Genomic DNA, 57,671 nt, shown 5'->3' with positions numbered 1-57,671 from the left:
CGGTTGAATACTTCCAGGCTTTGCCCGGTTCTAACTCTTGTAATGCTGTGAGGGCGTTCTCGCGCAAGCGGTCAACAAAGCGGTCGGGGCTGATGATGGCTTTAAAATCTGTATCCAGTTCATACTTCGGGTACCAGGTTTGGAGGTCTTCCGCGTAGGGAATGGGTTTGGCGGAATAGACGCCAATAACCGGGAAAGCTGCTATAATACCAAACTCTATCAACCAGATAATCGCCAGGATCACACCGTTGAAGGTGATCCCAAAGACTTCCCACATCCCGACCTTATTGATCTCGCTAATGACGCCGAAAAAGGTGGTGGGATCAGTAATCAAGCCCAGGTTGAGGTAGTAATCTCCGATACTGGGCATTCCCCCCATAACGGCATATACAACAAACCCTACCCACTGGCAATAGTTGGCGAATAGCCCTAAAACAATAGCCAGTAGCAACTGGTGTTTAAGGCTGCGATTTTGAGTCAATTTAGTAAGTAGTCGTACGAGAATACCTAAAGCAATTCCAAAAACTACCGTGACCAGAAAGTTGAGGTAAATCAAGGGTATAAACAGAACAATGAGGGTATAGAGATAGGCCAATAGACTGGTTACTAATAGTCCAGAAATATAAGCAGCCGTTAAGCCTATTGGATTAATACGGCCAGAAGGTTCGTAAAAGAGCGTGTTGGGGTTCATTGGTGGTGAATTTGATGCTAAAATAATGTTTTTGACCAACTATTTACAGCTAAGGCTAAACGCTGGCGGAGGTACTGCTACCACTAAACAGTGGTCGTGGTAGAAACTAATAGGATGTTATACTTCGCCAACCCTAGACTTGCCGAAGTATAAATTACAGGGAGCCGTTCTGGGCGGCATGAAACAGTTGAAAGATTAACATAGGAAGAAATTTACAAATGAGTAAAATAAAATAAAGGAAAACACATCATGTTGACGCGCAAGGCAGGGCCTGAAGCGCGCCGGACGGAGGAGGAGGACAAAGGATAAAAAGAAGCGATAGCGACTGGATAGCCTGGTGCCGAGGAACGATGGCATGGCCCATAATCAATCAGAAATCTACTACGCTATCCAAAATACCGCATCATCCAGGGACGTCCCGAACTTAAAATGGCCTTTTAGCTGGCAGGTTACTCCCGCTTCCACTACTACTGAACGCGACAATTTGAGCACGGTTGGCGGCATCAGGCTATCCGTTCCCGTAAAGTTGATACCGGGAGAAACCTCAACGAAAGAACGGAGGTACAAGGCATTGACTTCGCCAGAGAGCAATGCAGTGACAGGCTTATCAACAGTTGCATCATGGGCCACCTCGGTCATTAAATCAATTGTATTAACGACCACCTGTGTGGAAAGTAACGTGGGTAAATGCCTGGTAAAATTGACGGGGTAATGGTCGGGGGCTTCCGAAAAATCAACTTGTGCCAATTGGGCCAGATTGATAATACGCTGTGGAAAAAGTACCCCTTCCGGGCGAAGATAGCTGCGGAGATGCTGAAAAACCTGCACTTGGTATTCATTGGCACAAAAGATGCTCATCATTTCACCGACAAGAACATCTACAGGCTCGGGCAATGCCACAGCCCTCGCATCGGCGTACAGTACGGTAACTTTATGCTGCCAATTGTTTTGTGTAATCATCGCTTCAATGGTGGCTCGCAAATCGGGGTTATGCTCGATGAGGTAAGCGTGTTTTACGAAAGGTAAGTAAAACCGCGTGAGCGCCAAGCGCCCGACCCCTGCCTCACAAACCACTTTGTCATGAAAATCGTACTGCGCAAAAGCACGCTGAAAGGCCCCTACCCTTTCCCGATCACTTTCCATAATTTGGTAATACAAAGGCGGGAAACCAAAATGAACAGGATCGAAGGTTTGGGATTCAAGGAGGCTAAATTTGAACTCATCGTACCTGGCAACGAGGCGCGCGAAGGAGTTATCGTTATTCTTATCCAAAAGTTTTTTTTATCTGAGTAAAAAGGCCACCTCAAAACACTATTTGATGCTTCAAGGTGGCCTCTGTGCCATAAATCTAATAAATTAACAGCACGCGGTTACTGCAATGAACCTAGATAATGGTGGATAGCCCTCACTTCAGCGGTATCGAGCAAATTAAAGGGGTGCATAGGCTGCTTGTAGGCTGGCAAATCCGGGCGCTGACCAAATTTCACGGCATCGACAAACTGTTCTATGGTCCACTTTCCGACATTGTTATCGGCGGTGGGGATTAGCCCGGGCACGGGGATATCATAATCCAGGTGCAGAAATACAAAACCACCAGCCATGTAACCCGGTGTAGTCTTGGGTTCGAGGGCACTAGCGGCTTTTATATCCGCGGAATGGCAGTAATAGCAAAGGTTGACATTGTTGACCTGATAGGCACCATAGGCCACCGAGTCGCTGAGGCTGGGGTTGGTGGGATACTCCGTTTGATAAGGCGTAGGTGTGAGCACAAACCGATGAAGCGCCTTAGATAATAACGAGGGCTGATGGGGAGGGTGAACCTCGTTGGAGGGTGCTACCCAAGGGTGATCGGAACGCAGGAAGGCAATAATATCATGGATATCTTGCTCGGAGGCCAGCGGCCATGTAGGCATGACGGCGATGGCCCTTTCATTGTTTTTTTTGATGCCCGTGCGGAGGACTCTGTACAGTTCGCCATCGGTATAATCGCCAATACCTGCGGTGGGATGTTTGGTGATATTGGCCGTGTAAATGGTACCAAAGTCACTGTTGGCGCCCCGATCTTCAAATATGCGGCCAATCATTTGGGTACCATCCTCAGCGCGATGGCAATTTCGGCAGTTGCTATCCACTAGTTTTTGGCCCCGGGCAATGGCTTCGGGACTAAGGTCAACTGTAAGCGCGGGGGCTTGGACATCAGTATAAGTAGGTGGAGCACTGAACGCGATGAAAGCAACAAAGAGTAATAGCAGCAAAATAAGGCCGAGCAGTAGCCGGCCAATGATACGAAGTGGCTTTTTCATAGAATATGGGTGGATTGTTAGGTTGAATAACCGTTACTGAAACGGCTACAATAATTACACCGAATGTATTAAATGTCAACGAATTACACAACAAAAAAGCTATAAAAAATCTGCCAATGGAACTATTAAAATAATAAAACGGTTAAGTACTTGGCGGAAGGAAAAATAAATGTGTATTTTTGCCGCTGAAGTGAAAATGGTCCTATAGCTCAGCTGGATAGAGCACCTCACTTCTAATGAGGCGGTCGCAGGTTCGAATCCTGCTGGGATCACTGAAAAATTAAGCTCGCTCCAATCCTGGAGCGGGCTTTTTTTGTGCCCCTACCCTACTTTTATTCATAATCAACTGGTTTACTGACACTTAAGATAACACCCAAAGATCACTCATCGCCGTTCAAATGTGTTTGTTTTTGTTTTAACTTAAAAATTAACAATACCCAATTGTTTTTATTTGTGTATTTTTGACACGCTTTCGCTAAAATGCTTCTAAAGAAAATTGAGTGTCATGAATTTTAGAACTGTCCTGTGGACGTACTTTGTCAGGAAGAATGGAACCTGTGATGTGAAGGTCTATTGCAGCCATGAAAATAAGAAAAAATATTTCTCCACCGGCATCCAGCTCCTGCCTAAAGACTGGGACGAGCGCAAGGAGGCCGTCCGCAACACGCACCCGCTGGCCGCGCGCTACAACGCTAAAATCACCCGCCTGCGGCTCGACATCGAGCGCCACTTCCTGGAAGGCGGCGACTGGGACAACCTCTTTTCTAAAGGCAGCAAAAACGGCCTGGTGGAATTTTTAGAAAAAATCATCACCGAAGGCAAAAACGGGCTGCTCTCCCTCACCAGCGGAACGGTCAACAACTACCAGTCGCTACTCACCCGCCTGAAGGGCTACGAAAAGAAGACCGGCGAACACCTCACTTTGGAAGGTATCGATATGGCTTTCTACCAGAAGTTTACCGCTTACCTCTCTACGCACGGGAATTGCCAGCTGCCCGGCATCAACAAACACATCAAAGTCCTGAAGCGGGTGATGAACATTGGCCTGGAAAGAAAGATCCACCAAAACACCGTCCACCAGGAAAAAGGCTTCCGTCGCCCGCGACTGAGCAAGTCCGACAAAGTCTTCCTCAACGAGCAGGAAATCATCACCCTGGAGAACACCGACCTCAGCGCCCAGCCCCACCTCCAAAAGGAACTAGATCGCTGGCTGGTCGCCTACTACTTCCTCCTGCGCTTTTCCGACCTCCAGGAGATCTCCTCCGCCAACCTCATGCAGATCGACGGCACCACCTTCCTGCGGTACCGCGCCGGAAAGACCCAAAAAGAAGCCACCATCCCCGTCCGCCAACGCGCCATGGAGCTGATGGAAACCTACAACTTCGATTTCTCCTGGGGCACCAACCAGCAAGCCAATCGCCAGGTAAAGATGGCCATCGCTGCGGCAGGAATCAACGAGATGGTCACCCAAGGAGCCATCACCGCTCCGAAAAGCTCCATCATCACCATGCACACGGCCCGGCGTAGCGCCGCCACCAACCTCTACCTCAGCGGCCAGTTCAGCCTCAAAACGATTGCGGACCTGGGGGGCTGGGAGAATATGAAGACCTTGCAGCTGTATCTGAGGTGTAGCAATATGGATAGTGCTAAGTTGGCGGCGAAGAGTGATTATTTTCGGTAGTTACCAAGAAGATTTTGTTCAGGTTTACCCTTGTTTTCTAACTACCGATGAAACCTTATGTACATGATTCAGCACTATAAGAAGGAGAATGATTATATTTGGAAAGGTCAAAAGACAGAGTTCGGGATGACAAATAATTTAAAGGATAGAAAATATCGGATTATCTAGGAGCTGATTAAGACCGAGAATAAAGCCTTGATCACAGACCAGGAAGAGCGACTTGCGTAAGAGAGCGAGGAATCTACCGATGACTAAGTGTGGGATTTGGATGTAAAGCCTATGCGCGAAACCATTAGCGTAGCAGAATTGCCCACTGAACAAAGCTATACACCCTTAGATAAGGGTACACTTCTTCAGTCTTACCGATGAATTAGCTATGGAAGAAGGTATCGACGAACTACTAGCCCAGTTATAGCAACGTATGGAATACCTCCTGGATACCAACATCTTACTCATCTACACAAGAGGCAATACCCTTGCGAAAAAGGGTAGTGCACCAGATGTAAGGCTGGAGATGGTAAAAATATGAAAAAATCTGCGTGTTTAGGGTTACTTTCACATACTTCTACCCTCTATACATCTAAAAACCATGAGAAACCTTCTCCTTTTTATCCTCATAATTCTAGGGCTGTCATTCTTCGCACAAAAGGCTTCGATAGACTTAAGCAGGGAAGCGGAATCCTTAATAATGAAGGCTGATACTACATTAGCTAATGGTGACCTTTCCGGATTTAGCATGAATATGGATTCAGCTTGTACCATTTATCGTCAAAATGAGCAATGGACAGCTTATTTCTCATGTGAATTAAAAACTGCAGAAACACTTATTATTAATGGCCTAATTGAGGATGGAAGGAATAAAGCCAGAATTGTTGCAGAGGAAAGTCCTTTTCGATTGGAGGCCAATAATGAAGCAGAAGCAAAAGCCTACAACTTTATAGGTGTTTGTTTCTTTTCAGAGCAACAACATGAAGCGGCAATTACTTACTTTAAAAAAAGTCTTGAGATTCTGGAAGCTAAATATCCTGACAACAAGTTAATCGTTGATAATCTAATAAATATTGGTGCATATTGGTCAGACGGATCTAATACTGATCACAGTAAAGCAATGACCTATTACCAACGCGCACTCGAAGAGCATAAGCGAATTTCAAAGGGAAATGATCCGCTGCAAATGTTTCATATTCTAAATAACATTGGCACAGCATTTTCAAATCAACAGGAAATTGATTCTGCTGCGATATACTTTAGAAAAGCGATGGTTCTTGAAGATGAATTGAAAGAGTTAAAACTCCAGATTAATTTAGCTTCTCGCAATTATGGTGCGCATCTCGAAAAAAAACACCAATATGATTCCGCCCGGTACTATTATCAAAAAGTACTAAACAACATCATCGATTTTTCTCCTGAACCGAGCCATGAAATGTCAGTTATTTATTCCATGATTGGCGCAAATTATCATAGAACGGGAAAATATTTTAAAGCATTGGAAACTTACCTTAAAGGTTTGGAAGTACTTGAAGCCATTGATACTGAAGGTTTAAAATTCTTAGTAACAAGAGCAGATTTATACAATAATCTAGGCGCAACTTATTTATCCCTCGATCGACCAAGAGAAGCATTAATGTACCATAAGGAAGCAAGGCGGGTTTATTCGTTACAACATGGTAGTAAGCTACATCCCAATTTTGCTACGGCTTATAGTAATATAGCCAGTGACTATAAATTCTTAAAAGATTACGATACAACACTCGTATACTATCAGAAGGCTTTAGAGATAAATGAACAATTACTGGAAGCTAAAAAGACTCCCAGTACTGAGATTGCTCATAATTATATTAATATCGGCGAGACCTATTTTTTGAAGAACAACCTTGTTAATGCGGAATCATTTTATAGAAATGCTTTACATATACTGAACCCGGCCAATGATATAGATTATTGGTTAAGAGGGTCGTGCTACCATCGGCTTGGAAACCTCTATCGGAGGAGAGGAGAACATGCCAATGCCTTGACATTTTATCGAAAGGCGATGAACGATTTTAAAGGCATTTATGATCCTCAGCACCCCTCACGAATCAAAGTCAATAGCGATATAGGTTATAATTATCACCTGCAGGGTGATAACACCAAATCTTTGTCGTACTACCAAGAGGTATTCTATGATCTTGAAGGAAAAGATGAACTACTAACCGATATGTATGTCAACCCTTCCCCGTTTTTGCCTCTTCCAAAGAATATCCTACTCCCAATTTTTCACCGCAAAGCGATTGCACTGGGAAAACGTTATGAAACCAGTGGAAATACTGAGGATTTAATAGCAGCTGCACAAACGATAACCATATGCGATAAACTATTGGATTCCCTTAGGGTTTCACACATTCAAGACAGAGATGTGCTAGGAGAGAGTGCAAAGTCAATTTATGAGGATGCTATACATATCAATTACCAATTGTATCAACTGACAAAGGATAAAAAATATATCGATCAGGCTTTTTCATATTCAGAAAAAAGCAAAGGTATTGTCATGTTGTTGGTGTTATTGGAAAGTGGAGCGAAAGAATTTGCTAACATTCCGAAAGAATTACTTGACAGAGAACATGAATTACGTACATCTATTTCTAATTTAGAAAGCAGTATTGCAGAGCGAGGCAATGATTTGCAAGGAAAGTTATTGTTTAAAAAACATCAAGAATATCAAACCTTGATCGAGCAATTAGAAGTCAATTACAATCTCTATTACAAAGCCAAATATGATGTGAATATTCAAAACATTCAGGATGTTCAAACCAGCTTAATTGCCCAAGATAAGGCAGCTATTTCCTACTTCCTGGGTGAAGAAAATTTACACTCATTTATCATAACACAAGAGGATTATGACCTTATAGAAAACCCTGCAGATTCGATGCTTTATCAGTCCATCACTGATTTTAATACTGGAATCTACGGTTACTGGCAAACAGGGCAAATTGATTCGACTTACAATTATTATCAACAACTATATGTTTCGGGTGCTGTAAATCTATATGAGCGATTATTAACTCCTGCGCTGGAGAAGTATGCATTGCCATCTAACCTACTCATTATACCGGACGAAGAACTGAGTCTAGTATCCTTTTCAGCCTTATTGACAGAGATCCCGTCGGACATTCGAAGGTATTCTAAATACCCCTATTTATTGCGGGACCATCAAATAGAATATGCCTACTCTGCAACACTCCTGGCGCAAGTAAACAACCGGCAACGGAATGCCAGACAGGAGTATATTGGATTTGCGCCCGCTTTCCCTGCGAATCAGCCTGGTATTGCTAATTATGAACCTAGCAGAAATGAAAGTCTTTTCCTCGAATATAATAAGGATGAGGTTGTTGATATTCAGAAGATTACTGGTGGAGACACATGGGTAGATGAAAAAGCAACTCGTGAGAATTTTGTTTCCCGTTCCGGGGAATATAGAATGATTCACCTGGCTACCCATGGCATACTTGATGATAACTCTCCTAAAGAGACTCATATTCTGTTTAGTGACAGCTTGGGATCCCTTCAAAACAACAAGCTTACCATAGCGGAAATTTACAACCTGGACTTGAATGCAGATATGGTTACGCTTAGTGCTTGTAAAACAAGCCTGGGAGCAAGAGTCAAGGGAGAAGGTATGATTAGTTTAGCGAGAGCGTTCATGTTTGCCGGAGCTAAAAATGTCACTGCGACCTTATGGGACACCAAGGATCATGTGTCTTATAAAATGATGGTACGTTTTTATGAACTGTTAGCAGAAAATCTCCCTAAAGATCAGGCACTACGTCAATCTCAACTGGATTATCTGGATAATAAAACTCGGAGGCTTCCACAGGAAGAATTAATGGAAGAAAGGGATAGGCACCCATACTTTTGGGCTGGATACATTTCTATAGGCGATACTTCTTCAGTAGAAATACAAAATTCAAATAAAAATTATTTTTTATACGGAATTACTCTTTTGTTTTTAATACTTTTAGGCCTTTTCTTTAAAGGAGCTTTATTCAAAAAGTAAGATGTTTAATTTCTTTTATGGATGCTGAGAAACTAATTAAGGCTATTAGAAATGGCGGCCGTGAAGAAGAAAATGCAATACTCTTAATCCTCAAGGAGTGCCAGGTGAAATATTATCTTTATTACAAAGTTGCAGAAAAATTAACGCTTAATGATTTTATAGATTGTTATGCGGATGCTGTTCTCAAATTTCAATTTCAAATTTTAAACGATCGGGAAAAAATAATTAGCAATATCTGCGGCTACATTTCGAAGATATTCAATCGTGATATTAGAAATAAGAATAAGGAAAAAGGTCAAGTACAAGTGCAAGCTCTTACGGAAGAACTTGACGTAGGTGATGAATCATCTTCTTCAGACCATCTATTATTAAATGAAGAAGAAGTGAACGTACTTAAGGAATTAAGAGCACTCATCGGTGAGCGATGCTACGATATAATATACATGAAGGAAAGTGGATATACAATGTATGAAATTGCCGAGCAATTCGGTTATGATAGTATTGAATCAGCAAAGACAGCTAAATATAAATGCTTGAGAAAAGCCAAAAAAATTCTGAAGCAGAACCCCGAATTCCAGAAAAGGGTCATGGAAATTATGCGAAAATGAATTCATCGAAACGTAATATAGAAGAATACATTGAGCTCTATCTTGATGATAAGCTTAGTCCAGAAGAATTATCCATCTTTCTGGAGCGAATGGAATCCGATGCTGATTTTGCTGAGGAGGTAAGATTGCAAAAACTTATTACACAATCTACCCACTATTACAGACAGATATACTTTCGCGAATTACTACAAAAAGAAGTCAGATTACAAGAACAAAAGAAAAGTAGAAAGAGGGTATATATTTCACTATCCATTGCTGCAAGTATTATTCTTTTGTTATCCGCAGGCTACTGGGGAGGGCAATATTATTATCAAAATGATAGAATAGTAGCAGCCAATATTATTGGAGATAATGATGAAGAACTAAAACGCGGAACCAGTAATAATATAGAGCCAAGCGACAAATACAACTTAGGAATTAAAGCTTATCGTGAGCAGGAATATGAAAGAGCAATTGAACTACTTCTTGCTGCGCCCGATTCAACAAAAGAGCACGCCAGATTTAATCTCTTTCTAGCCAAAGCATTACTACAAAGTAAGCAATACCAGAAGGCCATTTATTACCTGACTCAGATAAATAAGAAAGGAGAGTTTTTTGAACAAAGACAGTGGCATCTTGCACTGGCTTATCTTGGTGCAGGGCGAGAAGATAAAGCGCGAACAGAACTTTCTCTCATTGTAGAGGAAAAATGGACTTATCATGAGAAAGCCACAAGGCTTCTAAAGCAATTAGATAGTCCATTACGCAAATTCTTCCACTAAATTTCTTTTTTTTTCTTTACTCCGGGTTACCTTTTGATCTATATCCCTTCTATACTTATAGACAATCTACTTATTCGGAAACCAACGGATTAATTACAGTTTCATAACACTTATTCTACTAGCTGTCAGCTGTTCTGGCCTTGCCTTTGGAGTGTCCATAGGCAAAAGATAATGCTATTCCCAAATACCGTTGTCTTTTGGGCTCTTAGAAATGGTGATGATTCCATGAGATGTCGAGTGTTGCTCGGCCCAGATATTCTATTACTTAAATCAAGACAATTATGAAGTTTCAAAAGAGCAAGCAGAAGCAATTGATCCTGGGTAAAGAAAGTTACTTGCAAAGAGAGATCATCGCTACAGCGGAGACTGCGCTGACACAGATTTGGGACAGCGTCAATCACAGCATTTTTTCAATTGTAGAATCCTACAAAGCAAAGGCCGAGGCTTTTGCTGAGGAAGGTGCTATTGACGGAGCACGTAAAATCCCCGTGAATAGCCAAGAGCAAAGTTCTGCGGAAGCACAAATTGACTTTTATGCAGAACGTTGCATGCAAGAACTGGATCATGCAGAGAGCATACAGGCAGAAGTATTGATTCAGCTACAAGAGCGTAGCAAACACTGGAAAGAATCTACCTTAAGTGAAGTCGCTTTAGAAAAAGAGTGGCAATCACACCGGTTAAAGTCGGAAACCAAAGCTGTGCAATGGGTACGCCTCCCATTATGGAAGCTTCGCTGGAACTGGAAACAAATGCAGTTAGGTAGTAGCAATGGTCTGTTAGATTGGCTAAATGACCAATTGAGAGATGCTGAACGCCACACAAATGATACTAGCAATATGAGCGCAAAGTTATTAGCGACTTATGGAAGAGTACCACCTTTAAAGCGATGGATTGATCGGCCCTTTGTTTTTTACTTACAGATTTTTTTATTGTTTGTCGTAGAATGCCTGGTGAATTTTGGAGCATTCCAACAAATGAACATGGGAGGCAATAACCTGGGAGCGCTCACAATTGGCATCTTTTTTGCCTTATTCCAGGCTGTCGGTGCCAAACTAGCTGGACAGGCTTTTTGGAACAGGCATTGGAGAAAGTTAGCATTATTTACAGCATTAACGCTCATTTTGTGCAGCTTGATTAGTTTGGTGCGTTGGCATGTTGCCGATAGCCTAGTGAATCAAGTAGTCGGTGTTTTTGTCAATTTTTTGATTGCCGGCTTTACGTTTTACGTTGCTTATCACCACGAGAAACACGCCACCTATTTTACCGTTAAGCGACTAGCTCGGAAGCTAGAAAAAAAGAAGCTTCATTTGATGATATGGATTCCAAAAATCCGTCAACAGATAAATCATCATCAGGTAATCCTGGAACAGAAACTACAGGACGGCTATGATGATGCGAAGCGCCACTTATATGATGCTCAATTCAACCTGACGCAGCAGTTAGAGAAAACAGAAGATCGGCTACCTTCTGCATTTGATCAAGCCAGATCACAGGTGGAACATATTCGAGATAATGCGCACAGAACCTACCGGAATTTAAACCAGTTAGCTAGGGAGAAGGCAGGCAGTCAATCCGTTGAAGATTGGTACAAACCTTCTGCTGTCCGGCCACCGAATGGAAGCCATATAATAAAGAATTCAACTGCCATTTGCTTGCTTTTGAGCCTCGTACTTTTAAGTTGTCAAAATGAGCTTCCTGATACAACGATAGAATTCTTATATGATCAGACGGACGCAACCTTCGATCCTGATACAACGGCTATGACGCATGCGGTAATTGAGCTCGTGGAGGGCCAACTTGCTGCTGGTCATTGGGGAAATGTTCGCGTTAATCTTTCACAAATCGGCGAAGTATCCAGTCAAAAGGTATGGACGGTGACTTTGGATGCCAGTCCACCATACTGGCTTCGCAACGAGAAGAAACTTGAACATGAGTTATGGCAATTCAAAAAAGAATTAGTGTATGCCATTAAAGAAGTGGCTGAAGCATCGGAAGCAATGAGAGAGTCGCATATTCATCAAAATTTCTATCACCGCTTGCACTGGCTCCAGCAACAGCAGGGTATGAAATGGATAGTAAGTTGGTCGGATTTGATTTTGAATGACGGTAAGACCAATTTCTATCAATATCAGCTGGCTCCAAGATTACTACTTGAGAATAAAGAAGAACTCTGGCAGGTGCTGGAGACAGACTACCCATTAGGTGATTTAACAGGCATTCGTCTGGTGAATTACTATCTGCCTACCACGCAAGATGACGATTTACATGAAGTGGCAAAACAGTTTTTTGGAGCATACTGGCGAGACCATGGTATGGAGGTCGAATTTCGTACCAACTCCCATTCGTATCAAGTTTTAACGTTCATCGAATAATAGGCATTTCTCAATAGCCTGCTTACCTCCCCCAAATTTACGGGGGAGGAGGACTGGCTTTGCCATGTCTTTTAAAACAGAAAATGCAAAAAAACTTCGAAAGGATCTTAGATGACTTGCACGAATTTGGAAACTCTGATAGCAGTTTGACATGTAATATCTGTCAAGCCTGAGAGTAACAAAACAGATGGGTAGCCTACTGCCTTATTGCAAATATTTATTGAATAAAAAATTAATCGCTGGCGATGATTACTTGGTCATAATTAGCTGAGCTGTCAATCCATTTGAAAGCACTACTATTTAGCTCAAGTAATCCGAGCCTAATTAAAATTGTGATGTGATGAAAAAAACTATAATATTCTTACTGATCTCAATAATTGCTATTTATCTAACTGGACAATCGAGCCTTTGGATGAATCATTTGGGAAATACTTCTAGTGACAATGCTCGATCAATAGATATTAACGGTAATAACCTCCATGTGGTCGGGAATTTCACCGGAATTCTGAATTATGGTAGCGGTTCACTATCTGGTGCAGGCGGCCAGGATATCTTTTATGCGCGCTATGATATATCAGGAAACCTCAATCTTATACGTGCTGTAGGAGGAAGCTCTTTTGATGAAGGGGAAGATATTCACGTTGATAATGCCCAAAATGTTCTAATAACAGGTTTACATAGTGATTTTGAAGGCTCTAATGTCTACATTGTAAAATACGATGCTAATGGAACGCTATTATGGACCGTTAAGGAACTAGTTTCAGGCATTGCCGGTGCAGGTACTGCAATAGCAACAGATGGCAGCGGAGCTATCTATATTACCGGATATTTTAATGGTACAGCTTATTTTAATGATGGCGCATCTTCGACAACCGTATTGGAATCTTCCGGCTTAGCAGATGTTTTTATTGCAAAATACTCTAGTGGAGGTAGTTTATTATGGGCCAGAAGCGAAGGAGGAGTAGGAGACGACTATGCTACTGAAATAAGTGTTCTGAATGACGGCACATTTTTTATTACTGGTTTTTTCAACAGCACGGCTGAATTCGGAAGCAGCACAATTATTTCTAATGGCGCTAACGATGTGTTTTTGGGTAAATACAATTCATCGGGATCATTACAATGGATTGCTAGCGAAGGTGGTTCTTCTAATGATGAAGGTACTGATATTGAAATAGCTTCGAATGGCGATATCGTAATGGTTGGAAATAAAAACATGGGAGGTTCCAATGGTTTTGTCTCGAGATATGGAACTTTTGGAAATCAAGTATTTTCAAGCATATTGAGCGGAATTGAGGAAGCTAATGGCTTAACGATCTCAGTTGGAGGAGAATACATCGTAACAGGTAAGGCTAATAATGCTGACGACATCGTTACGGCATGTTATGCTGGCTCGACAAGCCAGTGGAGTTTGGCTTTTACTGGAGGAGGAGATGATTGGGGAACGGATGTAGCAACCAATAATAATGGAACTGTATTCCTTGTTGGTTCCTTTTATAACACTGTGTCTTCAGGCTCTCAGAGTGTGAGTAGTTATGGAAGTTCAGATGGGATCATTGCAGCAATTGATCCGGAAAGTACTTCAGGTATCTGTCTCTCTGAGGCGCTATTTAATGACTTTGGAAAAATATCAATAGTATCTTTTCCTCCAGGTCAGTTTACAGTAAGTTCTGGGGCTACGTGCAGCACTTATACTGATTGGACTTCAACTGAAATAGACGTGTTTCGAGACGAAGTAGTCCCTTTTGAAGTAACAATGGGGTCTTGCAATAATAACAGTACAAACTTCACGAAAGCTTTCAAGGTTTTCGTCGATTGGAATGATGATGAAGACTTTGATGACTCGGGAGAGCAAGTGTTCGTGTCTCCTGAACAAGGAAATGGTATCGTCCAAGGCGGTTTTGTCGTTCCTTCCTCGGCAAGTCTAGGGCCGATTCGCCTACGCATTGTATGCATGAATATGATTGATGGCCTTCCAGATGAAGATAGTGCCGATGATATTTTGCCATGTGGTTCCTATACCTATGGTGAAACCGAGGATTATACGTTAGTTGTGAATTCATATGTTCCCCCTTCGATTACCAGTATTGACCCTGATCAAGGGCATGTCGGAGAAGAGATGTTGATCATTGGTAATAATTTCACGCTGGGCATAGTAAATGGAGTAAAGTTTGGAAACAGTCCTGCACTGTCTGCTAACCTGATCGATGAAAATACAATTAGTGCTATTCCTAATATTGGTACAATTAGTTCACCCGTTACTATTTCTACCATTTATGGGGAGAACATAACGAGTGCTGAAACTTATAACATTTTGTGTACCGCTCAGTATACCGACTTTGAAAACGTTCAAATACCTTCCGGATCGTTGAATTTTAATGGAGATAATAGCAATACGTTTCAGTTAGTAAACCTGAATGGCCCGAATGGCAGTAATTATTGCCTGTACATGGAGAACTATGGATATGATTCTCCCGGAGAATTTGATGGGTTGATCCTAGCTAATTTGTGTCCTGAAGGATCATTATTTGGCTATTTACAGTTTGATTACGCTTATACCTATTTCTCAGACGGGACCAACACGGCAATTGACAATTTGATTGTTTTTGACTACGATACAGGTAACATTATCTGGGCGGAAGGAGGAAACAGCTTAGCTACGGCACCTCCTCAAAGTACTGCCTTTATTCCTTCTGTGACAGAATGGGAAACAAAAATTATTGATATATCTAGCTTGACCCAGGATTTGAGTAGTCGGATCAATTTGGCTATTTGGAATCAAACGGGAAATGGTAATAACCTTTTCATAGATAATATTGATATTATTTTCACTTCTTCACCACTACCTATTGATAAATTAATATTTAATGGTAGTAGTGTTGATGATTTTATCAATTTGACTTGGCATACAGAAAATGAAATTGATGTTGAAAAGTTTCTCGTGGAAAAATCCGGGGATGGAGTTGATTACACGCAATTGACGGAAACCGATAGTAAAGGAAACGGAAATCACGATTATTTCTATAAAGATGAAGCCCCTTATATTGGCGAGAACTATTATCGATTAAGAAGTGTCGATTTCGATGGCGCATTGGGTGATTATAAAATAGTTTACATCAATCATTTGCCAACGAATATTGAAAGTGGAATTGAAATTTTTCCAAATCCGTCGTCAGGAAGGTTTATTGTAAAAAACCATCTTGGGAAACCGGGTACATTTGAATTATTTAACACTAAAAATCAGTTGATCAAAGTGTTAACGATCAATGAAGAAGATACTCCATTCTCTTTTCAACAGTTACTCCCTGGAGTCTACTATGGTAAATTTCACCTCGGAAGAAGTGTAATTGTAGAAAAAATTATCATACAATAGATTGAAGAGAAAGACAGCGCTGTAGGCTTCTCAATTAATATTCTTAATGTACGGGTGAGGAGATAGTAAATATACCACTCTATCTTGTTAATTGGAAATAGTTTTGGGAAGCTTACAGCAATTGCAACAGAACGGAGACCCGAGACCGTTGCTAAAAAGAACCAAGAAACTTAATAACTGACACTTGGATTTCAGCTACTTTCTTTTCTAAATCACTATTTGTCATTAAATTTTTATCATTTTTTTTATTGAACCTCCTTAGGTTTGTTAGCCACTGAACAACAAGTATTTTTTCGTCCCCTGAAAAGCTTCGACTTGACTCTAATTCTATATCTATCTCTTCTAAAACACTTATTAAGTCTTCACCATTTTTTATTCTTTTCGTCCACTTTGCTTTTAGTAAATCAACAGAGATCGATTTTTCTAGCTTATTTATTTGGTAGCCTTTGGGGGTTAGGTTAATGTGGTCGCAAAGAAGTTTTTTATTATCAACCATAAGGTTATGAATCAAATCTCCTTCATCATGTGAAAATCTTCGATGTACTTTAAAGTAGTAAATACTGCTATCCCTGGAAAGGAGAACCATACTTATCTTCAGGAAATCTATCTTATCAACAAGAGTTAAATCAGTAATAAATTCGTATGATGAATTATTTATCCTTCTTTCTAGCCAGTTAGCTAAATCATCACTAACAATATGATCAGTTTTTATTTCATTTCTGCGAATTTTATTTAAAACACTACCGTAAAGATCTTGATGACTTTGATCTATCACAATGCCTCTAGCCTCTGTTTTAAAATCATTACTATCCCTATCCCAATCAAGATAACTACACTGTGATAATTTCCTTAATTGAATCAAAATATTATTTCTTAGCACACCTAATTCTCCAAGCAAATCAGGGTTATTAAACTCATTTAGTTCTAAAACTTTAAGAAGATGAAAATCCTCAATGATATCAACTCCAAACTTATCTACACAATTGCAAATAATATTGATATATGGATCAGGTTTTGCTCCAATAGAAGTGAAAATGAAAATATTCTTCCTCATACCTTCTCATTAAGAACATAATGAACAATTTGATCTCCTCCTTTGGATTTTGCCAGCTTTAATCCAAGATATGTTTCTGCTAAGGTATACCCCATTCCAATTGATGCTGTTCTCCCTGTTCTTTCGCTAAAAAGCTCTCGAATATCATTAATGTACGTGAAATCAAAATCACCAAAAAACAAAATACTATCACCGCTACAAAAAAGAACCTTACCGTCCTTAAGAAGCACTTGGTCGCGAATGATATTTAGTACTTCAACGATCCTATTGCTAAATTCTTGAACTGCCTCCTCATTATTGGTTATCAGAAAAGATTCAATGACGCGGCCTATGCTATCGCCATCCAATCCTACGTATAGACTTTTGGTCATTATTTATGATTCTATAGTTAGCAAAGTAGTTTGTAAAAATAGGTTTTATCGATTACTTTAGGATTCTTTTCTAGTTTTATCCCACAGCAAAAATAAGATACTTTATAAACATTAATAATCTGTAGTGCTGGTATGAACATACAACTCCTTACCACAACTTTCGATTTACCACTTACCCTAGCAGAAATTTCCCGCTGGAGGGGAGCTTGGTGCGAAATGGCGGGCTGGGAAGTAGACCGATTTCATAATCATCGCAGTGGGGATGGAAAAGTTATTTACCGTTATCCTCTCCTGCAATATAGAACCTATCGTAGGCAGGCAGGTTTTGTAGCCATCCAAGAAGCGGTGAAAGATGTTCAGCAAACCTTGGCAGTCAACGAATGGCAAATCAGGTGGAAAAACACACTTACTTCCTTAGGAATAAGGAACTTTCAATTGGATAACTATGAACTTCATCTTGATCAAAAATGGCATTCCTATCGCATCCATAATTACCTGCCATTCAATAAGGACAACTTTGAACAATGGCAGAATTTGGATCTACTCCAAGACAAGATAGCACTACTTGCCCGCATAATCCCCGGCCACCTCATCAGCTTTGCCAAAAGTGTCCACTGGCGTATTCCAGGTCGTTTTGACATTGAGATTACCAACCTCACCAGCCAGCGCCCTATAGCCCTCCACCAAATATTGAGGCCAGCTTTTGATTTAGAATTCCGCACGCAGTTGATTTTACCATCAAATATTGGCCTTGGTAAGGGAGTTAGTCATGGATTTGGAGTTTTGGAAAAATTGATTAGTCCTAGAATAGGTTAACTTCAAGTACTGAATAAAAACCCTCACTCCTCCACCTCCACAATCACCCGAATTACCCGCTTCTTCTTAGCAGCCTTGGGCCGAGGCTTACGCCGCCACCATTCGTCATCGATGGGTGGTTGGTAATGCTTGGCTTTGGTTTTGGTTTTTAGGGGATGGGTAGTTCTGCCAGAGGAGGTAAATGCACCAGCAAGAACGGTAAAGAGGAGTTTTAAAGAACCAATTACCAGGTAATAGACAAGCATGAGGAGATCTTTCAACATTACCAGGCAATTACCCAGTAGCAATCCCCCACCCTTTACTAAGAAAGTGATGGTAATTCGTAGCCAATGACCGGTAATTGGCTTTAAGGCGTGCTTGCCCCAGCGGGTAATTGTGGGTGGGAGGCTTTCTAAGAAACTACCTACCGACTTCAGGTGGGTAATTACCGGCCCCTCCCCTGCTTTCTGGTAGCTGATGCTTTCAAAAGTGGAGGTATTTCGCTGGTAATTGGGCGGATTTTCTTTAGAAACTTTGATGGTAATTTTATCCTGGTTCATACCGGCTGCTTTTTGCGGGTGAATAGACGCCGCCAGAAAGATACCGGCTCGGGTTCTTCGGAAAAACGGATGCCTTGCTGACCGTGCATTTCTCTTAGGTAATAGTCACGACCTTGGGAGCGCTCGATCTCCTGGTGCCGCAGGATGCGGTCGTTGGCGATGGTGGCCGCTACCCTATCGGTGTACTCCTCCCAGGTTTCGCTGGGGTTATGGGCGTCTTGGTAAAAGAGGGTAATTACCCGAATACCCATCTTGTTACCCGATAGTTTTATCCACGCTTCGTGTTCTTGGGCGCGTACGACTACCCGCTTGTCGGTGGGTGATTGCTGCCACTCGTAGATGTTCTCCAGGCGCTTGCCGTAGTGGCGCAACTTCCGGCGATAGTCTAGCCGCAGGTAAAGTGCTACGCAAGCGATTACCCAGATGGTAGTGATGATTAAGGCAGCGACAGGACCCCAAATACGCATCACGACGAAGTAGAGGGCCATGGTTAATACGATGATATACTGCATGTTTATGGCTTTTTAAAAGCGGAATTACCCACCAATTACCTACCAATTACCTGGGTAAGTGGGTAATTCCATTTTGTTGTAATTCATTGAAAATCTGATAATTACATTTTACACTCCACGAATTACCCAGACTTACCCACCCTCCGGGGCGAAACCCCTCTCCTGTTCGGTAGGGGTGGCTTCGTAGCGGTTGAACAGGCGGAAGTACAGGCGGATGGTTTCGTAACCGTAGCCCCGTTCGGTAAACTGTTGCGCGGTTTCACGGGGCGTCAAACCAGTGGCCCAATAGACTTTGAGAACTTCACCCTTCTCGACCAGGTAATGCTTGGTGGTTTTCAGGAAATCGATCTCTTCCGGCAGTAAAGTGCTGCTGCGTTGTCCGAAATCGGTCTGTTGGTCTACCTGTTGCCAGGTGTGGGTGTCCTCGTCTTCGCGGATGTAGCGTTCGGTTTTCTTAGTAATCGGATTCGTCTTTACGTCTTCCGGCAGGTCCGTTGTCCGTTCTACGATCCGCTTTTTGTTGCTGTCCGCTTTCGCGCGTGGCTTGCGGGCCTCTTTGTCTGGATCGTAACCAGACAGGGCGAAGAAAATCCAGTTCATCGTATGTCCGTTTTTTCGTTGCGCCTTGCGGCAAATATTTCTACGTAGCTATAGATTGTAAAGGCGATCAAAGCGGACAAGAGCAGGCTACGTGTCCACTCTTCTGCTCCACCACAAACGGACACGCTTTCTACCCACTCACAGGCCCAGGGGCGGTAATGCAACAGGTTGATCGAGAACTCCGCCAGCGCAAATACCCGTAGGTACCAGAGGCTGCCCTTGTAAAGCGTCATCGCCAAGCCCGTAAATTGGATGCTTAGGGCGTAAGCCCAGGCTTGCAGCCATTCGCCACCCACCACCTGTGCCGTGTGGTTCATCTGGACATACATACTTACCATCGCGATCAAAGCCAACAGGACATCTTTCGACAATTCGGTGTAATCAATACCCAGGTAATTGTCCGTTTTTAAGGAAAGCGATCCGCTTACCCAGCTGTCCGTTTCTTTAGAAAAAGGATCTACTTGTCCGTTCGTGGGTATGTCCTGTTTAACAGACGTGATGTCCGTTGGGAAACTGGCCTGCTTGTCCGTTTCTTTAGAAAGGTGTCCGTTTAAAGAATTGTCCGTTTGGCGGGTTTCCAAGTGGACAGGTTTTAAAGCGTCCGTTTGTCCGCTTGGTGGGGTGTCCGTTTCTATAGAAGTGGACAAGTGTTGTGCCTGCTCTTCTTGTCCGTAAACCTCTAAGAGCACCTTGATGGTCCGTTTGTCCATTTTGGCGTAGCGATTGAAACGGCCTTCGACCAGGCCCATTCTTTTCATTTGCTTGCGCAATGCCTCCAGGCTGATTTCTAAGAACTCAGCGAGCATGACGGGTTGATTAGGAATTTCCATTTGTAACATCCTGCTTAGGTTTTGAAGTGGTGATATTTAAAACGGGTCCTAGTTCGCGATAAGCCCAAAACACTTTCTCCAGGACGGCCATTCGCGACAAATAGGAGGTGTAGTTTTCTAAGAAAAGCCCTTCGAGGATCAGCAACTCTTTTCGGATCTGCATCCTTGGGTAATTGGTATCGGTCTTTCTTAGAAGGGCGGCATGGGTAATTGGCCCGTTGGAAACGATGGTCGCTTTCAGGCCTTGAAAGGCTATTTCTATTTTCACCTCGCTGCGGGCAAGATCTCTGGGCAGCGGGCTACTGATGGCGGTCATCGCCAGCGAATGGCCGAAGATGCTCGTGCGTATTTTGTCAAAATTCTCCATTGTATTTTTAGTTTGTAATTGTCATTTTTCTAAGCCGCGGAGGCGCGGAGGTACGGAGGTTTTTATTTCTGGTCGAAACCGTTTCACGGTGTCTTTTGCCTTTATAGTTAAGTAGTGAGAACTGCTGGTTTTAATTGTCCTCGTTGAAGTAATCGGCCAGTCCATCCAAGGTCCTAAGCACGTTCTTTTCCCACCAAACCAGGTAGCGATAGGCCCAGCGGCCCAGTTGAGCAAAAGTCAGGTAGAGTAGTTTTCTGTGCATAGGCGTATTTGGATGGTTACGTTCCCAAAAGTTTATGTCGCGCAGAGGCGCAGATTAAAAAAACTCCGTGTCCCTGTGCCTCTGTGGCTAATTATTCTATGAAGTCATCACACTCTTGCTTTCTGGCGTTTCAAGTGGTCTATCTCTTCCCGGTTAAGCCAGCAGGTACTTCCGTTTGACCAGGTGTCGTACTCGTAGAGGTGGGTACTGGCGTCGGCTTTATTTCTGGCGGCTTCGGCGGGCAGAATCGCCGCCCATTTGATCGCTCCGCTGTACTGTTTGTAGGGGTAGGATTTCCAGATACTGAGCTGCTCCTCGGCATCCTTCGCCCTTTGGTACCAGGTGAAGGTCGTGTCGGGGTTGTTCCTGAATTTGATCCGCAAGGCGAACTCGGTGGTCGCTTTGTCTCGGTGCTTAGGCATCTTATTTCATATTTAGAATGGCCTGATCAATCCGGTCTTCAAAGATGGCCACGATCTTTGCGCCGTATTTCTTACGCAGGGTTTGCGTCAACTGGTGATGCAGCTCCTGTCGGTCGACTTCGCTATTGGGTTGCAAGGCTTTCAGGTAGGTATTCACGGCTTTGGTGATGGCCGTCCGGCGCGCCCGACGGAAGTTGCGCACCTGCTTTTTCTTCAGCCAGCGCTCCGTCGCGGAGAAGCCGCCGTTCTTTTGGTTGCGGAGGTCGAAGTAGTAGCGCGGCAGCAGCACAAAGCGCCCACGCTTGTCATTGACCCATTCGAAAACCATATCCAGCCGCTCCTGGATTTCTCCCCTGGCGGCATCGTAGCGTTTCGGGTGAACCGAACGAGCGATGTATTCCGCCAGGGCAATCATTCCGGCTTCCTTCTGGCGGTCGGTCAACCATTCGTCTTTGTAGATCGAGGCCAGGGCTTTGCTCCAGCACATTCCGGCAGCGTAGCGGACCTTTGTTTGGTTTTCCGGACTAAGAAAGCCGATGGCCTCATCCATAGTGGCGGGTAGCCGCTCGGGCAATCCCTGCGACACAGCTCCCTGGGTATTGGCAAATGGGGGGACCGCGCGCAACTTGGGGGGCTGGGTATCCTGATTTTCGCCCTTGCGGGATGAGGCGGAATCCGTTACGTTGGCATCGTATCCTGAACCAGTTTCCTGAATATTTGCCGAAGAAGGAACGGCCGCTACATCAGCCTGAGCTGAGTTTTCCACAATCGGAGCCGTTGCTTCGCCTTTCTTATTTCTTTCTTTCTTAGTATCCTGATCAGGATACTCAGGATACTGAGTACCTGACACTGTATGGTCAAAAGTTTTTGTTTGGGCACCAAAAAAAAGGTCGTTCAAATTAGCGTTGAGCTGGCCTTTGGGGTCGCGCAGAAACAAGCATTTGGCGTTCAGCTCCAGCTCGTAGGCCGCATTGCTTCCGTGCCACTTCTTGTAAGCGATGATATTGGCCGCTACCAGCCGTTTACGCAAGTTGATGATGGTAGCCTTGCAAGTGCCCAGTTGTTTCGCCAGCGCTCCGTTGCTGGTCTTTAGCACGGGGAGGATGCCCTCGGCCAGATTGCTACTACTACTCCGCTGCTGTCCTCGCAGCATCCCGCCGTAGAGTTGGAAGAGGTACTCCGCCAACTGGATATGCGCCGCCCGCAGTTTGAGCTTCAAAGCGCCTGGCCCCTGCTGCTGGGCGTTATAGTCATTGATGTGCTGCCGGAGCAGCTTCTTACTGTACTGAAAGTGCAGTTCAAAGAAGGAAACGGGAGCGGTCTTGGGAACGAGGATCACAGTATTACCCATAGGTAAGTAGTTGGTTAAATTCCGATTTATCGGAACAAATGAACAATGGTCTAGCCTACCTGGTGAGGTACTGACCGGGACCGAAGTCCCAGCCAGCAACCGTCACGTCAGGCATCATCTTGCCCAGCTCGCACGTGGCGTGCTGAGTTAAGAGCTTATTGGAAAATTTAATTTGATGAAAAACGAATGATTGAAGTATTCGAAAGAAATCGCTCGATGCTTCCTGATTCTCAAGGATTTTCGAACCTGGCGTCGAACTAAAAATCTCACTTAGCCCGCTAAGCTCGATTTTGACTTCTTAGCCAGAACCGCAAATCATTGAGAATCAGTTCGCAAATTTTCCAATAAGTTCTAAGTTCTTTACAGTGTTTTGAATTTGTGATCGAAAAGCCGTCGGCTATTTAGCCTCCACTACAGAAGGTTAGCCAAATTTCTTAGGGACAATTACGGTGCCCTCCACGATGCGTTGATTGACTTCCATGACTTCATTTCTAAGAAAAAGCATCGAGTTGCGGCCACCCGCCGTGGTGATCAACTCACCGTTATCATGTAGCCAGCCAATTGCTCGTCGGTGATGGCCGGTGGTAAAGAGCGTCAGGCCCAGTAGCCAAGCCGCTTCGTCTTTAGACACCCACTGCGGTCGCGTATCCGCCGGTAAGGATGCCCGCATGGAGAACTCCATTTTCATCATCTCAATGCGATAAGCTTCCCGCTCAATTTGCAGGTCCTTCTGCTGCTGGAGCAGGAGCATATTCTGCTGCATGAGTACAGACAGTAAGTCTTTGGAGATGGCAGTCGTGTCTTTGGTCATTGCTAGGAGATTTTGGGAGGAGGAATACTTGCTGCGCGGTCGATCAGGCACAAATCTTTCCCTTCTTCGCGGGCCAGACAAATGGCCTTTCCCAGGGTGATTTCATCCGTACCCACCTCGAAAGGCCGTACGATATCGTTGTACCAATGCTTATCGAACAGCAGGGCCATCTTGAAGATCTCCGCCGCCTTAAAGTCACTGGAACCGCTCAGGCGACGGGTGGTTCTCTCGGTAGAAATACCCAGGGCCGTCGCCAGGTCTTCCTTAGACACCTGGTTGGCCACCATCTGGTCTTCCACCCATCGCTGAATGGTCGACCTCACCGCTGGTAATTTTACGGGCGCACTCATGGATTTAATTTTTATCTTTAAGCTGTTTAAAACCCGTTACGAAGTACCGGGGATAACTCGATTTAATTCAACTTCAATGCACCCATCGTATTTACCCAGTGCAAGCCCTCTGGCTTGTTTACTCCCGGAGTATCTTACTTAAAGACATGGAGGGTTTCCTCCGGCAAATGCAAGTTTTGCCGGTCAAATCTTTGTTTGTGTCTTCTTATGGTGTAATTTAGCCGTTAAATCGTTGTTTCGATACAAATTTACTGCCTTTTATTCATAAAACCTTACAATTAAGACGTTTTTTCTTCTTATCTGTAAATATTTTTATTTCAATAATGTTTTTATCTAAGAATATCAAGTACTTGCGAAAAAGCCAGGGCTTAACCCAAAATGACCTTGGGGATAAAATTGGCGTGAATGGAAGTCAGGTAACCAAGTATGAAAAAGGCACAAGTGATCCACCCGTCGACAAGCTGGTCCAAATAGCAGATATTTTTGATATGAATTTGCAAGATCTTGTATTGACGGATCTTACTACCGAAGCACCCAAATTCCCCCGCCCTGAAAAGCCTTATACCAGCATGGATGAGCAAAAACAAGATGCTGTTTTCATTCAACTAAACAATGAACTCCAAAAGCGGATTAAGATATTAGAAGATTACATAGCAGAGAATAATCCGGACCAGGCGCGGCGGTGGGGGATTATTGAGTGAGAAGGTAGATTACGTTTTTCCCACCTGTTCACATCCCCTTTCGCTTTGATTCTATTACAAATCCTACAAAATCAACTCTTGAAAGAAGCGAGCGTAATTTTACTACCTCACTTGATGACGGGGGTGATTGACGTGGAGGAATTAGCTGAACAAGTAATGGCTAACATCTGAGATGATTTATCTGCTTGGATCAGGAAAATTCTGATTTCTATAAAGAAACACGTATGTCTCCAAAGCATGAAAAAGAGAAAAACACATGACTCAGCAAGAAATAGAAAAAACCATCCAGGGGCAGCATTTTCAGAATATTATTAGGGAAACAGACTTTTACTTCCTAAAAGGCCAATTAGCACTCAAGAACTGGTTGGAACTGAACGTATCTGATCAAATGAAGGAGGATTTGATTCGTCTTTCTTCGGATTATACACAGTTTCTGGAAATAACAGAAATCAATCCTGAATTTGAAAAAATTAAGGACAATCTTTTTGAGATCATCGCCTATTGTGACAACAGGGCTAAAGACAAAGCAAGGTATAATCGATATGATGGCTATCGAGTACTAGCGGATGCCAGCGTCCGCATGGGCAATTGGGTAGAAAGTTTGGTGAAATTCAAATTCAAGCACGCTGAAATAACGGGTAAGTCCATATTAAATGCTTTCAATTACCTTTTATCACCTCAGGATAATTGCACCATTTTAAGTGATAATCATAGGCAAATGGTGAGTGTCAATTTATTAAAGAAGGACTACTCTCCTCCGAAGTTTATCCATGATTTAAAAGAATATTTTGACGAGTATAAGCTAAAGCTCCAAAATCAAGACAATTACACGTATCTAATTTCCTCACTAGTCTATGCTTTCAGAACTGAATGGATCGAGGAAGTGATCGGCTTAATGGCATCTGATGGTACGGGGTGGCAGGAAGATGCAACAAACTTAGAAGCAGAATATTCGGGATTAATAACCTGGAATAGTAAAAAGCCCAGCGGTGGCCAAAAAACCTTGAATTTTCTAAGAGAAAAAGTAAAAGACGGGCAAAGCTTCCCTCTTTATTACAGTAGCAAAGGCCATGTACAGTACAGAGCGAACATCGTGGATTTCGCGATCAATGCAAAAGAACTATCCGAGAAAAAATGGGATGAAAAAAAGATCAAGTACTTTCATTCCAACTTCGGAGATTATAAGGATGATACGAAGAAGGCCTATATCCTATTCTTAGCTGAATCCATTGAGGAAATTTCACCCAAGCCTATATCAGATTTTAAATTCTATGGCAATTATTCAAAGCCTAGGCAAGATAACCTGTCTCCAATCAAAGAAATAGTAAACGATGACGAGATAATAAATCCTGGATTAGTAATGACTGACAACACTCCCCAAACGCCTTTAAATCAAATTCTTTTCGGCCCTCCAGGTACAGGTAAAACCTACCATACCATCAATGAGGCACTTACAATTGTTGGTGTAGATATTTCTGGCTTGACTCGGCCCCAAATAAAGGAGGAGTTTGACAAGAAATTGAAAGAGGGACAAATCGTCTTTACCACCTTTCACCAAAGCATGAGTTATGAAGAGTTTATTGAGGGAATCAAGCCAATTGAACCTGAAAAAGATGGCGACGAAGTTATTTACCGAGTAGAGCCGGGATTGTTTAAAAAACTTAGTATTGAAGCGTCCTTTGACATTGCCAAGTTCAGTAAATCAAAAGAAACCGCCGAAGCACTGGATTTTTCATACCTCTACGATTTGTTCATTGAGGAAGTTCAAGAAAAGCTAATCAACGAGGAAGAGGTTGAATTAAAGACAAAATCAGGTGGTACTGTTCTGATTGACAGTATCTCGCAGCAAGGGAATATCATTATCAAGCATCACAATGGGATAAGAACTTATACGGTTTCCAAGCCGAGATTAACAAAATTACAAGCAGCTATAGGTAGTTTAGATAGTGTTAGTAATATTAATAATGAATTTAGAGAAGTTATTGGTGGTATTAATTCCTCCGCTTACTGGTCTGCTTTAAACGCCATAAAACAGACTGGGAAGAGGGTAAATGGGAAGGTTGAAGAGAAATCCTACACTTATAATGATAAAGTTGAAGTGGTCCAAAAGATGACCAAAAAAGACTTTGACACTACGCAAGGAAAAAACTACGTCCTAATCATTGACGAAATCAACAGGGGAAATGTCTCCCAGATTTTTGGCGAACTGATTACGCTCATTGAAGCGGATAAACGACTGGGGAAAGAGGAAGCACTTAAAGTAATGCTTCCCTATAGCAAAGAAAAATTCGGCGTACCCGCCAATCTTTACATCATTGGTACGATGAACACTGCTGACCGAAGCGTAGAGGCACTCGATACTGCATTAAGAAGACGATTCAGTTTTACCGAAATGCCGCCCAAGCCAGAACTGCTTGAACCGAGTCTAATGCTTCAGAGGCTTTGGATGAAAAATAAAATATTGGCGTCGAATGACTCTCAATGGATTGAAGCCGAAAAAGGTTTTATTGATCTAGTTGGAGCGACTATCTTGAATACAAAAAAGTATGAGTATATGGGATCAGTAAATGATTTGAATATTCCATCAGAGAAATTTGAGGGAGTGATCAAATTTGAAGGACTTAACCTCAAAGACGTTTTAAAAACCATCAATCGAAGAATTGAAAAATTACTTGACCGGGACCATCTTATAGGTCATAGCTATTTTATTCGGGTGAATGATTGGATGGATTTGGAAGAATCTTTTTATCGCAATATCATTCCTTTATTGCAAGAATATTTCTTTGGCGATTACGCCAAAATAGGAGCAGTGTTAGGCAGTGGTTTTGTCTACTCCGAAAATGAACCCGATCAAGTAGACTTTGCTACGGGGTACGAAAATGAAGACTTTGCGGAGAAGGCAATTTACCAGATCATTGATTATCGTCCCAATCAATCGGGGAGTAGATACATTCAAAATGGGATGACCTTTCAAAAAGCCATCCGCTTATTGATGAACTAGGCACTAGGAGAAGAAATTGAAAGCTAGAAGAGAACATATATGCGTATTTGAACACCAGGCCATCGTACTCAATCAAAAGTTTGAGGACGGCGTGGTCTTTGACCAAAACAAACTGGATGCATTTTTACGCTTTTTTGGGAAGGGTGTTCCGTATTACAGCTTAATTCGCAACGGAATACAATTCAATGAATATGTTGGAGCTATTCAGGTGGGTAACACCTTAATCAGTGTGATTCCCAAAGCCGACAAACGACAAAAGGAGGATGAGAGTGAAAAGAAAAAATGGAACCAGGTCTTGATAGACATGCTGCGAAACGTCCATGGTTTTGATGTAAAAGCACCAAGCTCATCCCATTTGAAAATCCAAAACAATTCCGTGCTGGATTTGTACTTCGAACTATTTGTAATAGAAGTAGAATACCTGCTGCATCGGGGCTTGGTAAAAAAATATAGAAAGACCGAGGGGAATTTAAAAGCATTAAAAGGAAGCCTTCAATTCAGCAAACAGGTAAGTAAAAACCTGGTACACAAAGAGCGTTTTTACACCAAAAACACCACTTATGATGCCGTACATTTACTGCATATCATTCTCTATCAAACCATCCGGGTACTTAAAATAATCAATACTAATTCGGCATTAGTTGGCAGAATCAATGCGCTGCTACTCCATTTTCCCGAAATGCCCAATCAAAAAATTTCAGCATCGGTTTTTGATCAACTCGTGTTCAATCGTAAAACGATTGGTTACAGTAAAGCCATCGAAATTGCCCGCTTGATTCTACTGCATTATCATCCTGATTTAAGCAAAGGTCAAAACGATGTGCTGGCATTGATGTTTGACATGAATGCACTTTGGGAGCAATTTGTATTGGTGAGTTTGAGGAAAAACAAGCAACTTAAAGTTAAAGGTCAGAACTCAAGATTTTTTTGGAAACCAGAAGGTGGAAGAAAGAGAAGCATCAGACCGGACATTACCATTTCCACTGAAGACGGTAATTATGTATTGGATACAAAATGGAAGTTAGTAGCCAATAAGCCTTCTATTGAAGACATTAGGCAAATGTACGCCTATCACCATTACTTTAAGGCAGAGAAAGTCGCGCTTTTGTACCCCGGTGATAAGCCTTATGTTACAGGAAAATTTGTGGACATCAATAAGCAAAAGCAATTGTCGGAAATGGAATGTGGGCTGTTGTTTACAAAATTCGACGGTTCTGTAGTCAAGTGGCAGAAACAAATAGGGGAAGAAATTATGAATTGGATGAATCGGCTTACCAATGTAGTTTAACGTCTATAAGTTAGGGATAAAACTACCCCTCGAATCAGTTAAAAACACCAATCAAAGAGTGCGATATATTGCACTATTTACACAGAGAACAACCAATAATCACCGATATATACCAAAAAGTGCAATAACCCGCACTAATCATTGCTTTTTATCAAAATCAACGTATCTTACTAGTCAAAAGAGCCATATAATGCACTTTGAGAAGTTGATTAATAGCTTAAAAGCACGCCGCGACATGTTGAACGTCACCCAAAAAACGCTTTCGGAGCTTTCGGGAGTGGGTTTGCGTACGCTCAAGCAATTTGAAAGCGGGAAGGGAAATCCTACCCTGGCCACCGTCAGTAAGTTGGCCGATGCTTTGGGGCTGGAGCTCTGCTTTCAAGTAAAAACTAAGTCTGAATGAGACAAGCAAAAGTGATCTATAAAAACGAAGAAGCTGGCACCCTCACGCAGCTCGATGACGGAAGCTTTGTGTTTCGCTACGACGATGCCTGGTGGCGTACTTCCGACAAGCCCGCGATTAGTCTGACATTGCCCAAAAAACAGCAGGAGTATCGGGCAGATCACCTCTTTCCTTTTTTCTTTCACCTCCTGCCCGAAGGGGCCAACAAGGAAGCCGTGTGTTTCGCTTTGCGGATCGATAAAGAAGACCACTTTGGGTTATTGCTGCAAACAGCAACGCACGATACCATTGGCGCGGTACGCATTCAAAGAACGGCAGCATGAGTAAACCCGTGATCAACCACTGCCCCGGCACCCTGGCACCAGGGCATACGACCTATAGCGCTACCGCACTCAAGCGGGTGTTCAACGGACGGCGACTATCGCCCTTTCTTCCTTATGCGTCCCCCACCAGTACGGGTGTCCTTGGAGAGCCATTTGCCGACAACCAGCGTAGCATATCCATCTCTGGCGTGCAGGAGAAGTTTTCGGTTATTTTAGAGAAAAACCACCTGCGCCTCACCGAAGCCGACGAGCAAGGCACCCATATCCTCAAGCCCATCCCCAGGGCCGGTAAGTACGCCGAGCAAATGCCCGCCAATGAACACCTTACCATGCAAATTGCTCGCCAGGTGTTCGGCATAGAAACGGCGGAAAATGCTTTGATCTTTTTCAACGATGGTGCCCCCGCCTACCTCACCAAACGCTTTGACGTTGGTGCCGATGGCCACAAGATCGCCCAGGAAGATTTCGCCTCCCTAGCAGGTCGTACACCGCAAACCCACGGGGAAGATTACAAATACCAGGGCCATTACTATGAGTTGTTTGAGCTTTTAAAAAAGCACGTCCCCGCCTATAAAGTCGAGGCGTTGAAATTGTTTAAACTCATCCTGTTCAACTACCTCGTGTCTAATGGAGACGCCCACTTCAAAAACTTTTCCCTGAGCGAAACACCTCTGGGAGATTTCATCCTCAGCCCTGCCTACGACCTGCTCAACAGTCGAATCCATATTGATGATGCTGACTTTGCGTTGGCACAAGGCCTAATCCCTGATCGGTTAAAAAAAGGCGGTGTTCTCGGGCATTTCCACCTTCTGGGTGAGTTGGCTGGATTAACGAAACAACAGACCACTCGTATCCTAAAACAGCTGACTTCGCAAGAGGAAAAGGTCTTTGGTTTCATTCAGGCTTCCTTTCTGGATGAGCGCAGGAAGCGGAGTTATTGGCAGGGGTTTCAGGGGAGGGTGAAGAGGTTGATGTGAGTTACCTTTTTGTGTGTCTTAAAAGCAATGGAAGTCCAAGGTACCTCACAGTACTTGGTAGAATTTGGGATTGGAGGATTATCTTGGAACTTGGATCTTTTTATTTTTTATCGTTCAATATCCCCTCGAACCATTCCAAGTCCATTATGCAATAATCATAAATATTCTTGTCTTCGTAAGAATTGTGAGCTTTTTTTTCCAGCTTGGAACATTCTATTCTGAGGCTGTCAATTATGTCAAGTACCTCTTCTTTGCCTATAGTCGCACCCCAACTACGGAGTAGCTTAATTTCTTTTGCCGAAATGGCTTCATTCTCCAAAAATATCACATCATTAAAATCTGGAGTATCATCATGATCTGTTCCGAAATAAGTATCATCACAGCAAAAGCTTAATGACTCTGTTTTTCGAAAGACCACCCGATCAAGGTCTACCCCCTTCAATGTTATACTGTCCATGTTACAATTATAAAAATTACAATTACTAATTACAGAATGAGATAAATCAGAATTCTTGAAATTGCAATCTACAAAGGATGAGTGCTGGAAGTTCGAATTGTCTATATATATATTGCTCAGATCACCGGAAACTCTTGAATCACCATTTATTTGCATCCCAGAGAGTCTAACATTAGAAACGTATACTCCTAAGTTATCTAATGCATTCACGTGTTCAAAGAAGGATTCAACCAATTCTGTTGGAGGTCGGTTATTCCGAGTATACTGATTTTGAAGTGACTCCCTAATTTTATCAATTTTTCTTTCCAGCATTGCTATTTCCTCATTTTTTACTTGCGTGGCAATGAGAATATTTTGGTTCCTTAATAGAAGGGAACCAAAAATACTAAACAACAACGTAACCACCCCCAGAAGTACGCCTAAGAAAAACCGCCTAGCACGCCATTCTCCATATTTTGCAGCTACTTTTTTTAGTAGTACTTGAAGGTTTTCAGAAAGCTCTTCCTTGTTACCTTCTCGGTAATTCTCTACCGCCTGGAATGTATTTTCAACAAGTTCTGGATACTCCGGAACAACAACCCCCAATGCTTTTTGAGCAATTTTGTCAAAAAATGTATAAATAGCCCAGGCGAATAAGATCATAACTAATGCAATAATCAAGGCCATTTGCCAGCGGTCTAGAAAAAAATCAAGGATTTTTTCAGCAGAATCAAAAAACACTAGCGCACCGATAACAATACCAGTGAGCAGGGTAATCAGGTATTTATACATATCATGTTACAGTTAACGAGTATAGAAATGTAGAATCGGAATATCTACACTCAGGAAAATGCCCATTCGTCGGGTACGACTTTCCGGGATAGAAAAATCACCACTCACGCGCCTGAGTTGTGGCCCGCTCTGTAATCCAAAACCAATACTAACGGGTATATCATGCGGCAGTCCATATACCAAGTAGGCACCGGGGGCAAGAATATTTTCCCACTCGAAAGCGGGTAAGTCGGCTGCATTCGGATCATTGAAGCGATAGGCCGTTAGCGCACCGATATCAACAAAGGAAGCGTATAATGAAACACTACCACATTTCCGAAGACCAAGGTTGACACCGATACCGATGGGGGCAGATATTGCCAGTATCCCTCGTTCCAGGGAATCAACTTTAGTATCGTTTTCTTCCAAATCCACCAAGTATTCTTTGCCGTAGGTGAGCCCACTGTAAGCATTCAAGGAGATAGAAAAGCGGCTGTGCTTTTTTTGTATACTACTGCCGACTGGCAGGGCGAATGTTTCGATAGCCTGTGCGACTTCATCTGAATCATCAGCATCCGCTACGGCTGCTGCGAAATACCCATAGCGGAACACCTCTTTTACAACCTTTTTTGTTTTCGCATTTTCAATTTCTCCTACCTCGCTGAGCACGCTGAGTAAGTTGGTGATCCCGGCTCCGTAGCGTGCCTGAGAGATATGTAAATTTAATTCGTTAAGCTGTCTCAATAATCGGAAGAAAATTTCCGGTGTTATCGTTCCCTCTTTATTGTCGTTCCTTTTTACTTTATGATCACTCAGTTGACTAAGACTATAGCCCGCTTCAAACATATTGAACATAGATTCCAGCATCGGATATAACAATTCGTATGTGTTGGTATCTGTCTCCTGGTTCCTATCTTTTAATGCTTTGAATGCTTTGAACTCATCTGTAAATCGTTCTCCGTTTTCTACAAATCTGAGCAGTTCTGCTTTGAGTGATTGGAGCTGATTCAAGTCTTTACTCTTAGCGTGTAGTAGTTCACCAAAAGTGACTAAACTTCCTTGTTTGTCAAGCCCAATAGCGTAATCTTTGGTTTTAGGGTAAAGTAATCCCAAATAAATTTTCAAAGTCTGCTCATCGCTTAGCGCTCGAAAAACCTCGGCCGGGTCCTCCCAGATTTCCCTCTCCGCATTCCAAAAAGACTCGGCAATTGCTTTGCTTAATTGGAGGTGTCCATTCAGTATTTTAAGCCTATCATTAGCGGTATCAGACAGAGCTGCCTGATGAATAAAAGAATCATCAGCAAGGTAATTAAGGTAATCCCAGAATCCGCGTTCCTGCTCAGGCTTTCCCTGACGGTCTTCAAGCAAATATTGGGTTAACTGCAACACATCCAATAGTGCGTTATTTGCTACTGTATCTTTAGTTATGGGCATTCGCTGTAAATAATACTGTAGCTGGGTAGGTAGCAGCTGTAGGTCGTTGGTAAAACTATAACGCAGGCTTTCCAGATAGCGCTCGTAAGCGTAAATCTGTTTATCAGCCGTACGCAGCGTTTCGTAAGTAGCTGGAAATAGGATACGTAAATCCTGCTGTTGTTCTAATTTATGCTGAAACCGGCGAAAGAAGGAAATCGAGAGCTCCTCCTTGGTTCTGGTTACTAGGAATTTGGCAAAACCATCGGCTATTTGGGGAATGCCGAAAGTTTTAGAGGAAAGATCGCTTTGATCTATATTACCCAAATACTTATCGCTAAAATTTTGAATTGGACGCGTAAATTCCAATGCCCCCGGCTTGGTATTTCTGTTATTACTGGTAATAAAGGGGTTACCCTCAGCAAGCTTTTTGAAAATATCCTCAATTGTTAGATTGGCTATTCCCAGAGAATCCAACTGCAAACTAGCTGCTAAGAGTCTAACTAAACGCTGTTGACTAATCGAATCTTCAGCGATAGCTATATTTTTCCTTCCTTGCGTGAACTTAATATTCGATTCGATCCAAATTGCATCTCTGAATAAATTTTGTGCTGACAGATCCAGAGTTCCAATTAGCAGAAAAAGTAAATACCCATACTTCATGACAATTAGGTTTAAGGTATATATAAGTACATTTCTTGTAAAGAGAATACAACGTTGCTAACAGGTAAACATGCATGCTTCAGATTTCTCCGCAAATGATCGGAGTGAAACCTTAAGCCGAAATCGTTTGCACTTAGCCTGTCTCGACTCAATATGATGCAGGCAATACCCGCCATAACAGCAGTTGCGTAGCTCGCACTAAGTGGGCTCAACTTAAATAGGCTTTCTTTTTGATGACAAATTATTGTATCTATTGTTGGCAGCAAATAGTTTATTTCACTGCTATAATCATAGGGTGATTTCACTTGAAAATCATCATACAAGTATTTACTCATCGCTCCAATTTTCAAAGCGACTTTTTGATTCGCCGGAAAATTGAAATCCAAAATCGTGTCTACCAAATTCGCGTTTTTAAGACATTGGAAATACAGGATACCTCTTCGTTCTACTTCATCAAACACTTTACTATATTTATCATGGCCGAATCCTATCTTCTCGTATTCACTGTCAAAAGGATATACAGCAGAACAAATAATATCAACATCTAAGCCATAAACAGCATAAGCGAGTGCATGGTAATAAGCATCCGACCCGATATAATTATCGTAAGTGGACACCTTAAATATATATAGATCTATGCCCGGCGCAATTCCTAGATACTGATTATCTCCATCTCCTACGTACCAACCCGCTAGAATACCGGCGAGCTCGGAACCATGATAACTGAAGGAGGTACCGTTGTTGTCAAACACAGCATCATTACCGGTAACAAATTCATTGTCAATCTGTAAATGTTCTCCACTGGCATCGAAGCAATGCCCTGCTTTATTTAGATGTGCTAATGCAGGATGGGTGAAGTCTACTCCAGTATCTAGGAGTGCTACTTTGACTCCTCTGCCTTGATTTTGAATAGTATTGGAGTCCAAGAATGGCAGCATATCGCCCCAGGCATACCTTGGCATAAGTACAGTTTTAGGTGTATTGAATATATTAGTATGGGAGGGACGACTAATTACAAATCCAAATCTATGGAATTAAATATCAAATTCAAAATGAAAGTTTAATATTAATTAGATCGCGAAGCACTACGACCCTAACTCTATCACAGAATTTTCTTATTATTTGTTTGCGAATCCCTCCAGAAGAACCTATTTCGCGAATCGAAATTGAATCCACTTTCCCCAAAAAGGAAGTTTTTATTACTGACTATTTATTTTCAAAGACAGTTAAGTTCACCATCACCCCCACAAATAAGTAACCTCACAAGCCTTACACTGCCGCCGTTCCTGATCGTATTCTGCAATGTCGAACCAGCCGCCGGTTTTCTGGAAGATGTCCAGGCCGCGACCCATGAGGATCTTCCAGCCGTTGTCCAGGAGGATGGAGCGATCGTGAATGTCGTTGTCAAATTCGTAGGTGAAGCGGATGCCTAAGGGGTCCAGCGAGTCGGCCATTTGCTGAAAGGCTGATTTGGCGTTCTCCAGGTAGTCTTCGTTGTTGTTGGTGACCAGGTGCAGGGCTACTTCGTCTGAGGCATCCTTGCTTTGGGCTATCAAACGCGCAAACTCCATGAAGTTGCGCAACTGATACGGCAAGCGAACGTAAGGGTCGATCAGCTTGATACTTTCTGCGCCTTTGAGGTACGGACCAAAAAGTTGGTCGTAGGATACCCCCGTTTGGTTATCCATGATGATGGTCTGCCCTTCCTTCAGAACGACCGCTGGCAACTCCTTTGGTGCAGTGGCAACGGACTGGGCCAAGGCTTCTTCTTCACTAAGCTGGGGCTGCTGGTGTTCCAGGACTTCCAGCGTCTCTACCATGCGTTTTTTGCCGGAGCCTTTGTACTCGTAACTGAAGTCTACCTCCTCAAAGGTTTCATCCATTTTGATGAGTTGCTGCTTAACGCGCTTACGGCTTTCAATCGCGAATTCCAGTAATTCCCGCGCTTCTTCGGCGGTCAGTTCTCCGTGGGGGTAGATGACCTTAACGAGGCCCGAGAAGGTTTTGGCAATAGCGTCACGATCTCGCGTAGTGATACTACTAGAAAGGGAAAAATACGCCTTGTAGTCGTGCATGTGGTCTTCCTTGCGCAACTCCTTAAGCACTTCGGCCAGGTAGTCGACAATGAAGCCGTAGTCGTTGGTAAACATGTCTTGCCGCAGCTTCTGGATTTCCCAGCCTGGCAGATAGGCGTGAATACGATCCAGGAAAGCGGTATCGTAATATTGCTTAGGCAAGGCATCAAAAAGATTACTGTGCCTTAGCATGTAGGGCACCGAGTGGTCGGTATTCCCCACAAAGGCCATACTGGCTGCTGCGCCGTACACCTGGGTACCCCGCGAGAAGCTCTTATTGGCCATGTAATTCTTCATAATATCGACCAAGCCCTTGTCCACACTTTTGGATTTGCCCGCAAATTCATCGTAAGCCACCACATCCCAATAGCCGACCAAGCCGATATCGCCAGAACTGTTATTGACAAATAGCTTGGCTTTGGTTACTTCTCCTCCGGAAAGTAGAATACCATGGGGAGAAAGCTCCGAAAAGATGTGGGATTTCCCCGTTCCTTTAGGCCCCAACTCAATCAGATTGTAGTTATTTTCGGCAAAAGGGATCAGGCGGGCCAGCTGCAAAAGCTTGGAGCGAAAGCTGAACTCTTCCGGGTTCAAGCCAATGGTTTGTAGCAGCGTGTCTACCCATTCTTCTTTACTCAAAGCCCGCCGGGCGGTTTTGTACTCGTCCACATCAATGTGACTGATCTGGATGGGCTTCAGACTTTCTATGAGCCAGGGAGAGACATCGCGTTCATCAGAAGCAAGGTAACCGATCACGGTTATACACCAGACGCCCTCCGACAACAACTTTTGGTGCTGACGGATGAAATTGTCGTCAATCACTACGTTTTTGAGGCCAAGATTTGCGAAAGATGCTTCGTAACGATCTTTGTGCTCATTCAGCCGTACCGATACCTTATCGATAATGCGGTGAGTCCCTCTTTCCCGGATGGTAGATTTAATGATCTGAGCTTCGTCTCGGTGAACGAAGTGCTTGGCGATGATACTGCGAACGGTCTCCACACCAGCGTTAATGGTTTCCTCATCATCGGTGGCACAGTACTGCCCCAATAGGTACTCCAGTACGTAGGTGGGGACAATGGCATTGCCTTTTACCAGTTTGGTAAGATCCTTACGGACGACTTTACCCGCAAAATGATCGTTGAGCTTTTGGTCAAGCGCTTTCATAATTAATACTGTTTAACAAGCGTCTAGAGCTTGTTCGGAAATTTTATTTGGTGAAATGCAAATACTCTGAATCCTAGAGAAGAAAAGAGTTAATGCTGCCTGCTTTTCAAGGATTTACGAACCTGGCGTCGGTATGAAAATTTCATTTAGCCCGCTAAATTCAATTTTAATTCCTTAGCCAGAACCATAAATCGTTGAAAATCAGTTTGCAAAATTTCCGAACAAGCTCTAAAAGTCGTCAAAATCATTGGTGAAAGAAATGTTGAGGTAATAAAAATACGATTCGTACTCCTTCCAGCGCGAGCTTCCCGCTACGGGTTCTTCCAGCACCAGTGAAATGCGTTGATTCTTGTATTTGCCACTGGCCTGGGAACTTAGCTGGAACCGGTGTTTTACTTCACGTTGCCGTTCACTACCTTCCGTGGCATCAAAGGTGTAATTGAAGATATCCGACAACTTGGTGCCATCTTCTGCACGCAAATAGATGCGCAATTGACGCGGCAGGATCTTATCACTAACCAGCTCCTGTTGCAAAAAGGAAACACCCAGCAGATTGGTCGTAATTTTATCGGTAGACTTAATGATGTCGACCTCGACCTGTCGCGTAGTATCCTCTCGCTTACGGGCTACTTTTACCAGCGGCACCACAATTTCCTGTAAGGAAGCTCCGCCGTGCACGTAACGTGATCCGGCACCCCGTACCCGCAGCCGGTTAATTCCTTTTGTGATCAAGACCTCTACGCCGGGTTCCAGCCCCAGCTGCTCTGCCGTAAATAGCTTTAGCGCAGGAGGAACCGTCCCACTATTACCCTTACCGAGTACAAACCTGCGGTTGATTTTATAGTCTTCCCCTAGCAGGTCAACTTTCGTAAATTCACTCTCTTCCAGTTGCTCGTGTTGATACAAATAGCCGTGATCAGCAGTGATATAAATGTTATTGCCATTCATATTGCCAATCTTACGCAAAAGGTCCTGGAGGAAGCTGATTTCTTTTTCTACCGCTTCGAAGACTTTATCTTCCGAAGTGGTATCATCACCGGCCTTGTCGATCCGGTTGTGATAAATGTAGATCAGGTCGTATTGTTTGACAAACGCACGGCCCTCCGTACTGGCGTTCATCTTCATAAAGTCTTCTGCGTTAATGGCTACGGTTCGTACCCCGGCATTCGCTTCCAATACTTTGTTGCGGCCCTGGAGCCCCAGGGTCGACATCCCGTCGGCCAGCACCTGCCCATCTTCTGGTTTAATGGCCAATTTTCGGTGAGGGAGCAGTGCCGCCATCCCCAACTGGGTATACGAAGGCAAGCTGGTGATCAGGTAATCCATCTCTGCTTCGTAGCGTTTGGCACCTTGTAATTTCTGGCATAACTCCCAGCCATTTTCGTAACGCAAAGCATCGGAGATGATCACAAACAAACGAGACGGGCGACTAGTGACCGGCTCTACGTGATGGACGAAGAAATTGGACTGCGCTTGTGGGGAACGCTGGATCCAATGATCCATTTCATTGATCCTGTCCTGAAGCTGATGATTGATCTTCAACAACCAATCATTACTGTAGACTTTGCGGATGCGCTCTTCTAAAGGAGCCAGAATAGCATTCTGGTTTGTCTGCCGGTAGTGGTAGACAAATTTCCGGTAGTGATAGTCAATCAGGTGCAACTCCTGCGCGTACTGTCGGGCGGCATCTTCTACCGAAGAAAAGTTGACCTCCTCGGCCCGCTGGACTTTATCCAAGAGCAGGGCCCCTTGTTCCAGACAGGTGTAGAAGTCGGCATAGTCCGCATACCAAAACTTGTTCTCCCGTAACTTTAGATGTCCCAGAAAAGCGGGTAAATTTATCGCTCCACTAGCCAAACGAGTAGCCAATAGGTAAATGATCCGACGATCCACCAGCTCGAACAAATCGTCGGATAAGATGGGTTCTAATTCACAGTCCTCCAGGAGGTTCACGACCAGCAGATCACTGGCAATTTTCGCAGATACGCGCCGAAAAGTTTCCTGGTAAGAAATCGCATCCTTCCACAGTGAAAGCAAAATCCGGGTTTCCTTGATAGAACGGCCTGCATTAAGCGGACTAAAATTACGGGCGAACACATCCAGTAAAAAATCGTAGATCCCCGTCTTTTCGTCCGTAGGGTAGTTGAACTTACGGCTCACCTCCCGCCAAAACACCTCCCGTAATCGAAAGCGTTCCAGATCGCGCTCGATCCGGTTGTTTTCATCGACAAATGCGCCCGCGTAAACCTGGATGTAAGCCTCCAGGTTAGGATACTCCGTACCAAAAACGACTGCCATCATCTTGAAGCGCAGATCCGGCTCCTGGTCGCCTTCAGCGAGTAGTTCGCGTAGTTGAGCGCGTCGTTCTTTGCTTTCAAAAAACTCCAGGTGCTGCTGCACCAGTTCCTTGAATAAATAATCCAGCCCCAGGTCTTGCAGGTACAGCGCTTCCTGGTCGGTATGGAACACTTTGTGCGCCAACTGTAGGTCGAGCAGCCAGTTCTGCTCCATGGGAGGCTCCGATTGGGGAAAATAGAGCAACAAGCGATCATCCGGCTGCGTAGACTGTAATACGCGTGCTTTGACCGCAAATTCGTTGTTGCTCACCTCCAGTTTCTCGATACCCTCCAGGGAAATCTGCTCGTACTCCGGACGCATCTTTTCCTCCTTGTCGTACCAGAAGATGACGCGGTGGGTTTGAAACAAAATATTTAAAGACGCTTCTATTCTATTCATGCTGACTTATCCAATTGACTGACACAAGGGCTTTCACCCCCTGTAACGTTCTCGATTCTTTCTATTTGACAAGAACCACCAAAACTAGTAAAACCAAACCAATTATCAATGCGACCAGATTCCGATTGGAAGCAGCACTAATCTTTGATTCAAGCTCCTCCATTTTTTGTTGAAAAGCAGTATCAATTTCTTTTTTAGACTGTTCAATAACATCTAAGAAATCTTTCTTCAAATCCAGTTTACTAATTCGAGCCTCAGTAACATGAAGTTCCTTGCTCAAGCTTTCTATGTCAATTTTTAGCGTGTCTATCTTCTTGGAAAACAAGCCAAAAACATCATCTAGTTCACTGTTTAGTTCCTTCGATTTTGAGGATACCTCAGAAGTCACTTTAAGTAATTCATCATTCAGGCTGCTGAAGCTTTCATCAAGTCTTTCCTTAAAATCTCCACTATCGAGAGCTAGTCGCTCATCAATTTCCTTTAAGTTCTGAAGAACAGTGGTAAAAATACGAATAAGCGCTTCGCTTTTATCCGCGACGTTACTTACTTGAGTTCTTGCCGAGTTGATATCAATCAAACTTTGCTCTAAGTCAATTAAAGACTGGTTTAGTGTCTCCTTAAGCATAATTTTCCAGGTATTTGTCTTTGATTTTATTCAATTGACCAACATGCAAGAGTAGCGTAGTTTCTGTCACGAGTGCTTCAAAAGTAGCATCGTCCAAATAACTAGATAAAAACTCATTGAACCGGGTAAAAACTTCCCAAAAAAGATGGAGGTTAGTAAATCTTTCAGAAAAGTCGATCATCCCTTCCGTGTACCTTTGCTTTAGTGATTTTCTTAGGTTTTGATTATTCTCCACTCCTAAATAAGCTAAACAAAAGGCTTCCAGTAAGGATAAAGCAGGATTACTATCCGTAAGTGATCGAGAAATGAGCCTGATGGCACCGTGGAGGTGTTTGATATTATCCAATGGCGTGCCTATCCCAACTACATCATCATCAATGACGCGCAGGTATTTAAACAGAATGCCTTCACTCGATTTTTTCCCACCCTCCGTATCTTCTACCAAGGAAAAAGGTTCTCCATTCTCTGCTACGTAATCACTTTTAGCGAATTTAGAATTGAAATAGTAATAAAGGAAATCCTTCATTCGCTCATTATGGAGCAACCAGGATTCACCTGCTATGCTTCCTTCCATACAAAAGTCACGCATATCATTTATCGCCCTTTTCCTTTTCTCAGAAATCTTATCGTAGATGAATTCGATTAAGTAAGCAAGACATTTATAAATTTCTTCCTCAATGGAATGGAAATCATCTTGGTTTAAGGAATTGTTCTTGGCTTTTTCTAATTCTAATGCTGCTCTTTCTGAAGTGTAATACCTCTCTAGAAACCGCTGTAATCCTCCGTAGTAAGCTCCTTGCTGCTTTCTGCTGGCGACAATTCTGAATTGCTTGTTTCTATAATCTATAGTAAAATCTTCTATCAACTCGATGCAGCACATCCTGTAAATGGCCTTCGATAAATCCGTACTGTTATCTTTGGTGTAAGGAATAAAGGCAATAACCTCGGTGTCAATATCAGCACCGGTGAGTGCTGATAAAAAACCATTGCTTACCCCTTGCCTATTTTGGATGACAATCTCGTCTACCTTCATCAGGTTGTACATAAACCTCTTTTCGACCAAAGCCCCCTTAAAGGATAGGCCGTAGAAAAACATGATGGTTTGGTAATCCGCATTTAGGTACTGAAAAGCTTTCCGGGTGATGTTCAATCCTTGAACCTTCAATTCTTGAATAAGCTCTTCCTCTGGTCGCCAGCCCTTTGTTTCTCTAGAAACTTTACGCAAAGAGCAGCCTTTAAAAGCCGTACATTCTGCATTACATTTGCCTAAGGCAAACATTTTATTGTCATGCTTACAGTGCAGCTTTACAATATCATTGGCGGGTGAGGCATATTGAATAAATTCTTCCGGTATCTCTAAGTTATAGAACTGAAGAATTTGTTCCAAGTCTTCTTGTTTAAACCATTTGTTCTTTAGCGTAGAAACAGGAAATTGATTGGATTGATATTGCCTACTAACTTGGGCGAGGTTGTAATCAGATACCAGGATAGTAGCTAATGCCATTTTCTTATCCCTCCCAGCTCTTCCCGCTTCTTGCACAAAGGCTTCCAGTGAGCTGGAGTAGTTCATGTTCACCGTAAAACGAACATTGGGTTTATCTATCCCCATTCCAAACGCTTTGGTGGCAACCATTAAAGGGCTTTTATTATCCCGAAAACGGTCCAAGCTTTTCATGGCTAGATCATCATTGTCTTGGCCTGAATAGGAGGTGATATCCTCTACCCCTGCTCCGAGTAGATTTTTCTCATTGACCCGAACCGATAAACCTGTTTTATTAACGTGAGGACAAAAAACGATTCCTGCCTGATCATAATCGGACTTTGGGGCGTAATAATCGTGATCAACTCCAATGGAAAGGTCTTCTTCCATCCCCGAATTGTCATTTTGCCGCTCCGTAAACTGCTCTTTTATACGATTGGTATTTTCAGCAGTCTGCAATTCAGTTAAATAGCCCGGAGTCGCTTGGTAGTAATGACTAAGAAAATTGCTTTTTGAATCAAACGATGCCCACTTATTGGTAACATTCAAGGCACGTGGCAAAGACGGATCAATAATCCCGTTTTGATCATAAAATTGATCGTCACCAAACTCAACAGGCACTCTCTCCACTTTATACTGTAATTCCAGTCGGTTGGTGTTTTCATACCGCACAACAGTATCAGCATCCAAATCAAAAGCACCGTTACCAGAAAGCTCTCTCTCAACATCTGCTAAAACATCGAAAGAGGCGGTAGCGGTAAGCCCTAAAAGGGAAATTTCTTTGTTTTTACCACGGACATAGTTGTAAAGGTTTCTCCCCAGGTGCAAATAGGAAAACCTGAAATCATGCCCCCATTCCGAGACGCAGTGAACTTCATCAATCACGCCGTAGGAGAAGTACACATTGTAGTTGTGCATGTTCTTTAGCCGTTCTCGAAAACTCAATATAGAAAGGCGTTCAGGGGATAAGAAAGTCATGAGTAGCTCGGAGGATTCCAGCTTCTTCTCTACTTCAGCTCTTTCCTCTCTCGACAAGGATGAGTTGATATAAGCTGCACAGTCAATCCCATTGGCGATTAAGCCATCCAATTGATCTTTCATCAAGGATTTCAGAGGGTCGATGACCATGGTTACTCCCGGCTGAAGCAGCGCGGCAATTTGATAGGTCAAAGACTTTCCTCCTCCTGTTGGTAATAATCCAATCACCGGCAGGTTTTGTAACGCTCTATCTAGTATCGGAAGCTGGCCTGGCCTGAAGGTTGCCTTTCGGAACAAGAGTTGTAGGAAGTAATTAACATGAGGTCCGACGGTTTCTAATTCTTCATAAGCTCCTTGCTGTGTTTTTTGCACCAAATTCTTGTAACGAATAAGATCTGAGGTGTAAATAATCCGATTCGTCCTCACTTCGTTGATGGTTCTGATATTGAAATAACAGTCGTTGCCTACTTTAAATGTGCTGAAGGATTCAATATCACTGGCGACGCTCTTCAACATGGATTGGGTAACCACCATGTCAAAATCCATATTCTTTAGGGAATTAGGTATGGTGACAAAGACGTTTTCCTGAGCCTGTAGCGCTGACTGATAAAAGTCTTGATTACTGACAATGTACAACTCAATCTTTGGTAGAAATAGCGTATCATATTCCTCACTGAGCTGGGTGAGATGATGAAAGTGGTGTTGAAAATCCTTGACTCCTAAGCGACCGTAGGGAACATCTTTTTCCTCAATCAATATCCGCCAGGTATCTTGTTCCAGGGATAGTTGCTCGGTAATGATGGCTTCCAGCAAGACTTTCTGAAATCGTGCTATTGCAATGGGGGTCAGCAAAAGCTGGAGCGGAATTTTATGTTCTTCCGCAATAGCTTGTTGGCTATCCAGGTACTGCTGAAATAATTGAACGGACGATTCAAGTAGCGTTTCATTCCCCTCTATTGCAGTGAATTTCACCTCACCGTAATGTTCTTCTTTTCGGGTTAAACCAAAAACTCTCCTAAACTCCTCTTCGATGTAAATACTACTCTTGGTTGGCAGTCCACGACAGATCATATTGTTGAGTACCGCCAAGATCGGATGGACATCATCATACACGCTAGCGCCCAAATCGAAAGGAGCAGCTACTTCGAAATGGGTCAAAATAGGATCGTAGGCTAATTTCCCCTTTTTCCTCAACGTACCAATACCATCCAGTTCATAAGCCGCTTGAAATTGTACCGTAGGATAATACTCAATGGGGATAAGGTGGCCTTGCTGGTTATACGCCAGCTGGTAAATCCTGGCTTTATAGGTCCAGTTCCTATTATTGAGGGTACTTGTTTCGAATTCATAAATAGCTTTGATTAGGTCCGAATCAAAATACCTGAGAAAAGCATCAAGTCGATGATTGGTCGGATTAAGAGGACCTACACAGATCAAGTAATTATCTGAAACAACGGTGTCATCAACAGTATTCGCCAAATGCTTTAAATCTATCTGGGCGACATCAAGTATGTTAGAAAACAGGTGCAAAACGGTGCGACCTTCTCCTCCTTTAATATCAGTCGGGGATAAACGTTCAAAATATTCGTTGATCGCTACCAATGCTACCTCTTCGCCGACGTAAGGCTTTACGTGTAATTCACCTCTCTGTAGTGCCGCTAAGGAGGGCTCAATCAGCGTGACTTTTTTTACATTTTCCGCTAAGCCCAGCGTCTTCAAGTGATCAAACAAGTTGACCGTACCCATGGCCTGACCACAGCCCCAGTCCACTATTTCCAATGGACCTTGATAAACAATTTCGGGTATTTTTCGAAAGGCATCCCGCAACTTGGCCTGATGCATGTTTCCGAAGGCATACAAATACATGCACATCTGCTCGTGAGAAGCTAGCAAAGCGGTGCCTCTCTCTAATTCCCGATACAACTGGTTCTTTTTCCCATTGGGTAAATGAGCAATTTGCTGTTTCGCAATTGCTCGAATACCTTCAAAAGAAGGCTCTGATAAAGACAGTATTTTGTCCGCGTAGCTCATTTGTCTTTTATTACTCTAAAAGTAAGATTCACGCGGGCCTGTTTCTCCTTCTTGGTTTTAGGCACTTGGTGCTTCCAGAAATGCTGAAGCTCTCCTTTCATGATAAGAATACTGCCGTGAGACAAATCCATGCTTATTTTCTCGCTCGTTTCGATGTGCTTGAGCTGAAAGGTTCGGGTATCGCCAAAATTTACGGAGGCGATGACCGGGTTTTCGCCCAGCTCTTTCTCCGCATCCGTATGCCAGGAGATCGAGTCATTGCCGTCGCGGTACAAGTTGAGCAGCACACTGTTGAATTCAACGCCCGCCAGCGGCTCTATTTGTTCCTTAATGTAGAGCAGCTCCTTGGTCCAGGGCTTGGGCTGTAGGGTGATGCCAGAAAAGGAATAAGGCTTATCATCGTCTCCGTACCAGGCCGTAAGCCGGGGGAACTTCACTTCCTTCCCGTACATGTTCATGGATTCCTGCTTCCATTCGATATTCTTGATGAATCGCTCCAACAAGGCATCGGCATATTTCTTGGGGAAGAAATTTTCCTCAAAATAGTAAGCCCCATTTCTGATCGCAAACTCGTGCTGCGAGGGCTCAATTGAACTGAATAGGTCCATAAAATGTGGTTGAATGCTGAGTTTTACGTGTTGAGAGATTAGAAGATGCGTATTCTGTGAATTTAAAAAAAATCAGTTGTGGTTTATTCATTGACCTTTACCCTGTAATAATAGCCTACTATGAATTTCCCATTTAAATCTCTTGCGTTAAATTCTCTTTAAGAAATCCAGTATCTCAAGAGATTTCCGGGTATTAGTTAACTTGTCCTTCGTTAAAAAGTCAGTATCACCAATACAAACAACATTTGATTTACCAGAACATTGTAGCTGACCTGTAACACCAATAAGGGATTTAGAGGGATAAAATTTATATTTATCTCTTCCTCTCTCACTTCTTTCTTCAATTATTTCATCTTCATTAATTCTTATTTTTAAAGGAAATAACCGCATCTCATCGTAATGCGTATCAATAAAACTTTGTGCATCTTCAAAAATCACTTCGTTTTCTTGACGCATCAATGGAACAAGGATCGATTCAAGCGATCCAGTTTCATCATCTTCACCAGTGAAAACATAAGCCCCAAAATTCATTTGATTGACAGTATGAAATTCGCCATTATTAGCAAATGTTAATCTACTATTAGCAAGCTTAGCGTTGACCTCATTATTAATTGTTCTCAGTCTAGACTGTACACCAACCTCATCAGCATCGAAAAGATAAATGACCGACAAACTGGTGTCTTGCGGTAATCTTGGAATCTCTCCTTCTTCCGGTATAAAAGATAATAAGTCCGACAACATTGACTGTCGAATGGCTCGCTTACTGTCTCCTCCTAAGGAATACAGAAAAATACATTTCCCCTCCTTATGTAAGATACGCGCTGGCAAAAAACCTCTTCTAACTTCAATGATATTGAGATTCTCGATGTCATATTTTTTAACCTCATTTAAGATAAGTTGGTTAAAAGGAATAGGAAGATCCCCTATTTTGCAAGCATCGTAGGATTTATAACCAATTATTTTAAGCATTTTATAGATGAATGCTACATCATGTGGCCCTTCGCAAAAGAAGGATATGACTTGGGTAAATTCATTCATCGGATATCAAGATTTATGGAATCTACCAGCTGCTTAAGTTTGTTGCCTGGCAAATAGTTAGAAATGATCTTTCCATCGTTATTTTCACTTAACGCAAATGCCGTTAATTCATCATCTGGGTAAGAGTTTTCTACAAAGGCATCAATACATTCTTTGCTGTGCGTTGTTAAGAATACTTGGACGTTAAACTTGGCAGCAGCCTCTTGTATGAAGGATGTAAAATCTCTTAGCAGGCTTTTATGAATAGCACTATCAAGTTCATCAATACAGATAATTCCGTTCTGACTATAGCCCATCAATAATGCAATTTCTACAACTCTCTGAAGACCTTCTCCATACTTGGTAAGATCAATAGCATATTCGAGTTTAGACGAACTTACCATTAACCGACTTTCGTTTTCGATAGAAATCATTTCTATTTTTTCAATAGACTCATCCATTTTTGAATTGATGAATGCTACGACTTCGTCTAAATATCGATTTTCAACAGCCCTGGCATGTGCTTTAATCAACAGGTCATCATTGAATCGGTATGGGCTAGTAAAGGTAGCTTCACAAAGCACCTTGCTCTTTTGATAATACAGTTCAGGTTCCCTGTTGTTAAATAAATGGATAGTTCCGTCCAGTTCTTCGCCGTTGATGATAGCTTCAGATATAATAGAATTGAGATACTGGCTTTTATCAATCTGCTCTTCCGTTTCTTGCTTATTGACAGAAAGTCCGATCTCGGTATCATTAAAAACAGCGCTAAGTCCAATGCTGGAAATAAATAGCTTGTCAAACCACTTGGTATGAAATTCATCGTAAAACCTTCCTCTAAATCGTTCTAACTCGATTAGCGTAGGAATATTATTAAGGCGAGTCAGCAGATACAATGCTTCCAATAAAGAGGTCTTACCTGTATTGTTACCACCTGCAATAATATTCACTCTGGAAAACTGGCTTATATCTAAGTTTTTCAATTTACGATAACTCCCAACTTTCACAGAATGAAAATGTGATGATATATCAGAAAAGTAACGATTTGAAGACTTCTGTACCAATCCTGAAACACCATTGCTACTCGGAATAAGGCGATCTAATTTATCTCTAAGTATAGCAACTTTAGAGTAATCTTCATCTTCGAGATATTCACTAAATTGAAAAGCAGCTTGTACTTCTTTACCAATATTGTCCATTGCTTTTTGCAATCGTTGTACACCAACTGCGTCACTTAGTGCAAAGCCAGCCGTTATACTTCGGCGTTCTTCCATTTGTTCGACTGCCGCTGAGTCGTTGATGAATTTAGATAAATCTCTTATTTCGTGACTCTTTGTAATAATTGGATCTTTGGTGATCTTATTTTCTTCACCACTTTCCTCATCCCTCTCAATTACCTCTTCCTTTGAAATCCATGAAAATAGTTTTTCTTCATTTACTTTGTTTTCTGCCTGATAAGTATCATCGTTCCATTCCAACCACGACTTCATTTCCACTTTCTTCACGACCTCTTCAAAAATAGAATACTTATTCGCTTGAAACTGATCACCATAATCACTTTCCTTGTAGCGGTCTATCAAAGCCAAGACCCTTAAGTTTCTTCGGAGACTATGCTTGGTTATGGATAATGAATCACATATTTCCATTTCACTCATATCATGCTTAAACCGAAGGTCATAGATAAGTTGAGCTTGATTTACTGGACTCCATTTTCTTTTACCACTAATATGATGCAACCCCATGGTAATCAAATGCTGAATAGGGCTTTCATCTGATATAAGAACGACATCAACACTTTTGAAACTCTCCTGTGTTAACTTACCTACATCATTACCAATTTTCCATTGCTCATAGAGGAATTTTAAGGCGGCTGTGCGTCTATTCCCTTCAACGACTAAAAAATCTTTGCTATCTGGTATCTCTTTTACCTGGATAGGATCCAACTTTAATACGCCATTCGATTTAAAGCTAGTGATCAGATCGGCAATACCTTCTTCATTTCTACCTACTAAAAAGTTACGGGTACGTAATTGTATCCTTTCATTTGGAACTTCTTCAATGGAAATAGGGCGATAATCCTTGTTATCTATGAATCGATAGTTGTTAGGGTCTAACAACAACCGATCTATATGCCTTGAAATATACTTATCCATATACTGGTAGTTTTTCTTTTAAATTAGCGTCCTGGAAAATTATCCATAGCTCATCACACGTGTTTTTCATGTACTTGACTATACTTTTCCCCAAAAAAACAGATACGTATCACAGTCTATAAAACTTGATACGTCAAGTTAAGCATAACTGCCGTAATTGACCGTCTCAATTTGATCAATCCCTAATCCCCGCCACCTCAATCCAATCAAACCCTCTCACCTTCTTCTTCGCCTTCTTATCGTTCAGCCCCGGTACCGTGAGGACCGCACTGCCCAGCTTGTTGTAGTTCACCAGCACGCCGTCGTCCAGATCGAGGGCGATGCGGTCGGTGGCCAGGGGGTAGAGGATGTCGCGCTCGTAGGCTTCGCAGTCGAGGAGCATCTTTTCGAGCTGCTCGATGGCTTTGGTGGCCTGGTTTTGCTCGCTGGCGGTGCCGCTGATCTCCTGCTGCTCGTAGTGGCTGCGCTGCGACTTGAGCTTTTCGATAAACTCCCGCAGGTAGTTGTTCAGGATGTTGCTGATGGTATCGGGCGTGTAGCGGTGCAGGTACACCAGCACCCGAAAATGCCCCTGCGGCGAACTGAACAGCCAGTAGATCGGCCGCTTCTTGTAGCGCTGGATATGGTCTTTGTAAAAGTCCTTGACGAAGTAGCTGCGTACATCCCGCCCCAGCTGCTCTTCCAGAAAGGCCAGGTTGCGCGCAAAATCCTCCTCTCCAAAACTGGCCTTCAGAAATGCGTGAAATTGCCCCACGATATCGTCCTCAAACCACTCATCATCCAGCAGCGGAATAATCGCATCCTCATCTGGAATGAACAAGTTCATTCCATCCGCCGAAGCTTCAGCGTAGGAGGACTCTTCACCTCCGACTTCCCCCTCCCCACTTCCGACTTCCCACTTCCGACCTCCGACTTCCCCCTCCCCACTTCCGACTTCCCACTTCCGACCTCCGACTTCCCCCTCCCCACTTCCAACCTTCCGAAAATACTCGGCCAACCCTTCCCCCGCATTGGCCAGCACCAACCCTTCCTTCTCCAACGAATACCTCCCCATCATACACCCCACCGCGTAGCTCACCAACTGCGCCATCACTTCCTGCGCATCAAAAGGCAGCGCCGGATAAGGCCGCTGCTGCGGCAGCACCCACTGCCCTTCCACCAGCTGCCAGCCGCTTTGGTAGGCCGCACTGAGTTTTTTGAGCTGCTTCTGATCCAGCTCCTGCTGCAAAATGGTAATCTCCGCCAGCGGCACATCGGGGGTGAGCTCTTCGGCCAGGCCGTAGAGGTGGATGAATTCCTTGTTCAGCTCCTCTTCGTTGCGGTGCAGCTGCCGAAACTGCTGCGTCCAGTACTGGCAGTAGAGGTCGTAGCTTTCTTCTAAGTCTTGGCCGTGGATGCGGAGGAGTTCGTTTTGTTGGAAGTTCCAGGAAGTTTCTTGGGAATTCCAATCATTCTTTGAAACAGAACGAGCATTATTAACAATGTTTTCAATAAAGTTTTCATTTTTCAATAGGCTGGAATAGACTATTGGAATTTTACCGACCGGTCCTTCATGATAATCTAAAGTTGGAGAAAAAATCCCTAAAAACGTTTTTGAAACAACAGAATTCAAAACACCTAACAATAGGTTAATGCTGACTCCCTCATTTGGAAAGCAAATAGCTCCTTTGGTTTCAAAAATCGAACCTTTTGGTGAGTATCTAAAAGCTGGAGGAGCAGAAGAGATCGTAGACCATGTCATACCTTCATGTGAAAAATAAAACGAAATATTTTTTATTGTCCGTGTAGCATTTTTATATTTTGAAGCGGCATAATCTATAATTTCTCTTCCATCATTCAACCAATTAATAACAATACTCTGATTTCCATACCATTTTCTGAATGACCCTCCTTTTTGACATGGAAACCAAGTTTTCTTTGACTCTTTTGCACTCAAGGCTGAATAAGAATTATAACCAAACTTACCTAAAGTCACTTCAAACCATTGCCTCAAAAATCTATTATTATCAGAAGTCGCTAAACCTTGCCTAGGCTTTGCTATATCTTTTAAGAAAGAACTCTCTTTAAAAACAGAAATAACGTTCTCACTCAACCAATACCCAATCGGACTCCCCGGTATCTTTGCAAAGTCTTGTTGTTGGGCAGTGTAGTACCAGTCGCAATCGGGGTTTTGAGCGGCTTCCAAAGATTTGGTTCGTTTCAATTCAGAGCTACCATCGTCCACCAAGCGCAAGTAGGTGCCTTTGGCTTCGTGCTTATGGTGCCAAAAAGTAAAAGCCGCATTCTGTACCACCTCGCCGCCTATTTCCGGAAAGGTACGCGGCCCCAGGTGCAGCAGCGTGTCAAAGAAAACGTCTTCAATCAGTTTTTCGCGCAGCTTTTCGTAGCTACTCAAAAACATCCAGCTGTGCTGGTTGATCATGCCCAGATAGCCCTTGGGGTAGAGTATGGCCAGTCCGGCTTCCATAAAGGCGGCCATCAGGTCGGCTTTGCTATCGGGGTAGTGCTTTTTCACGTAGTCGCCCAGCGGCTTATTCATGTTACCGCTGCCCATATAGGGCGGGTTATCCACCACGCAATGGTAGGGCTGGGTTAGCAGTTGCATATCTCGCAGTACGCGCTTCACCTTGTTGTGCGTATTCAGCAGAAAGAGGTCGGGCGTCGGCAGTTCCCGCTCCAGGTAGGGCAAGTCCTGCGTACGGAAGCGCAGCAGCGAGCCCAGGTTGGTGGCCTGCTCAAACTGGCGGATGTCGGCCAGCAGGTCCTGGCTAAACATATCCAGTTGTAGGCTTTGGAGGTAGTCTTCCAGCTCGTTTTCCTTAAAGGTGATATTTTGGTAGCAGAGGATCTGGGGTTTCGGTACTTCCTTGCGGAAGAGGCGGCGGTAGTATTCGCGGGCTTTCATCAATAGCGTAAAGCTGGCCAGCTGGGCGGCGCGCTCGTCGATCTCAAAACCGTAGAGGTTATTGGCCAGGATCAGGCCGGGGATCTCACTGGGGGCGTAGCCTTCTTCTTCGTAGATTTTAGTGAGCAGATCAAAGCCATACACCAGGATGTGGCCACTGCCGCAGGCCTGGTCCAGTAGGCGAATCTCCTCGGGGCTGTCTACTCGCAGGTAATCAGCGGCTGCCACCGAGGGGCTTTCGATAAAGTAGGGCATGTGCTCGCGCAGGCGGCTGGCGGGGCGGTTTTGCAGCCACAGCTTGCCCAACGTATTTTGCACCATGTACTCCACGATCCAGCGGGGCGTAAACAGCTGGGTAGCGGCGGGAATGTCTTCGGCCTTTACCTTGCCTTTGGCGGCAAAAACAGCGTCCTTCTTCTCGGAAATATAAAACTGGTACAGCCAGCCAATCACCTCCACCTCCTGGCAGTCTTCGGCAGACATGCCCGTTACCACCTCGTGTACGATCGAGAATTCACTGGTCAGGTCATCGGGCAGCAGCAGCTCGGTATAGTCATTGATGCGCTCAAAGAGGAAAGGAAACTGCTGGTGCAGGGCATTGCAGGCTGCGATGAGCAGGTGGCGGTAGGCTTCGTTCTGGGGGTTATTGCTGGGCAGGCGGCCATCCAGCAGGTCCAGGACGGTTTGCTTTTCCTGGGCCAGCTCCGGCGGGAAGTTGCCTTGCTTGGCTTCTTCCAGCAGTTGGGGCAGCGAGTAACCCTCGCGGGGCGACACCACGCGCAGGCCACCGGGCTGGTAGTCGTTGGCATCCATAAAGCGCAGGGCCATCAGGCGGTTAAACCAGGTATAGGCCACTTTTTCTACCAGCTGCTCGCGGGTGCTGCTTTCCAGGGCTTTGCGCAGGGCTTGTACCTGGGCGGCGCGTTCGCGCAGCTCGGCCGTATCGCTGGTGAGTACGTAGTCCAGCTTGGCGGCTACCTGTTGTAGCAGCTGGCGGCGGGCATTTTGGGCAAATTTCTTGAGGGCGTTCGTATTCATAACTTATTATTGCGCAGAAAATAAAATACGATTTTCTATAAGGTTTTCAAATAGTTAACCCGCTTGAAGTGAACCGCTTGGCTAACTATTTGAAAACCAAAATCGCATTTTATTTTCGTGCTGTTCTTGGGGCTAAGGAACTTATAATTTAATGCGGCGATTGGCTTCCAAATGGCGCAGCAGCTCCGCTTGCAATTCGGATACGTAGTGGGCTACCTCTTCGGGGGTCGTCAGTTCCCGGTGGTGACTGTTTACTTTTACATTACTGATCGTGATGTATTTAATCGTCGGGGCATCGGGCCGCAGCAGTTTCTGGTAGGTCGTCAGACTATCGGCCACCAGCTGAGAAACCTGGTTGTCGTGCTGGCGGATAGAGGCAATGTAGCGCTGATCCTGTACCCGCTGAGCTAATCTCTCCAGCGGCTGGGTCACGCGTTGTTGCTGCTCGGCACTCAGCTCGCCAAAGTCGGGCTGGCTGACCAGTTGTGCTTTGGCCTGGGTGATCTGCTCCAGGGTCTTTTCTTTTTCCTCCCGAATGCGGTCGGCTACTTTTTGTTGCAGCTTTTCCATGGCTACCCTGGCATCGCGTAGAATGGAGCCTTGGTAGGGGCGCTCGTGCGCCTGTACCTCACGCAAGCGTTCCAGTTCACTGGCATCCACGTACTCAAAGTTGGAGCGATCGCCATTGAGAAAGGTATTCACCCGATCAAAAATCTTCTTCTGTTCCCCGTTCCAGAATTTACGGATGGGGTCCAGCAGTTGCTCTTTGGGATCCAGCAGCTGGTCTTCAAAATCATCGACCTGCTGAATGAGCAGGCTGTAATCCATATCGCCCAGGCGTTCCAATAGCTTGGCCAGCGGTTGCAGGGCACTCAGGAAGGGGTAGGCCGTGGCATTGCCCAGTAGCTTGTACAATTCGCGGGCTTCGTCGCGGGCTTTTTGCTTAAACTGCTGCGCCAGATCGCGGGCTTCACTGACGGGGGCCGTCTCGTCAAAAAGTTCTTGGTAAAGGTCTTTGAGCTGCTTGATCAAACGCTGGTCAAACTCCACCTGGGGTTCCAGCAGGGTATTGCTGAAAGTGCGATTGTTAAGCAGGTTGTTCAGGAAATCTTCCTCCGACAGGAGGTTGGCATCCTGGCGAGCTTCCACCTTGCCGCGCTTGTACAGGCGGGCACACATACACAGCAAGGCGTTGGTGTACCAACCGTAGGGCTTTTTACTGAAGTGATCCTTCAGATCGGTGATGGAAGTACGGTCGGCCTGTTTTCTACGGCGCAAGATGTAGTTGTACACTTCGCTTTCGGCTTCACTCACAGTGGCTTCATCGCTGCCAAAAAGATCATCCTGCTTGGAGCGCATGATGGTCTTCAGGGTACTCTCATCGTAGGAGAGCTTACCCAGCATGCGCAAGTTGGAATAGGCCAGCTTTACCAAATCCTGGAAGGCTTTGATGACTTTGGTCTTCCCGTCACTGCTGTGGCTTACTTCGTGCCTGGTACCATTGAGGTACACGGTAGCTTGTCCCAGTAATTGGTCCAGCAGGGTGATCAGCTGTTTCTTACGCAACACGTTGCTCGCCTGCTTTTCGTAGATGATCCGCGACAGCGTCTCATTGTTCGTACTAGACCTTTTTAATCTATGGTATTTTTCAGTCTTAAGGTAAAGGTGAATATCCTGGAGCAAGCGCGGTGCCTGCGGCAGCACGAAAAGCACTTTGGTGGTCACGCCCATGGTTTGGCCCTCGTAGTAGGTTTCCTGCCCGTAATAGGGAGAATTGGGGGTGATGATTTCCAGGGTCAGTTCCTTATCACGCCCCACCGTAGCGCCATCGATGCGCTTGGTGAATTCGTAATCCTGCTTGTTTTCAATAAAGCGGATGCGGTTATCGGCAATGACCCCATCAAAGAGCACTTCGTTAAAAAAATGGGTGATCTGCTGCTGGTCGATGTCCGTCGTTTTGATCTCGTTTTCTACGTCCTTTTCATCGTCGGTCAGGAATTCGTAGAGCTCTCCGTTGCGCTGGATGTAGGTTTGCCTTTCCAACAGGTTGAGCGCTTCCTGGACGTTGGCTTCGTGGATTTTGAGGTCAGCATCCGTCGCTTGCAACATCATGACGGAGATATTGCGCGTATTGGTTTTGAAGTTGGAATAGTACTTCACCAAAAACAAGGCTTTGAGGATGCGCAAGGCCAGCGGATTGCCCACAATGTTCTTCTCCGCCAGGGTAATCGCAATCTGAATTTCGCCCCGGATGGTAGAGCGTATCCCTTCAAACATCTGGTCGAAACTCACCAGAGTGGTCGTATCCACCTTACCGAGATTCTTGAGGACCTCCTGAAAAACCCCCAGCATCGAGCGTTCCCCAATGGAGGCGTGCCGCCCCTGGAAGGCATTGTGCTTGGAAAGCTCGCGGATACACTGCTGAAACAAATCAAACTGGTAGGGCACGAACGGGAACTTGCGCACGTAGTCGTGCTCATCCCGGAACTTGCGAAACTGTACCCCGGCTTCCGAAAAAGAGAGGATGGTACTGAGGTTGGCCTGTTCGGTGGCCCAGTTTTGGCCCAGTTGTTGTTCTGCGGGATCTGTTTTGGCCAGCAGGCGCTTTTCGATCACCTCGTCTACATTGGCCGAAGTGAGGGATATCCGCAGTTTAAAGCGCCCCTGAATTTTGGAAAAGTCATCGCTGTTGATCGAGGAGTTATCTCCTACGATGGCTTCCAGGTCTTCCTGTGCGGTTGCGAATACCCAGGCATGGCCCTGGCATTTGGTGGCCAGCGTTTCGGCGATGGTCTGCAGGTTGAGCATCAGCTTGGTATTGTCGCTGATGAACTGCCCCACTTCGTCTACGTAGAAGTTTAGGCGAAAGCCTTTGGGTTTGGTGGCAATGTAGGCGGCTACTTTTTCGCTGAAGTCTTCCACCGAGATGCGGTTGTCCTTCCGCAGAGTATCCAGAATATCCCGGTATTTGGCCGGATCATCCTGATGAATTTCGCCCAGGGCTTGGGCGATGGCATCTTTGGTTTTGGGAGCAAAATATTTGCGGCGGCCTACCGTCCAGTGCTCGCCCGCGAAGGTTTCAAAGCGCTCCATAAAATCACGGTAGTGGCCTTCCTGGTCGAGCCAGCGTTCAAACTCCGCTACGTGCCGCTGGGTACCAAAATACCCCTGGTGGTCATTGAAGACCTTGTAGAAGACATTGAGGATGGCATCCTCGTCGGATTTGGAAGTAATCTGCGCCTGCTGGTCGATATTGAAGAGGATCGACTCCGACGGGATGCGGGTTGCACGCAGCACATCGGCCTTGAGCAAGTCATCGCCCTCAATTTTAGCGGCGAAGACCTCTCCGAGCTGCACCTCTTCGTAGGCTTTGTTTTCCAGCACGTAGGAAAGGATCTTCAGCAGGTGCGACTTACCCGAGCCAAAGAAGCCGGAAATCCAGACCCCGTTGACATTTTGGTAATCGTTGTAGGCCGCAAAGAAGTTGGTGATCTTTTTGGCAATCTCCTGCGTGACGACGTACTCCTCCACTTCGGTGAGTACGTGGTCTTGGTCATCCGCTTTAATAACCGTCTCAATCGGGCGGTTAACGTCTTTCAGAAAAAGCGTATCCAGTTTCATAATTTGTAGTTATCCAGGTTAAAGGCACGGTAATAGTTGTCATCTTTGAGTAATCCGAAAAGCTCCAGCGACTGGCCCGTATAGCGGCCAGGGAAAAACATCACGGTGGGAGCATCTTTGGCTACGTTCTGGAGGTTGTTCAGAATGTTGTGTGAGCGCAGGAAAGGGTACACATTGCCCACCCCGGTCACGAAATACAATTGCGCCTGGTCTTGCTCGATCCGTTGGTGAATTTCCGGCATCAGCACTTCGTTGATATCAAGCACCGATTGGAGCGCCTGCTTGAATTCATCCTTGTCCATTTGTTCCTCCAACGAAAAGATTTCACTGGGGCCCAGCTCGCGTTCCAGTATGTCCATGACAATCTGCCACAAGTTTATTTCCAGCACTTTGATGCCCTTCGTTTCGAGTTTATTAACGAGCCCATGCACGGCTTTGACCAGCTCCAGTTCTTGTTGTGGAGCGTAGGTCGAAATAAAGAAAGGAATCTCCCCGCCGAGGGCTTCCATACGGAGAAACTTCTGCATTTGCAGTATGGCTAGCAGGTCCGAGAATTTACTGGCCAGGTTTACTTTTTCCATCATGCAGCCCAAGTGTTGATTTCCTGTTCAGGCAACAGGAAGATTTTCAGTAAATCGGGCTGATCTTCGCTTACTACCCGCAGAATTGGTGTTGCCACAAACTGGGGCAGAATGCGCCGATTCTTGGTACTCTCAATGAGCCCGGCTTGTTCCAGCATTCTCCAACTCACCTGTCGTGCTTTTTTGATGGTCGACGGCGCGAAATCCTCCAATTCCGGATGCAAGTCGAGCTTGCGATTAAAAAACGACTGCCAGTCGGCATCGGTCAGCTGGTAATCCAATGAGAGGTACTTCTCCCGTACCACTTCAATGATAAAGTCCCGCATAAAAGCATAAGCTTTACAAATACTGAGCAGGGCCAGTTGCTTTTGCCCCGCCGGATCCACCTGGGTGAGCAATGCTTGCTGGGCAGGTGTCAGGAGCTGAAAGCGTTTCAGGAGTTCCCGAAATTCGCGCTGGTTGGTGCGGGTATTGCTACGGCGCATAATTTTATCAGGATCCAGGTCCGTCCCCGGATCTTCCTCTTCCGCAAAACGCGCCAGCCGGACAAAGTCGTGAAACTTCATCGAAGCG

42 protein-coding genes and 1 tRNA gene (2 of these 43 cut by a window edge) are annotated in these 57,671 nt (G+C 44.0%); 14 read left to right on the top strand and 29 right to left on the bottom strand.

All coding sequences use genetic code 11. The annotated features are described in order from the left end of the window. The 3 genes from A3EU_RS0104570 to A3EU_RS0104560 form a co-directional block, all read right to left on the bottom strand. Window positions 1-691, bottom strand: the 5' portion of a protein-coding gene (locus A3EU_RS0104570) for a hypothetical protein (protein ID WP_020534947.1). 185 nt of this gene lie to the left of the window's left edge; the window shows 691 of its 876 coding nt (coding positions 1-691); it begins with the start codon at window positions 689-691; its stop codon lies off the left edge, out of view. 381 nt (window positions 692-1,072) lie between these two features. Next, window positions 1,073-1,963 (bottom strand): SAM-dependent methyltransferase, encoded by an 891-nt coding sequence (locus A3EU_RS0104565; protein ID WP_020534946.1) that lies wholly within the window; start codon window positions 1,961-1,963, stop codon window positions 1,073-1,075. A gap of 98 nt (window positions 1,964-2,061) precedes the next feature. Continuing rightward, a complete protein-coding gene (locus A3EU_RS0104560; RefSeq protein WP_020534945.1) occupies window positions 2,062-2,994 on the bottom strand; it encodes a c-type cytochrome in 933 nt (310 codons plus the stop codon). 198 nt (window positions 2,995-3,192) lie between these two features. On the opposite strand from A3EU_RS0104560, the gene A3EU_RS0104555 reads away from it, so the two are divergent. The 7 genes from A3EU_RS0104555 (at window position 3,193) to A3EU_RS0104520 (ending at window position 15,822) form a co-directional block, all read left to right on the top strand. Next, a tRNA-Arg gene (locus A3EU_RS0104555) sits at window positions 3,193-3,266 on the top strand. Between the two features lie 233 nt (window positions 3,267-3,499). Beyond that, window positions 3,500-4,675 carry a tyrosine-type recombinase/integrase gene (locus A3EU_RS0104550; protein WP_020534944.1) on the top strand — a complete coding sequence of 392 codons (1,176 nt, stop codon included), beginning with the start codon at window positions 3,500-3,502 and terminating at the stop codon, window positions 4,673-4,675. 589 nt (window positions 4,676-5,264) lie between these two features. Further along, complete coding sequence (locus tag A3EU_RS0104540; RefSeq protein WP_020534942.1) at window positions 5,265-8,708, top strand: CHAT domain-containing protein; 3,444 nt, start codon at window positions 5,265-5,267, stop codon at window positions 8,706-8,708. A gap of 17 nt (window positions 8,709-8,725) precedes the next feature. Further along, entirely contained in the window at window positions 8,726-9,316 is a 591-nt protein-coding gene (locus A3EU_RS32490) for an ECF-type sigma factor (protein ID WP_020534941.1), read from the top strand. Beyond that, entirely contained in the window at window positions 9,313-10,077 is a 765-nt protein-coding gene (locus A3EU_RS0104530) for a tetratricopeptide repeat protein (protein WP_020534940.1), read from the top strand. The genes A3EU_RS32490 and A3EU_RS0104530 overlap by 4 nt, the downstream gene beginning before the upstream one ends. A 281-nt stretch (window positions 10,078-10,358) precedes the next feature. Next, complete coding sequence (locus A3EU_RS0104525; RefSeq protein ID WP_020534939.1) at window positions 10,359-12,449, top strand: ZIP family metal transporter; 2,091 nt, start codon at window positions 10,359-10,361, stop codon at window positions 12,447-12,449. A gap of 340 nt (window positions 12,450-12,789) precedes the next feature. Further along, window positions 12,790-15,822, top strand: coding sequence for a GEVED domain-containing protein (locus tag A3EU_RS0104520; RefSeq protein WP_020534938.1), 3,033 nt, complete (start codon window positions 12,790-12,792; stop codon window positions 15,820-15,822). Window positions 15,823-15,973: 151 nt separating this feature from the next. On the opposite strand, the gene A3EU_RS0104515 is transcribed toward A3EU_RS0104520, so the two are convergent. Beyond that, window positions 15,974-16,876, bottom strand: a complete 903-nt coding sequence (locus tag A3EU_RS0104515) for a hypothetical protein (RefSeq protein ID WP_020534937.1) — start codon at window positions 16,874-16,876, stop codon at window positions 15,974-15,976. Then, complete coding sequence (locus A3EU_RS0104510) at window positions 16,873-17,247, bottom strand: mCpol domain-containing protein (RefSeq protein ID WP_020534936.1); 375 nt, start codon at window positions 17,245-17,247, stop codon at window positions 16,873-16,875. Before A3EU_RS0104510 ends, A3EU_RS0104515 begins: the two co-directional genes overlap by 4 nt. A gap of 132 nt (window positions 17,248-17,379) precedes the next feature. Between A3EU_RS0104510 and A3EU_RS0104505 the strand changes: the two genes are divergently transcribed. Further along, window positions 17,380-18,063 carry a CRISPR-associated endonuclease Cas6 gene (locus A3EU_RS0104505; RefSeq protein WP_020534935.1) on the top strand — a complete coding sequence of 228 codons (684 nt, stop codon included), beginning with the start codon at window positions 17,380-17,382 and terminating at the stop codon, window positions 18,061-18,063. A gap of 23 nt (window positions 18,064-18,086) precedes the next feature. Here A3EU_RS0104505 and A3EU_RS0104500 read toward each other — a convergent pair whose 3' ends face one another. From A3EU_RS0104500 to A3EU_RS0104455, 10 genes are all read right to left on the bottom strand, one after another. Beyond that, entirely contained in the window at window positions 18,087-18,602 is a 516-nt protein-coding gene (locus A3EU_RS0104500) for a hypothetical protein (protein WP_020534934.1), read from the bottom strand. Continuing rightward, window positions 18,599-19,114, bottom strand: a complete 516-nt coding sequence (locus tag A3EU_RS0104495) for a hypothetical protein (protein WP_020534933.1) — start codon at window positions 19,112-19,114, stop codon at window positions 18,599-18,601. The genes A3EU_RS0104500 and A3EU_RS0104495 overlap by 4 nt, the downstream gene beginning before the upstream one ends. A 132-nt stretch (window positions 19,115-19,246) precedes the next feature. Next, complete coding sequence (locus A3EU_RS0104490; RefSeq protein ID WP_020534932.1) at window positions 19,247-19,714, bottom strand: hypothetical protein; 468 nt, start codon at window positions 19,712-19,714, stop codon at window positions 19,247-19,249. Then, complete coding sequence (locus A3EU_RS0104485) at window positions 19,711-20,553, bottom strand: hypothetical protein (protein WP_020534931.1); 843 nt, start codon at window positions 20,551-20,553, stop codon at window positions 19,711-19,713. Before A3EU_RS0104485 ends, A3EU_RS0104490 begins: the two co-directional genes overlap by 4 nt. After that, window positions 20,531-20,911, bottom strand: coding sequence for a hypothetical protein (locus tag A3EU_RS0104480; RefSeq protein ID WP_020534930.1), 381 nt, complete (start codon window positions 20,909-20,911; stop codon window positions 20,531-20,533). Before A3EU_RS0104480 ends, A3EU_RS0104485 begins: the two co-directional genes overlap by 23 nt. A 130-nt stretch (window positions 20,912-21,041) precedes the next feature. After that, entirely contained in the window at window positions 21,042-21,173 is a 132-nt protein-coding gene (locus tag A3EU_RS35230) for a hypothetical protein (protein ID WP_020534929.1), read from the bottom strand. A gap of 107 nt (window positions 21,174-21,280) precedes the next feature. Beyond that, window positions 21,281-21,595 carry a hypothetical protein gene (locus tag A3EU_RS0104470; protein WP_020534928.1) on the bottom strand — a complete coding sequence of 105 codons (315 nt, stop codon included), beginning with the start codon at window positions 21,593-21,595 and terminating at the stop codon, window positions 21,281-21,283. Window position 21,596: 1 nt separating this feature from the next. Further along, a complete protein-coding gene (locus A3EU_RS0104465; RefSeq protein WP_020534927.1) occupies window positions 21,597-22,946 on the bottom strand; it encodes a hypothetical protein in 1,350 nt (449 codons plus the stop codon). A gap of 421 nt (window positions 22,947-23,367) precedes the next feature. Continuing rightward, window positions 23,368-23,757: a hypothetical protein gene (locus tag A3EU_RS0104460; protein WP_020534926.1), complete on the bottom strand. Its 390-nt coding sequence runs from the start codon at window positions 23,755-23,757 to the stop codon at window positions 23,368-23,370. A gap of 2 nt (window positions 23,758-23,759) precedes the next feature. Continuing rightward, window positions 23,760-24,107, bottom strand: coding sequence for a hypothetical protein (locus tag A3EU_RS0104455; protein WP_020534925.1), 348 nt, complete (start codon window positions 24,105-24,107; stop codon window positions 23,760-23,762). 323 nt (window positions 24,108-24,430) lie between these two features. On the opposite strand from A3EU_RS0104455, the gene A3EU_RS32485 reads away from it, so the two are divergent. From A3EU_RS32485 to A3EU_RS0104425, 6 genes are all read left to right on the top strand, one after another. After that, window positions 24,431-24,808 carry a helix-turn-helix domain-containing protein gene (locus tag A3EU_RS32485; RefSeq protein WP_020534924.1) on the top strand — a complete coding sequence of 126 codons (378 nt, stop codon included), beginning with the start codon at window positions 24,431-24,433 and terminating at the stop codon, window positions 24,806-24,808. A gap of 256 nt (window positions 24,809-25,064) precedes the next feature. Continuing rightward, window positions 25,065-27,809, top strand: coding sequence for an McrB family protein (locus A3EU_RS34145; RefSeq protein ID WP_020534923.1), 2,745 nt, complete (start codon window positions 25,065-25,067; stop codon window positions 27,807-27,809). A 16-nt stretch (window positions 27,810-27,825) separates the two neighbouring features. Beyond that, a complete protein-coding gene (locus A3EU_RS0104440; RefSeq protein WP_020534922.1) occupies window positions 27,826-29,097 on the top strand; it encodes an McrC family protein in 1,272 nt (423 codons plus the stop codon). 190 nt (window positions 29,098-29,287) lie between these two features. Then, window positions 29,288-29,500 carry a helix-turn-helix domain-containing protein gene (locus A3EU_RS0104435; protein WP_020534921.1) on the top strand — a complete coding sequence of 71 codons (213 nt, stop codon included), beginning with the start codon at window positions 29,288-29,290 and terminating at the stop codon, window positions 29,498-29,500. After that, window positions 29,497-29,823 carry a HipA N-terminal domain-containing protein gene (locus A3EU_RS0104430; protein WP_020534920.1) on the top strand — a complete coding sequence of 109 codons (327 nt, stop codon included), beginning with the start codon at window positions 29,497-29,499 and terminating at the stop codon, window positions 29,821-29,823. Before A3EU_RS0104435 ends, A3EU_RS0104430 begins: the two co-directional genes overlap by 4 nt. After that, entirely contained in the window at window positions 29,820-30,800 is a 981-nt protein-coding gene (locus tag A3EU_RS0104425) for a HipA domain-containing protein (protein ID WP_020534919.1), read from the top strand. Before A3EU_RS0104430 ends, A3EU_RS0104425 begins: the two co-directional genes overlap by 4 nt. A gap of 100 nt (window positions 30,801-30,900) precedes the next feature. Here A3EU_RS0104425 and A3EU_RS0104420 read toward each other — a convergent pair whose 3' ends face one another. From A3EU_RS0104420 to A3EU_RS0104355, 14 genes are all read right to left on the bottom strand, one after another. Continuing rightward, the gene (locus A3EU_RS0104420; RefSeq protein WP_020534918.1) at window positions 30,901-32,028 is read right to left on the bottom strand and encodes a pentapeptide repeat-containing protein; all 1,128 of its coding nucleotides are present in this window, start codon (window positions 32,026-32,028) and stop codon (window positions 30,901-30,903) included. A gap of 12 nt (window positions 32,029-32,040) precedes the next feature. Further along, on the bottom strand, window positions 32,041-34,083 hold the full coding sequence (locus A3EU_RS0104415; RefSeq protein WP_020534917.1) for a hypothetical protein: 2,043 nt from the start codon (window positions 34,081-34,083) through the stop codon (window positions 32,041-32,043). A gap of 11 nt (window positions 34,084-34,094) precedes the next feature. Then, entirely contained in the window at window positions 34,095-35,045 is a 951-nt protein-coding gene (locus A3EU_RS0104410) for a S8 family serine peptidase (protein WP_020534916.1), read from the bottom strand. Window positions 35,046-35,321: 276 nt separating this feature from the next. Then, entirely contained in the window at window positions 35,322-37,325 is a 2,004-nt protein-coding gene (gene brxL / locus A3EU_RS0104405) for a BREX system Lon protease-like protein BrxL (protein WP_020534915.1), read from the bottom strand. Window positions 37,326-37,553: 228 nt separating this feature from the next. After that, window positions 37,554-40,061 (bottom strand): BREX-1 system phosphatase PglZ type A, encoded by a 2,508-nt coding sequence (pglZ, locus tag A3EU_RS0104400; protein ID WP_020534914.1) that lies wholly within the window; start codon window positions 40,059-40,061, stop codon window positions 37,554-37,556. 61 nt (window positions 40,062-40,122) lie between these two features. Continuing rightward, window positions 40,123-40,686, bottom strand: a complete 564-nt coding sequence (locus A3EU_RS0104395; RefSeq protein ID WP_020534913.1) for a hypothetical protein — start codon at window positions 40,684-40,686, stop codon at window positions 40,123-40,125. After that, window positions 40,679-45,175, bottom strand: a complete 4,497-nt coding sequence (locus tag A3EU_RS29380; protein ID WP_020534912.1) for a DEAD/DEAH box helicase — start codon at window positions 45,173-45,175, stop codon at window positions 40,679-40,681. The genes A3EU_RS0104395 and A3EU_RS29380 overlap by 8 nt, the downstream gene beginning before the upstream one ends. Continuing rightward, window positions 45,172-45,783, bottom strand: a complete 612-nt coding sequence (locus A3EU_RS0104385; RefSeq protein WP_020534911.1) for an alpha-ketoglutarate-dependent dioxygenase AlkB family protein — start codon at window positions 45,781-45,783, stop codon at window positions 45,172-45,174. The genes A3EU_RS29380 and A3EU_RS0104385 overlap by 4 nt, the downstream gene beginning before the upstream one ends. 147 nt (window positions 45,784-45,930) lie before the next feature. After that, window positions 45,931-46,821, bottom strand: a complete 891-nt coding sequence (locus A3EU_RS0104380; protein ID WP_020534910.1) for a DUF3226 domain-containing protein — start codon at window positions 46,819-46,821, stop codon at window positions 45,931-45,933. Next, complete coding sequence (locus A3EU_RS0104375) at window positions 46,818-48,953, bottom strand: AAA family ATPase (protein WP_020534909.1); 2,136 nt, start codon at window positions 48,951-48,953, stop codon at window positions 46,818-46,820. The genes A3EU_RS0104380 and A3EU_RS0104375 overlap by 4 nt, the downstream gene beginning before the upstream one ends. 175 nt (window positions 48,954-49,128) lie before the next feature. Continuing rightward, window positions 49,129-52,896 (bottom strand): BREX-1 system adenine-specific DNA-methyltransferase PglX, encoded by a 3,768-nt coding sequence (pglX, locus tag A3EU_RS0104370; RefSeq protein ID WP_020534908.1) that lies wholly within the window; start codon window positions 52,894-52,896, stop codon window positions 49,129-49,131. A 141-nt stretch (window positions 52,897-53,037) separates the two neighbouring features. After that, complete coding sequence (gene brxC, locus A3EU_RS29375; protein ID WP_020534907.1) at window positions 53,038-56,517, bottom strand: BREX system P-loop protein BrxC; 3,480 nt, start codon at window positions 56,515-56,517, stop codon at window positions 53,038-53,040. Beyond that, window positions 56,514-57,101 (bottom strand): DUF1788 domain-containing protein, encoded by a 588-nt coding sequence (locus A3EU_RS0104360; protein WP_020534906.1) that lies wholly within the window; start codon window positions 57,099-57,101, stop codon window positions 56,514-56,516. The genes brxC and A3EU_RS0104360 overlap by 4 nt, the downstream gene beginning before the upstream one ends. Further along, window positions 57,098-57,671: the 3' portion of a DUF1819 family protein gene (locus A3EU_RS0104355; protein ID WP_020534905.1), read on the bottom strand. It continues 41 nt past the right edge of the window; 574 of the gene's 615 nt are visible here — the last part of the coding sequence; its start codon lies off the right edge, out of view; its stop codon occupies window positions 57,098-57,100. Before A3EU_RS0104355 ends, A3EU_RS0104360 begins: the two co-directional genes overlap by 4 nt.

Source organism: Lewinella cohaerens DSM 23179, from assembly GCF_000379805.1.
Lineage (GTDB): Bacteria > Bacteroidota > Bacteroidia > Chitinophagales > Saprospiraceae > Lewinella > Lewinella cohaerens.
The sequence above is the reverse complement of the archived record's forward strand: the minus strand, read 5'-3'. Positions and strand labels throughout refer to the sequence as shown.

What these genes read in the sequence shown, in the direction of transcription:
- A3EU_RS0104560 (WP_020534945.1), bottom strand. Translation starts at nt 2,994, where the DNA reads ATGAAAAAGCCACTTCGTATCATTGGCCGGCTACTGCTCGGCCTTATT.
- A3EU_RS0104550 (WP_020534944.1), top strand. Translation starts at nt 3,500, where the DNA reads ATGAATTTTAGAACTGTCCTGTGGACGTACTTTGTCAGGAAGAATGGA.
- A3EU_RS0104540 (WP_020534942.1), top strand. Translation starts at nt 5,265, where the DNA reads ATGAGAAACCTTCTCCTTTTTATCCTCATAATTCTAGGGCTGTCATTC.
- A3EU_RS32490 (WP_020534941.1), top strand. Translation starts at nt 8,726, where the DNA reads ATGGATGCTGAGAAACTAATTAAGGCTATTAGAAATGGCGGCCGTGAA.
- A3EU_RS0104530 (WP_020534940.1), top strand. Translation starts at nt 9,313, where the DNA reads ATGAATTCATCGAAACGTAATATAGAAGAATACATTGAGCTCTATCTT.
- A3EU_RS0104525 (WP_020534939.1), top strand. Translation starts at nt 10,359, where the DNA reads ATGAAGTTTCAAAAGAGCAAGCAGAAGCAATTGATCCTGGGTAAAGAA.
- A3EU_RS0104520 (WP_020534938.1), top strand. Translation starts at nt 12,790, where the DNA reads ATGAAAAAAACTATAATATTCTTACTGATCTCAATAATTGCTATTTAT.
- A3EU_RS0104515 (WP_020534937.1), bottom strand. Translation starts at nt 16,876, where the DNA reads ATGAGGAAGAATATTTTCATTTTCACTTCTATTGGAGCAAAACCTGAT.
- A3EU_RS0104510 (WP_020534936.1), bottom strand. Translation starts at nt 17,247, where the DNA reads ATGACCAAAAGTCTATACGTAGGATTGGATGGCGATAGCATAGGCCGC.
- A3EU_RS0104505 (WP_020534935.1), top strand. Translation starts at nt 17,380, where the DNA reads ATGAACATACAACTCCTTACCACAACTTTCGATTTACCACTTACCCTA.
- A3EU_RS0104500 (WP_020534934.1), bottom strand. Translation starts at nt 18,602, where the DNA reads ATGAACCAGGATAAAATTACCATCAAAGTTTCTAAAGAAAATCCGCCC.
- A3EU_RS0104495 (WP_020534933.1), bottom strand. Translation starts at nt 19,114, where the DNA reads ATGCAGTATATCATCGTATTAACCATGGCCCTCTACTTCGTCGTGATG.
- A3EU_RS0104490 (WP_020534932.1), bottom strand. Translation starts at nt 19,714, where the DNA reads ATGAACTGGATTTTCTTCGCCCTGTCTGGTTACGATCCAGACAAAGAG.
- A3EU_RS0104485 (WP_020534931.1), bottom strand. Translation starts at nt 20,553, where the DNA reads ATGTTACAAATGGAAATTCCTAATCAACCCGTCATGCTCGCTGAGTTC.
- A3EU_RS0104480 (WP_020534930.1), bottom strand. Translation starts at nt 20,911, where the DNA reads ATGGAGAATTTTGACAAAATACGCACGAGCATCTTCGGCCATTCGCTG.
- A3EU_RS35230 (WP_020534929.1), bottom strand. Translation starts at nt 21,173, where the DNA reads ATGCACAGAAAACTACTCTACCTGACTTTTGCTCAACTGGGCCGCTGG.
- A3EU_RS0104470 (WP_020534928.1), bottom strand. Translation starts at nt 21,595, where the DNA reads ATGCCTAAGCACCGAGACAAAGCGACCACCGAGTTCGCCTTGCGGATC.
- A3EU_RS0104465 (WP_020534927.1), bottom strand. Translation starts at nt 22,946, where the DNA reads ATGGGTAATACTGTGATCCTCGTTCCCAAGACCGCTCCCGTTTCCTTC.
- A3EU_RS0104460 (WP_020534926.1), bottom strand. Translation starts at nt 23,757, where the DNA reads ATGACCAAAGACACGACTGCCATCTCCAAAGACTTACTGTCTGTACTC.
- A3EU_RS0104455 (WP_020534925.1), bottom strand. Translation starts at nt 24,107, where the DNA reads ATGAGTGCGCCCGTAAAATTACCAGCGGTGAGGTCGACCATTCAGCGA.
- A3EU_RS32485 (WP_020534924.1), top strand. Translation starts at nt 24,431, where the DNA reads ATGTTTTTATCTAAGAATATCAAGTACTTGCGAAAAAGCCAGGGCTTA.
- A3EU_RS34145 (WP_020534923.1), top strand. Translation starts at nt 25,065, where the DNA reads ATGACTCAGCAAGAAATAGAAAAAACCATCCAGGGGCAGCATTTTCAG.
- A3EU_RS0104435 (WP_020534921.1), top strand. Translation starts at nt 29,288, where the DNA reads ATGCACTTTGAGAAGTTGATTAATAGCTTAAAAGCACGCCGCGACATG.
- A3EU_RS0104430 (WP_020534920.1), top strand. Translation starts at nt 29,497, where the DNA reads ATGAGACAAGCAAAAGTGATCTATAAAAACGAAGAAGCTGGCACCCTC.
- A3EU_RS0104425 (WP_020534919.1), top strand. Translation starts at nt 29,820, where the DNA reads ATGAGTAAACCCGTGATCAACCACTGCCCCGGCACCCTGGCACCAGGG.
- A3EU_RS0104420 (WP_020534918.1), bottom strand. Translation starts at nt 32,028, where the DNA reads ATGTATAAATACCTGATTACCCTGCTCACTGGTATTGTTATCGGTGCG.
- A3EU_RS0104415 (WP_020534917.1), bottom strand. Translation starts at nt 34,083, where the DNA reads ATGAAGTATGGGTATTTACTTTTTCTGCTAATTGGAACTCTGGATCTG.
- A3EU_RS0104410 (WP_020534916.1), bottom strand. Translation starts at nt 35,045, where the DNA reads ATGCCAAGGTATGCCTGGGGCGATATGCTGCCATTCTTGGACTCCAAT.
- brxL (WP_020534915.1), bottom strand. Translation starts at nt 37,325, where the DNA reads ATGAAAGCGCTTGACCAAAAGCTCAACGATCATTTTGCGGGTAAAGTC.
- pglZ (WP_020534914.1), bottom strand. Translation starts at nt 40,061, where the DNA reads ATGAATAGAATAGAAGCGTCTTTAAATATTTTGTTTCAAACCCACCGC.
- A3EU_RS0104395 (WP_020534913.1), bottom strand. Translation starts at nt 40,686, where the DNA reads ATGCTTAAGGAGACACTAAACCAGTCTTTAATTGACTTAGAGCAAAGT.
- A3EU_RS29380 (WP_020534912.1), bottom strand. Translation starts at nt 45,175, where the DNA reads ATGAGCTACGCGGACAAAATACTGTCTTTATCAGAGCCTTCTTTTGAA.
- A3EU_RS0104385 (WP_020534911.1), bottom strand. Translation starts at nt 45,783, where the DNA reads ATGGACCTATTCAGTTCAATTGAGCCCTCGCAGCACGAGTTTGCGATC.
- A3EU_RS0104380 (WP_020534910.1), bottom strand. Translation starts at nt 46,821, where the DNA reads ATGAATGAATTTACCCAAGTCATATCCTTCTTTTGCGAAGGGCCACAT.
- A3EU_RS0104375 (WP_020534909.1), bottom strand. Translation starts at nt 48,953, where the DNA reads ATGGATAAGTATATTTCAAGGCATATAGATCGGTTGTTGTTAGACCCT.
- pglX (WP_020534908.1), bottom strand. Translation starts at nt 52,896, where the DNA reads ATGAATACGAACGCCCTCAAGAAATTTGCCCAAAATGCCCGCCGCCAG.
- brxC (WP_020534907.1), bottom strand. Translation starts at nt 56,517, where the DNA reads ATGAAACTGGATACGCTTTTTCTGAAAGACGTTAACCGCCCGATTGAG.
- A3EU_RS0104360 (WP_020534906.1), bottom strand. Translation starts at nt 57,101, where the DNA reads ATGATGGAAAAAGTAAACCTGGCCAGTAAATTCTCGGACCTGCTAGCC.